47 protein-coding genes and 3 tRNA genes are annotated in these 52,136 nt (G+C 42.4%); 10 read left to right on the top strand and 40 right to left on the bottom strand.

Features of this window, described 5'->3' with window-relative positions:
* Nucleotides 1-698: 698 nt before the first annotated feature.
* Genes cysQ through cysG form a run of 6 tightly spaced genes read right to left on the bottom strand, consistent with a single transcriptional unit; the run spans nt 699 to nt 7,636 of the window.
* Nucleotides 699-1,442 carry a 3'(2'),5'-bisphosphate nucleotidase CysQ gene (cysQ, locus tag C9J12_RS24950; RefSeq protein ID WP_107245173.1) on the bottom strand — a complete coding sequence of 248 codons (744 nt, stop codon included), beginning with the start codon at nt 1,440-1,442 and terminating at the stop codon, nt 699-701.
* A gap of 12 nt (nt 1,443-1,454) precedes the next feature.
* Nucleotides 1,455-2,084, bottom strand: a complete 630-nt coding sequence (cysC, locus tag C9J12_RS24945; RefSeq protein ID WP_107245172.1) for an adenylyl-sulfate kinase — start codon at nt 2,082-2,084, stop codon at nt 1,455-1,457.
* A gap of 32 nt (nt 2,085-2,116) precedes the next feature.
* Entirely contained in the window at nt 2,117-3,844 is a 1,728-nt protein-coding gene (locus tag C9J12_RS24940) for an SLC13 family permease (protein ID WP_107245171.1), read from the bottom strand.
* A gap of 4 nt (nt 3,845-3,848) precedes the next feature.
* Nucleotides 3,849-5,279: a sulfate adenylyltransferase subunit CysN gene (cysN, locus tag C9J12_RS24935; RefSeq protein ID WP_107245170.1), complete on the bottom strand. Its 1,431-nt coding sequence runs from the start codon at nt 5,277-5,279 to the stop codon at nt 3,849-3,851.
* Nucleotides 5,280-5,289: 10 nt separating this feature from the next.
* Nucleotides 5,290-6,198, bottom strand: coding sequence for a sulfate adenylyltransferase subunit CysD (gene cysD, locus C9J12_RS24930; protein WP_041394548.1), 909 nt, complete (start codon nt 6,196-6,198; stop codon nt 5,290-5,292).
* A 13-nt stretch (nt 6,199-6,211) separates the two neighbouring features.
* Nucleotides 6,212-7,636 carry a siroheme synthase CysG gene (gene cysG, locus C9J12_RS24925; protein WP_107245169.1) on the bottom strand — a complete coding sequence of 475 codons (1,425 nt, stop codon included), beginning with the start codon at nt 7,634-7,636 and terminating at the stop codon, nt 6,212-6,214.
* Between the two features lie 411 nt (nt 7,637-8,047).
* On the opposite strand from cysG, the gene C9J12_RS24920 reads away from it, so the two are divergent.
* The 3 genes from C9J12_RS24920 (at nt 8,048) to C9J12_RS24910 (ending at nt 11,236) form a co-directional block, all read left to right on the top strand.
* Nucleotides 8,048-10,012 carry a bifunctional 2',3'-cyclic-nucleotide 2'-phosphodiesterase/3'-nucleotidase gene (locus C9J12_RS24920; protein ID WP_107245168.1) on the top strand — a complete coding sequence of 655 codons (1,965 nt, stop codon included), beginning with the start codon at nt 8,048-8,050 and terminating at the stop codon, nt 10,010-10,012.
* A gap of 100 nt (nt 10,013-10,112) precedes the next feature.
* The gene (locus C9J12_RS24915) at nt 10,113-10,679 is read left to right on the top strand and encodes a Crp/Fnr family transcriptional regulator (RefSeq protein ID WP_011219861.1); all 567 of its coding nucleotides are present in this window, start codon (nt 10,113-10,115) and stop codon (nt 10,677-10,679) included.
* A gap of 104 nt (nt 10,680-10,783) precedes the next feature.
* The gene (locus C9J12_RS24910; RefSeq protein ID WP_107245167.1) at nt 10,784-11,236 is read left to right on the top strand and encodes a GNAT family N-acetyltransferase; all 453 of its coding nucleotides are present in this window, start codon (nt 10,784-10,786) and stop codon (nt 11,234-11,236) included.
* Between the two features lie 90 nt (nt 11,237-11,326).
* On the opposite strand, the gene C9J12_RS24905 is transcribed toward C9J12_RS24910, so the two are convergent.
* Nucleotides 11,327-12,040, bottom strand: coding sequence for a LysM-like peptidoglycan-binding domain-containing protein (locus C9J12_RS24905; RefSeq protein ID WP_107245166.1), 714 nt, complete (start codon nt 12,038-12,040; stop codon nt 11,327-11,329).
* Nucleotides 12,041-12,162: 122 nt separating this feature from the next.
* On the opposite strand from C9J12_RS24905, the gene C9J12_RS24900 reads away from it, so the two are divergent.
* Nucleotides 12,163-12,783 carry an FKBP-type peptidyl-prolyl cis-trans isomerase gene (locus C9J12_RS24900; protein WP_006233778.1) on the top strand — a complete coding sequence of 207 codons (621 nt, stop codon included), beginning with the start codon at nt 12,163-12,165 and terminating at the stop codon, nt 12,781-12,783.
* A gap of 177 nt (nt 12,784-12,960) precedes the next feature.
* Nucleotides 12,961-13,452, top strand: coding sequence for a DUF2780 domain-containing protein (locus C9J12_RS24895; protein WP_107245165.1), 492 nt, complete (start codon nt 12,961-12,963; stop codon nt 13,450-13,452).
* Between the two features lie 163 nt (nt 13,453-13,615).
* On the opposite strand, the gene C9J12_RS24890 is transcribed toward C9J12_RS24895, so the two are convergent.
* The 7 genes from C9J12_RS24890 to dusA form a co-directional block, all read right to left on the bottom strand.
* Entirely contained in the window at nt 13,616-14,377 is a 762-nt protein-coding gene (locus tag C9J12_RS24890) for a phosphoadenylyl-sulfate reductase (RefSeq protein WP_107245164.1), read from the bottom strand.
* On the bottom strand, nt 14,370-16,061 hold the full coding sequence (gene cysI, locus C9J12_RS24885) for an assimilatory sulfite reductase (NADPH) hemoprotein subunit (RefSeq protein WP_107245163.1): 1,692 nt from the start codon (nt 16,059-16,061) through the stop codon (nt 14,370-14,372). The genes C9J12_RS24890 and cysI overlap by 8 nt, the downstream gene beginning before the upstream one ends.
* Nucleotides 16,061-17,878, bottom strand: a complete 1,818-nt coding sequence (locus C9J12_RS24880) for an assimilatory sulfite reductase (NADPH) flavoprotein subunit (protein WP_107245162.1) — start codon at nt 17,876-17,878, stop codon at nt 16,061-16,063. Before C9J12_RS24880 ends, cysI begins: the two co-directional genes overlap by 1 nt.
* Nucleotides 17,879-18,046: 168 nt before the next feature.
* Nucleotides 18,047-18,280 carry a hypothetical protein gene (locus C9J12_RS24875; protein ID WP_006233784.1) on the bottom strand — a complete coding sequence of 78 codons (234 nt, stop codon included), beginning with the start codon at nt 18,278-18,280 and terminating at the stop codon, nt 18,047-18,049.
* 116 nt (nt 18,281-18,396) lie between these two features.
* Entirely contained in the window at nt 18,397-19,047 is a 651-nt protein-coding gene (locus tag C9J12_RS24870) for a TIGR04219 family outer membrane beta-barrel protein (RefSeq protein ID WP_011219869.1), read from the bottom strand.
* Nucleotides 19,048-19,189: 142 nt separating this feature from the next.
* Nucleotides 19,190-19,432, bottom strand: coding sequence for an envelope stress response protein PspG (pspG, locus tag C9J12_RS24865; protein WP_041394551.1), 243 nt, complete (start codon nt 19,430-19,432; stop codon nt 19,190-19,192).
* Between the two features lie 204 nt (nt 19,433-19,636).
* Nucleotides 19,637-20,677 carry a tRNA dihydrouridine(20/20a) synthase DusA gene (dusA, locus tag C9J12_RS24860; RefSeq protein ID WP_107245161.1) on the bottom strand — a complete coding sequence of 347 codons (1,041 nt, stop codon included), beginning with the start codon at nt 20,675-20,677 and terminating at the stop codon, nt 19,637-19,639.
* Nucleotides 20,678-21,177: 500 nt separating this feature from the next.
* Between dusA and zur the strand changes: the two genes are divergently transcribed.
* The gene (zur, locus tag C9J12_RS24855; protein ID WP_107245160.1) at nt 21,178-21,624 is read left to right on the top strand and encodes a zinc uptake transcriptional repressor Zur; all 447 of its coding nucleotides are present in this window, start codon (nt 21,178-21,180) and stop codon (nt 21,622-21,624) included.
* Between the two features lie 33 nt (nt 21,625-21,657).
* The gene (locus tag C9J12_RS24850) at nt 21,658-22,119 is read left to right on the top strand and encodes a chemotaxis protein CheX (RefSeq protein WP_107245159.1); all 462 of its coding nucleotides are present in this window, start codon (nt 21,658-21,660) and stop codon (nt 22,117-22,119) included.
* Between the two features lie 97 nt (nt 22,120-22,216).
* Here C9J12_RS24850 and pgi read toward each other — a convergent pair whose 3' ends face one another.
* The 4 genes from pgi to C9J12_RS24830 all read right to left on the bottom strand — a co-directional run bounded on the left by pgi (nt 22,217) and on the right by C9J12_RS24830 (nt 28,118).
* Complete coding sequence (gene pgi / locus C9J12_RS24845; RefSeq protein ID WP_107245158.1) at nt 22,217-23,869, bottom strand: glucose-6-phosphate isomerase; 1,653 nt, start codon at nt 23,867-23,869, stop codon at nt 22,217-22,219.
* A gap of 469 nt (nt 23,870-24,338) precedes the next feature.
* Nucleotides 24,339-25,589, bottom strand: a complete 1,251-nt coding sequence (locus C9J12_RS24840) for a BamA/TamA family outer membrane protein (protein WP_107245157.1) — start codon at nt 25,587-25,589, stop codon at nt 24,339-24,341.
* A 24-nt stretch (nt 25,590-25,613) separates the two neighbouring features.
* Nucleotides 25,614-26,693: an alanine racemase gene (gene alr / locus C9J12_RS24835; RefSeq protein WP_107245156.1), complete on the bottom strand. Its 1,080-nt coding sequence runs from the start codon at nt 26,691-26,693 to the stop codon at nt 25,614-25,616.
* Between the two features lie 27 nt (nt 26,694-26,720).
* Nucleotides 26,721-28,118 (bottom strand): replicative DNA helicase, encoded by a 1,398-nt coding sequence (locus tag C9J12_RS24830; RefSeq protein WP_107245155.1) that lies wholly within the window; start codon nt 28,116-28,118, stop codon nt 26,721-26,723.
* 246 nt (nt 28,119-28,364) lie between these two features.
* On the opposite strand from C9J12_RS24830, the gene C9J12_RS24825 reads away from it, so the two are divergent.
* Entirely contained in the window at nt 28,365-29,117 is a 753-nt protein-coding gene (locus tag C9J12_RS24825) for a DUF481 domain-containing protein (protein ID WP_107245154.1), read from the top strand.
* Nucleotides 29,118-29,234: 117 nt separating this feature from the next.
* Here the strand turns inward: C9J12_RS24825 and rplI are convergent, their stop codons facing one another.
* From rplI to nsrR, 7 genes are all read right to left on the bottom strand, one after another.
* Nucleotides 29,235-29,687: a 50S ribosomal protein L9 gene (gene rplI, locus C9J12_RS24820; protein ID WP_107245153.1), complete on the bottom strand. Its 453-nt coding sequence runs from the start codon at nt 29,685-29,687 to the stop codon at nt 29,235-29,237.
* A 37-nt stretch (nt 29,688-29,724) separates the two neighbouring features.
* Complete coding sequence (gene rpsR, locus C9J12_RS24815; protein WP_006233798.1) at nt 29,725-29,952, bottom strand: 30S ribosomal protein S18; 228 nt, start codon at nt 29,950-29,952, stop codon at nt 29,725-29,727.
* 3 nt (nt 29,953-29,955) lie between these two features.
* Nucleotides 29,956-30,270 (bottom strand): primosomal replication protein N, encoded by a 315-nt coding sequence (gene priB, locus C9J12_RS24810; RefSeq protein WP_107245152.1) that lies wholly within the window; start codon nt 30,268-30,270, stop codon nt 29,956-29,958.
* 8 nt (nt 30,271-30,278) lie between these two features.
* The gene (gene rpsF, locus C9J12_RS24805) at nt 30,279-30,716 is read right to left on the bottom strand and encodes a 30S ribosomal protein S6 (RefSeq protein WP_107245151.1); all 438 of its coding nucleotides are present in this window, start codon (nt 30,714-30,716) and stop codon (nt 30,279-30,281) included.
* A 229-nt stretch (nt 30,717-30,945) separates the two neighbouring features.
* Entirely contained in the window at nt 30,946-31,683 is a 738-nt protein-coding gene (gene rlmB, locus C9J12_RS24800) for a 23S rRNA (guanosine(2251)-2'-O)-methyltransferase RlmB (RefSeq protein WP_107245150.1), read from the bottom strand.
* Nucleotides 31,683-34,244 carry a ribonuclease R gene (gene rnr / locus C9J12_RS24795; RefSeq protein ID WP_107245149.1) on the bottom strand — a complete coding sequence of 854 codons (2,562 nt, stop codon included), beginning with the start codon at nt 34,242-34,244 and terminating at the stop codon, nt 31,683-31,685. Before rnr ends, rlmB begins: the two co-directional genes overlap by 1 nt.
* A 117-nt stretch (nt 34,245-34,361) precedes the next feature.
* A complete protein-coding gene (gene nsrR, locus C9J12_RS24790; RefSeq protein WP_006233803.1) occupies nt 34,362-34,796 on the bottom strand; it encodes a nitric oxide-sensing transcriptional repressor NsrR in 435 nt (144 codons plus the stop codon).
* Nucleotides 34,797-34,898: 102 nt separating this feature from the next.
* Here nsrR and hmpA point away from each other — a divergent pair, with 102 nt between their 5' ends.
* Entirely contained in the window at nt 34,899-36,083 is a 1,185-nt protein-coding gene (gene hmpA / locus C9J12_RS24785; RefSeq protein WP_107245148.1) for an NO-inducible flavohemoprotein, read from the top strand.
* A gap of 156 nt (nt 36,084-36,239) precedes the next feature.
* Here the strand turns inward: hmpA and motX are convergent, their stop codons facing one another.
* The 12 genes from motX to C9J12_RS24725 form a co-directional block, all read right to left on the bottom strand.
* Nucleotides 36,240-36,866, bottom strand: coding sequence for a flagellar protein MotX (gene motX / locus C9J12_RS24780; RefSeq protein WP_107245147.1), 627 nt, complete (start codon nt 36,864-36,866; stop codon nt 36,240-36,242).
* A 190-nt stretch (nt 36,867-37,056) separates the two neighbouring features.
* Entirely contained in the window at nt 37,057-38,373 is a 1,317-nt protein-coding gene (locus C9J12_RS24775; RefSeq protein ID WP_107245146.1) for an adenylosuccinate synthase, read from the bottom strand.
* Between the two features lie 121 nt (nt 38,374-38,494).
* Entirely contained in the window at nt 38,495-38,689 is a 195-nt protein-coding gene (locus C9J12_RS24770; RefSeq protein ID WP_006233807.1) for a DUF2065 domain-containing protein, read from the bottom strand.
* A 91-nt stretch (nt 38,690-38,780) separates the two neighbouring features.
* Nucleotides 38,781-39,776 carry a protease modulator HflC gene (gene hflC / locus C9J12_RS24765; RefSeq protein ID WP_107245145.1) on the bottom strand — a complete coding sequence of 332 codons (996 nt, stop codon included), beginning with the start codon at nt 39,774-39,776 and terminating at the stop codon, nt 38,781-38,783.
* Between the two features lie 2 nt (nt 39,777-39,778).
* Entirely contained in the window at nt 39,779-40,942 is a 1,164-nt protein-coding gene (gene hflK, locus C9J12_RS24760; RefSeq protein WP_107245144.1) for an FtsH protease activity modulator HflK, read from the bottom strand.
* 53 nt (nt 40,943-40,995) lie between these two features.
* Nucleotides 40,996-42,285 carry a ribosome rescue GTPase HflX gene (gene hflX / locus C9J12_RS24755; RefSeq protein ID WP_107245143.1) on the bottom strand — a complete coding sequence of 430 codons (1,290 nt, stop codon included), beginning with the start codon at nt 42,283-42,285 and terminating at the stop codon, nt 40,996-40,998.
* A 29-nt stretch (nt 42,286-42,314) separates the two neighbouring features.
* Nucleotides 42,315-42,572 (bottom strand): RNA chaperone Hfq, encoded by a 258-nt coding sequence (gene hfq / locus C9J12_RS24750; RefSeq protein WP_011219894.1) that lies wholly within the window; start codon nt 42,570-42,572, stop codon nt 42,315-42,317.
* 95 nt (nt 42,573-42,667) lie between these two features.
* A complete protein-coding gene (gene miaA, locus C9J12_RS24745; RefSeq protein WP_107245142.1) occupies nt 42,668-43,603 on the bottom strand; it encodes a tRNA (adenosine(37)-N6)-dimethylallyltransferase MiaA in 936 nt (311 codons plus the stop codon).
* Nucleotides 43,596-45,749 (bottom strand): DNA mismatch repair endonuclease MutL, encoded by a 2,154-nt coding sequence (gene mutL / locus C9J12_RS24740; protein WP_107245141.1) that lies wholly within the window; start codon nt 45,747-45,749, stop codon nt 43,596-43,598. The genes miaA and mutL overlap by 8 nt, the downstream gene beginning before the upstream one ends.
* Before the next feature lie 2 nt (nt 45,750-45,751).
* Nucleotides 45,752-47,431 carry an N-acetylmuramoyl-L-alanine amidase gene (locus C9J12_RS24735; RefSeq protein ID WP_107245140.1) on the bottom strand — a complete coding sequence of 560 codons (1,680 nt, stop codon included), beginning with the start codon at nt 47,429-47,431 and terminating at the stop codon, nt 45,752-45,754.
* A gap of 43 nt (nt 47,432-47,474) precedes the next feature.
* Nucleotides 47,475-47,939, bottom strand: a complete 465-nt coding sequence (gene tsaE / locus C9J12_RS24730; protein WP_107245139.1) for a tRNA (adenosine(37)-N6)-threonylcarbamoyltransferase complex ATPase subunit type 1 TsaE — start codon at nt 47,937-47,939, stop codon at nt 47,475-47,477.
* 8 nt (nt 47,940-47,947) lie between these two features.
* Nucleotides 47,948-49,438: an NAD(P)H-hydrate dehydratase gene (locus C9J12_RS24725; protein WP_107245138.1), complete on the bottom strand. Its 1,491-nt coding sequence runs from the start codon at nt 49,436-49,438 to the stop codon at nt 47,948-47,950.
* 269 nt (nt 49,439-49,707) lie between these two features.
* On the opposite strand from C9J12_RS24725, the gene queG reads away from it, so the two are divergent.
* A complete protein-coding gene (queG, locus tag C9J12_RS24720) occupies nt 49,708-50,841 on the top strand; it encodes a tRNA epoxyqueuosine(34) reductase QueG (protein ID WP_107245137.1) in 1,134 nt (377 codons plus the stop codon).
* Nucleotides 50,842-51,664: 823 nt separating this feature from the next.
* Here the strand turns inward: queG and C9J12_RS24715 are convergent.
* The 3 genes from C9J12_RS24715 to C9J12_RS24705 form a co-directional block, all read right to left on the bottom strand.
* Nucleotides 51,665-51,741: transfer RNA gene (locus C9J12_RS24715), tRNA-Met, on the bottom strand.
* A gap of 71 nt (nt 51,742-51,812) precedes the next feature.
* A tRNA-Gly gene (locus C9J12_RS24710) sits at nt 51,813-51,888 on the bottom strand.
* Nucleotides 51,889-51,919: 31 nt separating this feature from the next.
* Nucleotides 51,920-51,996: transfer RNA gene (locus tag C9J12_RS24705), tRNA-Met, on the bottom strand.
* Between the last annotated feature and the right edge of the window lie 140 nt (nt 51,997-52,136).

Below are 52,136 nucleotides of genomic sequence, written 5' to 3'. Positions count from 1 at the left end.
AAGAAATGAAGCATAAATTGACTGTGTCATCTTGCGATGATTAAGGTCACTCAGTTCATTGATAAATCTTTCGACTTAAAATTTCACGAGTGCCCACACAGATTGCATGGTCAAATTGTTAAAGAACGTTGACTTTCAATGCCTTGGCGTTAAACGCTTCAGCAAGTCAGGCTGCGTATAATACGCTGCAAATTTATTAAGTCAACAAGTATTTTTCAAAAGTAATTTCGAACCCTTGTAGACTCTAGCTTAAGCAAAGAAAAGTTAGAGTTTTAACACCTAAACCAACATTACTTGAGCTGGGCGGTAATTTTAGATAAAAACAGAAGCATGTCAAGCACCCTTTGTGCCGTTTTTATTTACCACCTTAAATATCGACAAGTTATACACAGCTTATAAATAGCTTACTAACCGTGATACATCCTGTTGATGTGGCTGCATTATAGAGAGCCTTTGCATGATAACAATAGTTTTATTGCTTTTTCTGCCTGCTTGTCGATTAATCAAACCAAAAGCATCAAAAGAAACAAAAAAGCAGCTACCAGTGAGCAGGCAAAATTCCATATATAGTGTTAAAAGACACAACCTTTGAATAAAAGGGACTTTAAGCTTAGTCGAATACAATAAAAGTAGCGTCTTAAGATAGAGGCAATAAGACAACTAGCATTCTAGTTGCCTTACTCATTAACAGAAAAGGGTTAAATGATGGAGACTATAAAGGATGGGTTTAATAATTTGTCTCTATGATACTGAAGCTCTTCGCCATCTAATTGTAAAACGGCAGCTCCCGCACTTTCTGCAACACATTGCCCAGCGGCTGTATCCCACATCATTGTTGGTCCTAACCGAGGATAAGACTGAGCTACCCCTTCTGCAATCAGGCAGAATTTTAACGAAGAGCCGACTTCTACCATCTTATGCTCACCCACTTCTTGTAGATAGTTCGCCATATCAGGGCTTGGATGAGATCGACTTCCAACAATAGTCGGTATCATTGCGGGTATCACTTTAATTTCATCGCGTCCAGACATTGTTTCTAGCCACGCTGTCGAACCGTCTGCAAGCCAACTTTTATTTAATGCTGGCGCATGAACAACGGAAAGAGTTGGTTTCCCTCCTTCTATTAAGGCGATGTTAACGGTAAATTCACCATTTTGACGCAAGAACTCTTTAGTACCATCTAATGGATCCACCAGCCAAAATGCGGTCCAGCCCTGCCTTTCAGACCAAGAAGAGTGTACTGACTCTTCAGATAAAATGGGAATGTCAGGTGTTAGCATCATTAAACGCTCAACAATAATATCATTCGCAGCTATATCGGCAGCAGTAACTGGACTGTGATCCGCTTTTTCTTCAACATGAACACCTGAGTGGTAGTGGTTCATGATCACTTTGCCTGCATCCAAAGCAATTTCATAAATAGACTCAAGTAAAATACTCACTCATAACTCCTTTTAATCGCGGATGATTGCTCGTTTTCGTAATGAATGTAGTGACAGCTCAACTAGCTCTGAAACAGTTTTATCGCCAGCGTGTAAATGGATTTCAGGATTAACTGGCGCTTGATATTCAGAATCAATGCCTGTGAACTGTTTTATTTCCCCTGCGCGCGCTTTTTTATAAAGCCCTTTAGGGTCTCGTTTTTCACACACATCCAATGACGCATCAACAAACACTTCGATGAACTCACCATCTGGTAGTAGATCTTTGACTAATTGGCGTTCTGCTCTATGCGGTGAAATAAATGCACTTAATACAATAAGACCCGCATCAGCCATTAATTTAGCAACTTCCCCAATACGGCGAATATTTTCACGGCGATCTTCTGATGAAAAACCAAGATCACGACACAACCCATGACGCACATTATCGCCATCTAATAAATAAGTATGATAGCCAAGCTCAACCAAGCGATTTTCAAGTGCGCCCGCAACGGTAGATTTACCAGCACCACTTAACCCTGTGAACCATAATACACATGGCTTCTGCTTTTTTTGCTCAGCTCGTGAAGACTTATCTACATTATGTCTATGCCAGACTATGTTTTCATCATTATCATGGGATTTAACAATCGTGGTCATCATTGACTCCGTTCCATCGTGTGTGTTCATTAAATTCAAAAAGGAAATAAGATAGGGATTAAAGTAAGCACTACCACTGAGTAAACAATCGAAATTGGTAAGCCGATACGTAAGTAATCCCGTAATTTATAATTACCAACACTAAAAACTAATAAATTGGTTTGATAGCCATAAGGAGAAATGAAACTTGCACTAGCACCAAACAACACGGCCATAATAAAAGGCATTGGATCTGCCCCATATCCTAATGCCAAGCTATAACTAATCGGGAATGACAAGGCAGCAGCTGCATTGTTTGTTATCAACTCGGTCAATATAAGAGTCAAGAGATATACAGCAATCAAAGCACCGTATATTCCCCACCCATTAAATGACACCATCAACATGGATCCCATTCGTTCGGATAAGCCACTGGAGATCATTAATTGCGCGAGAGATAACGCCGAGCCAACAATGACAAATATATCGATTGGAAACTGGCGTCTTAACTCAGTAAAAGAAATGATTCCAGTAGCAAGTAAAATCAATATATAAGCAGCCAACCCTTTAATTAGCGGAAAAACACCAGATAATGCAGCAACAATGACCATTAAAAAGCCAATTAGAACGGCTAAGCTTTTTGTTCCATCTAAGCGAGCACTTGAATCTAAACCATTAACCAGAACAAATTCTCGATTAAGCTTCTGCTTTTTATCATGGAATTTTTTGCCCGGTACAATCACTAACGTATCACCTGCATGTAGTTCAATATTACCTAAGCCACCAGCTAGCCTTTCATGTCCCCGACGTATTGCAACTACAACGGCATCAAAACGGTCTCTAAATTCGACATCTTTAAGCGTCTTACCGCGTATACCTGCAGAGTGGCTAACAATCACTTCCATCATTGATTGACCATTAAGATGATGCTGACCAAACAAATGTAATCCGTTGATCTCTTGCAGGGTGGTAACACTTTCGACATCACCACAAAATAGTAAGGTATCGCCCGCTTGAAGCTTGGTATCTGGACACACAGGTGCAATAGTTTGTCCGTCTCGTAATAGCTCCGCTAAAAAAAGGCGGCGTAAAGCTCGGAGTCCGTTTTCTGATACGGTTTTACCCACTAACGGAGAGCCACCTTCGATTCTCGCTTCTAAAAAGTACGGTAGTTCGTCATCCGCGCCATCATCATAACTAGGAAGGAAATGGCTAAGTGGAATCAGAACAATTAAGCCTACAAACAAAACAGCTAGGCCAATCATCGTAGGGGCAAAAAAACCGAGGCTCGGTAAACCAGCATCGACAACAAAGCTATTTATGATTAAATTCGTTGAAGTACCAATTAAGGTAAGTGTGCCACCTAATATCGCAGCGTATGACAGTGGAATAAGTAACTTCGACGGAGCGTGGGTTTGATTACGCTTTACAGCACCAATCAACGATACCACTACAGCGGTGTTATTCGTAAAAGAAGAAAGAAGCGCCGTTGATAAGCCAAGTTTTGCAACAACCAGTGAATGTCCACCCTCTGAAATTTGTCGCCCAACCCAGCTTATCAAACGGGTTTTTTCTAGAGCAATAGAAGCAAGTACCAACAAAACTAACGTTAATAATGAAGAATTAGTAAAATTGCCTGCCAACGTTGGCAAATCAATCATTCCCGTTTGAAATCCAATAAAAGCTGAACCTGCAAACAAATATGCGGGTTTAATTTTCGTGGTTATCAAACACGTCACTATCACCATTAGCATGGCCAGAACGACACCTTGCTCCCAGCTCATACTGCTACCCCAGTAACTTACTAATGTCGTCGGCATTCCAATGAGGGAAGTGCTTACGAACTAATGCATTAAACTCAATTTCAAATGCACTGAAATCACCAGTAGATACGACGGTTTTATCGATTAACGCTTCACGCACCATACCCGCACCAACTGTCACATTCGTTAAACGATCGATGATAATGAATCCACCAGTATCGATACTGTTTTGGTAAGCATCTACCGCAATGGCTTCATTTAATACCACCTCACATAAACCAATGCCGTTTAGTGGCAATGTCTCGGTAGTAAAAGTCTCAAGGTTATTGATATCAACTTGGTGACGAATACCTTGCACTGAGCCAACCGTTTTCTTACCTGCAACCTTGATATCGTACTGACGACCAACCTCTAATGGTGCTTCTGCCATCCAGACAATATCAGCCAGTAAGTTATTACTTAATGGAACATCATCATCAGCGGCAACAATTGTATCGCCACGACTAATATCAATTTCATCTTTAAGTGTGAGTGTTATCGCCTGCCCTGAGTATGCTTCAGGTAGATCACCATCAAATGTCACGATACGGTCAATCGTCGACATTTTCCCTGACGGCAATGCTTTAACTTTATCACCGACCTTCACAAGGCCTGACGCAATCGTACCTGCAAAACCGCGGAAATCTAAATTAGGACGATTAACATACTGCACAGGAAAACGAAAATCGCTGGATTCTTGCTCTTGAACAAAATCAACATCTTCAAGTAACGTTAGTAATGAGTCACCTTTGTACCATGGCGTTTGCTCACTAAGGCTCACCACGTTATCGCCATCTAAAGCTGATAGTGGCACTAACTTTATTTCAATATTTTTATTTAGTTTTTCAGCAAATTCTAAATATTCGTCACGAATGGATGTAAAGCGTTCTTCATCAAACCCCACAAGATCCATCTTATTAATTGCCACTATGAAATGACGGATTCCTAAGAGGCTCGCAATATATGAGTGGCGACGTGTTTGATCTAATACGCCTTTACGGGCATCAATCAAAATAACAGCGACATCACAGGTTGACGCACCCGTTGCCATATTTCGCGTGTACTGTTCATGTCCTGGAGTATCTGCAATGATGAACTTACGTTTTTTCGTCGAGAAATAACGGTATGCAACATCAATAGTAATCCCTTGTTCACGCTCAGCTTGCAGCCCATCAACCAATAAAGCGAGATCAGGTTTATCACCCGTGGTGCCCACCTTTTGGCTATCGGTATAAATAGCAGCCAACTGATCTTCATAAATCTGATGAGAATCATGGAGCAAACGACCAATCAAGGTACTTTTCCCATCATCGACGGAACCACACGTCAAGAATCGAAGCAGTGATTTATGATGGTGCTGGTCTAGATAGGCTTCAATACCTATCTCTGCCACTTGTTGTTCAATAAGACTGTTCATGCATCTTTCCTTAGAAGTAACCTTGACGCTTTTTCAATTCCATCGAGCCTGACTGATCGTGATCAATCGCTCGACCTTGACGCTCACTTGAGGTCGCCACCAGCATCTCTTCAATAATGCCGGGCAATGTGTCGGCTTTCGATTCAATCGCACCCGTTAGCGGATAACATCCTAACGTTCTGAAACGGACGCTTTTGTATTCAATCTTCTCGCCCGGTTGCAATTTCAATCGGTCATCATCAGCCATGATCAACATACCGTCACGCTCAACCACAGGTCGTATATCCGACAAATAAAGCGGGACGATCTCGATACTTTCTAGATAGATGTATTGCCAAATATCCAGTTCAGTCCAATTTGATAGCGGGAATACACGAATACTTTCGCCCTTATTAATCTGACCGTTATAGGTTTTCCATAACTCAGGACGTTGATTTTTTGGATCCCAACTATGGTTTTTGTCACGGAATGAATAAATGCGTTCTTTGGCTCGTGATTTTTCTTCATCACGGCGTGCGCCACCGAATGCCGCATCAAAGCCGTATTTATTTAATGCTTGTTTCAAACCTTGGGTTTTCATTACATCTGTATGCTTTGAAGAACCATGCTCAAAAGGGCTAATCCCCATCGCCATACCTTCAGGGTTTTTATGCACTAGAAGCTCAAAACCGTATTTTTCTGCGGTACGATCACGAAACTCGATCATCTCGCGAAATTTCCAGTCGGTATCAACATGTAAAAGAGGAAATGGAATCTTCCCTGGATAAAATGCCTTCCGAGCTAAGTGCAACATGACTGATGAATCTTTCCCGATGGAATACATCATCACAGGGTTATCAAACTCAGCAGCCACTTCACGAAGAATATGAATACTTTCCGCTTCAAGTTGCTTGAGGTGAGTTAATCGTTTTGGATCCATGACTCTCTCCATGTTATGCCAGTTTTACAACAGCAGACTGTTGTAATGACTGCTCCTGTTTTCCGAACCAATGTAACTTTTCTGATAAATTAACCACCTCACCGATAACAATTAGTGATGGTGACTCAGCGTTTTTCGCCAGTTGCTCAAGTTCGCTTAACTGGCCTTTAATAACTTTCTGGTTTTTCTGCGTACCTCTCTCAATAATCGCTATCGGCGTATCACCAGAACGACCATGAGTAAGAAGCTGTTGCTGAATATGATCCGATTTCATCAAGCCCATATAAATAACGAGAGTTTGCTTACCGCGCGCTAATGTTGACCAATCCATCTGATCGCTTTCAGCTTTTAAGTGGCCAGTAACAAACATCGCAGTTTGGGCATAATCACGGTGAGTTAACGGAATACCTGCATAAGCTGTCGCCCCAGCCCCTGCAGTTATACCAGGCACAACTTGAAAAGGGATATTGGCATCAAATAACACCTCAAGCTCTTCAGCGCCTCGACCAAAGACAAAAGGATCGCCCCCTTTCAAACGCACAACACGTTTTCCTTGCCGCGCATAGTTAACGATAAGCTGGTTTGTCTCTTCTTGAGGCACACTGTGGAAGCCTGCTTTTTTTCCGACACAGACTAATTCGGCATCTCGGCGAACTAAATCCATCACCTCATCAGAAACGAGGTAGTCATATAAAACCACATCGGCTTGTTGCATTAACTGCAATGCACGCAAGGTCAATAACCCTGCATCGCCAGGACCAGAACCAATAAGCGCAACTTGACCTTTAGGTGGAATAGATAGAGGTGAAATAGATTGTGTTAGATTAATTAACTCTTGCTTAGCATCTTGCTCTTGGCCTGAAGCAACAAGTTCTGCAAACCGACCATCAAAAACTTGTTCCCAAAATTGACGACGAGCAGAAAATGAGGTGACTGTTTTTGCTAAACGAGCACGAAAGTTGCCCGCTATAATCGCCATGCGGCCTAAATGCTGCGGTAATAACGCTTCTAGTTTTTCCCGAATTAAACGCGCGAGAACAGGGGCTTTGCCTGATGAGGAAACCGCAACAATAATGGGAGAGCGATCAATAATAGAAGGAATAATGAAACTACAGCGCTGTGTATCATCCACCACGTTGACTAATACTTGACGCTGATTAGCCGATTGATACACCAGTGCATTAACGGCTTTGTGTTCAGTCGCCGCTATCGCAAGAAAAATACCATCAAGATGTGATGATTCAAATTCATCAGCAACATGGCTGACTTGCTGTTGCTCAATAGCTTGTTGAAACGCTTGATTCAACACTGGTGCAATAACACGAACATCCGCTCCGGCCTTCAATAGCATGCGAGCTTTACGCCATGCCACATCACCACCGCCCACCACTAGGCAAGGTCTACGCTTCAGATCCGTAAAAATTGGCAAATAATCCATTTCCAGTGCCCTACATTTATTAACTTAACTGCACTATAGCTGTAGGGTGATATTACTTGTAATTCTATAATCTAATCTTTTATTCCAAAAAGTTTGATCGAAAACAAAAAAAGACATCAACGATGAAAATTGAACAATAAAAGCAGAATTTAGCTAAAAAGAGTCCTTATCACAGAACAATTTAGTAATAGAACTAAAATAAACTAGATCCGTTGGACTTAACTTATACCTTTTTTATCTTAGTAAAATGAATGGAAATCGTTTAAATCCCCATCGGTAACAAATTGAATATGCTCTATGCCTCAAAAAAACGAGATACGAAGCACAATAATATGAGAGGCACTAATTACTTCCACGGTATATTTGCTACCTTAAGCATGCTTTCCCATGCCTAACCTTCTGGAGAAATACATGAAATTATCTGCCAAGCCACTGTCATTAGCCATATTGGGTGGTCTACTAATGATGGCTGGTCCTGCTACTGCTGAAACCATTAAGCTGCGTATTTTAGAAACAACAGATATCCATACAAATATAATGGATTATGATTACTATAAAGACGCACCAACAAAAAAAACTGGCCTTGTTCGTACCGCGACATTAGTAAAAGAAGCACAAGCAGAGGCAACTAACAGCGTATTGGTAGATAACGGTGATTTGCTGCAAGGTAGCCCAATGGGTGACTACATGGCAGCAAAAGGGGTTAAAGCAGGCGAAGTTCACCCTGTATATAAGGTGATGAATCAGCTTGGTTATGAAGTGGGTAACTTGGGTAACCACGAATTCAACTACGGTTTAGACTTCCTAAAAACATCTATTGAAGGGGCTAACTTCCCTTACATCAACTCGAACGTGATTGACCTAAAAACAGGTAAAAACATGTTCACACCATACATTATTAAACCTTACATGTTTAAAGATACCGATGGTGTAGAGCACGAAATTAAAGTGGGTTATATCGGTTTTGTTCCGCCTCAAATCCTAATCTGGGATAAGAAAAACCTAGAAGGTAAAGTTGAAGCGTTAGACATCAAGCAAACTGCTGAAAAATTTGTACCACAAATGAAAGCGGAAGGTGCAGATGTTATTGTTGCGATTCCACACTCAGGTGTATCAACCGACCCGTATAAAGTGATGGCTGAAAATTCTGTTTATTACCTCACAGAAGTAAAAGGCATCGATGCTATTGCATTTGGTCACTCACACGGTGTATTCCCAGGCAAAGAATTTGCCAATGTTCCAAATGCCGATATTGAGAAAGGTACTATCAATGGTGTAGCAGCTGTTATGCCAGGTCGTTGGGGTGATCACCTTGGTGTTATGGATCTAACACTTAATAAAGAAGGCGATTCTTGGGCTGTTACTAACGCGCAAACAGAAGCTCGTCCAATCTTTGATAAATTCGAAGGTAAGCCAATCGTTGAGGCCGATGCAGAGCTAGTAAAAGCTATCAGCGAAGATCATGCAGCAACACGTACATTTGTAAACCAACCGATTGGTAAAGCAAGTGATGTGATGTATAGCTTCCTTGCATTAGTACAAGATGATCCAACCGTACAAATCGTTAACTTGGCACAAAAAGATTACGTTGAGCGCTTTATTCAGGGTGATCCTGATTTAGATGGTACACCAGTACTTTCTGCCGCTGCACCATTCAAGGCGGGCGGTCGAGGTAATGATCCTACAAACTTTACAGAGGTTGAGTCAGGCCAGCTAACATTCCGTAATGCCGCAGATCTTTACTTATACCCTAATACCCTTGTTGCTATGAAAGTAACGGGGAAAGAAGTGAAGGAATGGCTAGAGTGTTCAGCCGGACAATTCAATCAAATTGATCTGACGAGCTCAGCTCAACAAGGCCTTATTAATTGGGATGGCTTCCGTACTTATAACTTCGATGTAATGGACGGCGTTGAATACGGAATTGATTTATCGCAACCAGCACGTTATGACGGTGACTGTAAGTTAATCAATGCCGATGCAGAGCGTATTACCGGTTTAACCTTCAATGGTAAGCCAGTTAATCCTAAACAACCGTTTATTATTGCGACAAATAACTACCGTGCTTACAGTGGTAAATTTGCAGGTACAGGTGAAGACTTCGTTGCTTTCTCTGCACCAGATGAAAACCGTACCGTTGTTGCCGATTACATCAGCCGCGTAAGTAAAGAAGAAGGTCAGGTTGTACCAAGTGCTGATAATAACTGGTACTTCACACCGCTGAAGAGTGATAAAAAATTAAACATCACTTTTGAAACATCACCAAGTGAAAAAGCCGCAGCGTTTATCAAAGAAAAAGGTCAATATCCAATGAAAAAAGTGGATACAGACAAAGTGGGCTTTGCGGTTTACCAGTTAGATCTTCAAGCTAAATAAGCATTCATTAATCATAAAATGAAGATATAGATATACCGCGGCTTAGGCTGCGGTATTTTTTTGCTATGATGCTTAAAAAGCAAAACGAATCGATCTTAATATGAAAGAAGCACTGGACCACTTTTTACAGCAGCTAGGTGCCACCAGCGAACAAGCGCACCACATATCAGAACAGGCGAAGTTATTAGAACTTCCTACTCGTCATATATTACTCAATCAAGGTGAGTATTCAGAGCATTGCTTCTTTTTACTCGATGGGATTTGTCATGCATGTTATTTAACAGAAGACGGCAATCAGTTCAGCAAAGAGTTTTATTGGGATCAAGACGTTTTATTAGGGTTTGAAAGCCTTATAACCCATCAAGCATCACCTTTTTTATTGGAAACATTGTCTGCCTGCCAGCTGCTTTCTTTACCAATCCAATTATTGCAGGAATGGCGAGAGCAAAATAACCCTCTCTACATTAAGCTCGTTGAACGCCAGTTAATCTACAAAGAACAGAAAGAGCGTTTTATGTTAATGCATACACCTGAAGAGCGCTTCAAACTCTTTAGCGAAAATTTCCCTGCTTTATTAGAACGTATAACAGATTATCAATTGGCGTCTTACCTTGGCATTAGTCCGATAAGCTTAAGCCGTATAAAAAAGCGTATAAATGAAAAATGATCACAGGGTATATTAACAATTGTTAAGGCGGAGCCGCCACGAAACCATTATCTTATAGATATCTATCTCGATTACCTAATAGCCTCATTCAGGAGCGAAAACGTATGCAGTGGCAATGCCTTTCTTTCAATCAATTATCAACAGACCAGCTGTACGACCTGATTAAACTACGGATCGACATTTTCGTTGTTGAACAAAACTGCCCTTTCCATGATCTCGATAACCTCGACCGAAAAGACGGCACTCATCACTTACTTGGTTATAAAAATGATGAATTAGTCGCCTATCTCCGTTTATTACCTGCAGGTACAACTTACGATAATGTCAGTATGGGCCGTGTGGCGACCTCAGATTCCGCGCGAGGTACAGGTATGGGGCATCAGTTATTAATACAAGGTCTTGAGCATGCTGAATTGCTTTGGCCAAAACAAGATATCGATATTGGTGCACAAGAGCACTTACAAGCTTATTATAAGCAGCATGGTTTCAACGTAATTTCAGCCATGTACTTAGAAGATGACATTCCACATGTTGATATGCGTTTAACGAAAAGTTAATCCCACGAATTAAGTATCACTATTTATTCGTGTTCCCATATAAAAGGTCACCAATGTGACCTTTTATACAAAGATACTGGCGATTATAGGCTACTTCCCACGAGCAAAACTTCCATCAGAACGACGGAAATACATCGTGGATCCGGCACTACTTTCGATCTGCAGCGCATCAAGTTTACCATCTGGGGTTTGCTTATAGCGCAACCATTGCCCTGATTTAATCTGGCTTAATGCTTTTCCGTCCCCTTCTATTGCGACAACTGCATATAAATCCGATAACGGCAGTGACTTTTCACGGAAAATATTCGATAGGGTTTCACCTTTCTGCACTTGGTGCTTCGTCCATTCACTCGAAATAGTACTAGAACTCTTCGACGTCTTTACTGACGCTGGCGGTGATACCACAACAGCCTTAGGTTTAACGGTATTTAATGGCTGAATATTATTTGTAATGGCACGAACTCGTTGTTCAACAGGCTCTTCAAACTGCGCAGCTTCTTCGCTTGTTGTCACCTCTTCACTGGTAATGTTTAACGCAATATCTCGTCGAACAGAGGTATCTTGTACTCCAATGTCATTATTGAGTTGCTCTGTTGTTGGAAGTACAAGCAACACCAACACAACAGGAACAAGAACCAGTAATACACGACGGTGCAAAACAGGAAATTTCCGCCACCTATTTACTAATGGTGTCATTTTCTCTAGTAATGAGGCTTTTACTTTACTGAAATTCATTTTATCAAAAGAAAATTCAGGTAGTTTAAATTCACTTTTCTTCGCTGAACGGCGTTTGGCCTGTCCCATATACAACACTCCCGTGCTTCTTAAGCTGCACAATCAAGGAATACTAATTCAAACATTTACCCACTGGGGTCGAAACTGTTATCCTTCCTGCTTTAATTCACTCTACATTAAGAGATGACAAAATGTCTGACGTTAAACTAGATACAGTTGAAACTAAAGCAAGCTACGGTATTGGTCTACAAATGGGCCAACAACTAGCACAAAGCGGTCTTGAAGGCCTAAACGTTGCTGCTATTGCAAAAGGTATCGCTACTTCACTAACTGGCGATATGCCAGAAATCGAAGTTGATGAAATCAACAATGCACTTCGTGAACTTCACACAACTGCTGATGCTGCTCGTCAAGAGCAAGCTAAAGTTGCAGCTGCTGACGGTGAAGCTTTCCTAAAAGATAACGCACTACGCTCAGAAGTAACAGTAACTGAGTCTGGTCTTCAGTTTGAAGTTCTTGTTGAAGGTAACGGCGAAATCCCGACTTCTGACAAGCAAGTACGTGTTCACTACCACGGTGAGCTAACTGACGGTACTGTATTCGATAGCTCTGTAACTCGCGGTCAACCTGCTGAGTTCCCTGTAACTGGCGTAATCGCTGGTTGGGTTGAAGCTCTACAGATGATGCCTGTTGGTTCTAAGTGGAAACTATGCATCCCTCAAGACCTTGCATATGGCGAACGTGGCGCAGGTGCTGCTATTCCTCCATACGCAGCGCTAGTATTCGAAGTTGAATTACTAGACATCCTGTAAGTTTCCCCTCGGTAACTTCCAGTTTATTACAAAGAAGACGAGACAGTGTTCACATTGTTTTGTCTTCTTATTTCCCCGCTCTGCTTTACCCTTCTAGTAAATCACATTTAATCTATATTAATTATAACTTTCACACTTTCTCCACTAGGATTATGAGAAACCTATCAGGAGAATGACATGGATAACATTCAAAAAGTAACCCGCCGTTTTTTCAGCTTTACAACACTTTTCGTTCTACTGGTTTCCAGCCAAGTCAGTATGGCATTTAGCTTTTCTGACATTTTTGGTGGTGGTGATGAAGAACAAGCCTCTGTTGCAACGAATCCTCTCACGGAATTACTCGCAGGACAGCTTGGCGTATCACCAGAACAAGCAGCCGGCGGTGCTGGTGCACTTCTCTCTATGGCCAGTAGCCAACTGTCAGGCGATCAAGCCACTGAACTTGCCAATATGATTCCCGGCGGTGATGCTCTAACAAATGCGATTCCTGCAGGGTTAGGCAGCCTACTTGGTAACACCGAGGGGTTGAATCAAGTTTTCTCTGCACTTGGTATGGATGCCAGCATGGTCAGCCAGTTTATACCTGTTATTCTACAATTCGTTGGTGATCAAGGTGCAAGTGCTGGGCTTGTTGAAACCTTAGGTAAAGTGTGGAGCCCTACGAGTTAATCATATCCCAAAAAATTCACGCCAAAATCATACAAGCAAAATATTTTATCTTGTCATGAACACGTAAAATAATGACATAAAAAAAGCCTTATCTACTAATAGGTAAGGCTTTTTAACTTAAAAAGTGTCAGGACGGGTCAAAGAAAATATTACACATGAACGGTTAAATACCGGAGCCATCAGATTCCGCATCTTCTTCATGTAAACCACACTCCCGCTTTAAACCAAAGAAACGAGTTTCTTCCTCCGTCATTCCAGGCTCCCACTTTTTGGTCGTATGTGTATCACCCATAGAAAGGTAGCCTTCATCACGAAGAGGATGATAAGGCAGATCATATTGATTCAAGTATCGCTCGATATCATTATCAGTCCAATCAATAAGAGGCAGGAATTTAAACACACCATTTTGAATGGCCAACACCGGCAATGATGCACGAGAACTCGATTGTTCGCGACGTAGCCCTGAAAACCATGCGCTTACATTCAATTCATCTAATGCGCGCCGCATAGGCTCTACTTTATTCAAGCGGTTATATTGTTTAATACCGTCAACCCCTTGCTCCCACAACTTACCGTATCGTGCTTCTTGCCATGTTGAGCTTATTTCAGCACGGTATACATAAAGATTTAACGATAGACGGCGAGTCAGCAGATCAATGAATTGATAGGTTTCAGGAAACAAATACCCCGTGTCAGTTAAAATAACTGGCACTTTAGGGGATTCATTCGTGACCAAGTGCAACATCACAGCAGATTGAATACCAAAACTAGACGCGAGAGCAAATTCACTACCAAGATTCGCCAGTGCCCAACGTACTCTTTCCTGTGCAGAAAGCGCTTCAAGTTCAGCATTAATCTCAGCCAATTGAAGGATCTGTTCTATCTTCGTTTTTTCCAGTAAATCTGCTAATGCATAGTTAGGCATAAAAATCTCTCTTAGATACTAGAACGGGTTCAATAATGCCTGCACGAACAGTAAAATCGCCAAAACCTTCGCCATCTTCACGTTCATTAGCCCAGCGACCAACAAGCAGATCAATTTCATCCATGATTTGCGGCACTGTTATGTTTTCACGGTACATTTTAGGAACGCGTGTACCGTTACGATTACCACCAAGGTGCACGTTATAACGACCAGGGGCTTTACCTACTAAACCGATCTCAGCCAACATGGCACGAGCACAGCCGTTCGGACAGCCCGTTACACGTAAGATGATATTGTCGTCTTCCGCAAGGCCATGCTTGGCTAACACACCTTCGACATCCGTGACAAAGTCAGGTAAAAAACGTTCAGCTTCTGCCATCGCCAACGGGCATGTAGGAAAAGCCACACACGCCATCGAGTTTTTACGCTGCTCACTGACACCATCATCGATCAAGCCATGATCGCGGGCGATCTGCTCGATCTTATTCTTATCTGCCGCAGGTACACCTGCCACAATTAAGTTTTGATTCGCCGTCATACGAAAATCACCTTTATGAATCTTGGCAATTTCAGCGACACCTGTTTTCAGCGGTTTTCCTGGAGTATCTAACAAGCGACCATTTTCGATGAATAACGCTAAATGGTGCTTACCATCGATGCCTTCAACCCAGCCAATACGATCGCCACGGTCAGTAAACTCATAAGGACGACTCGCTGCAAAAGTGATTCCTGCACGCTTTTCAACTTCCGCTTTAAAAACATCAACCCCTACACGATCTAAGGTGTATTTGGTTTTTGCATTCTTACGGTTAGAACGATTACCCCAATCGCGCTGCGTCGTTACAACAGCCGCGGCGATATCAAGCGTGTTAACCAGCGGAATAAAACCAAAGTCATCAGCCCGACGTGGATACGTCGTTTTATCACCATGAGTCATGGCTAAACCACCACCAACCAACACATTAAAGCCGACAAGCTTTCCATTATCAGCAATCGCTATAAAGTTAAGGTCATTGGCATGCACATCAACGTCATTCTGCGGTGGGATCACCACGGTCGTCTTAAATTTACGTGGCAGGTAATTGCTGCCTAAAATAGGCTCTTCATCACCACCTTCGACCTTTTCACCATCAAGCCAAATTTCAGCATACGCACGGGTTTTAGGCAGTAAATGTTCACTGATTTTTTTTGCCCACTCATACGCTTCTTGATGTAATTCAGATTCAATCGGGTTAGTGGTACAAAGAACATTACGGTTCACGTCTCCAGCAGTCGCAATTGAATCAATGCCTATGCTGTTCAGTGTTTGATGCATCAACTTAATATTTGGCTTCAACACGCCATGAAACTGAAATGTTTGACGAGTCGTTAAACGAATACTGCCGTATAAACTACTTTCTTCAGCAAACTTATCTATTGCCAGCCACTGTGTTGGAGTAATGATGCCACCGGGCATACGCGCACGCAGCATCACATTGTGCAAAGGCTCTAACTTTTGCTTTGCACGTTCAGCACGAATATCACGATCATCTTGTTGATACATGCCATGAAAGCGAATTAACTGGAAGTTATCAGCCGTAAAGCCACCAGTAATACGGTCTTGCAGATCATCAGCAATGGTGCCACGTAAGAAATTACTTTCACGTTTTAGGCGTTCGTTATCTGATAGTTTTTGTTCAGTCATTAGTACACATCCTTTTGATAACGCTTGCTCTTACGTAGCTCATTTAAATATTGTTCAGCCTGCTCACGGCTTTGCTTCCCTTGCTGTTCAATCACGGTCAGTAACGCGTCGTGTACATCTTTCGCCATATGGTTCATATCACCACAAACATAAACATGCGCACCTTCTTGTAACCATTGCCATACCTGATCGGCATGTTCTAACACACGGTGTTGTACGTATACTTTCTCAACTTGGTCACGACTGAATGCCACATCAAGTTGCTGTACAACACCTGATTTCAGGTACTTTTGCCATTCGACTTGATACAAGAAATCATCAGTAAATGTACGGTCACCAAAGAATAACCAATTTTTGCCTTCAGCTTCTCGATTGTCCCGCTCTTGTACAAATGCACGGAAGGGGGCGATACCTGTACCAGGACCAATCATAATGACCGGAGTATTATCATCTGCAGGCAGTTTAAAATTATTGTTTTCTTCAACAAAAACTTTCACCGCTGCGCCTTCTTCCAGGCGATGAGATAAGAAGCTAGAAGCTCCACCTTGACGGCTTTCTTCACCTTTTTCGAATTCAACAACGCCAACAGTTAAGTGAACTTCTTCACCCACCTCTTCCTGACTAGAAGAAATAGAATATAAACGAGGCGTTAAACGACGTAATAAACTAATAAGTTGTTCAGCACTTAATTGGGTTTTCTTTTCAGCTAACACATCAATGATTTGAGTATTACCCGAGTATTCACGAAGCTTATTTTTATCTGCTACCAGCTTTTCTAACTTTTTACTCTCAGAAAGCGCGGCAAATTTAGTTACCAACTGTGGGTTTGCGGAAGTAATTTCATATTGACTGACTAAAGCCGTTACAAGTTGGATATGTTCACCATCAACCTCAATCAGCTCTTCACCGCTTAATCCCACTTTAGCAACAATGGCTAACGCTAATTCAGGATCATTTTCATACCACACGCCTAGCGCATCACCAGCTTGGTAGGTTAAGCCTGAACCTTCTAAATCAATTTCAATATGACGAACATCTTTACCAGAATTACGACCGGTGATCTTCTGGCTAGTCAGCAGTGTCGCTTCATATGGATTCTGCTTGGAGTATTGCGACATAGCCTGTTGAGGTTGAGTAACAGGCAGCTGCACAACGTCGGCATCACCTGCTGATAATGTCTCTTTGGCTTTGGCTAATGCCTTCACTCGCCATTCCGCAGCAGGTACATCATAGTCAACATCACAATCTAAGCGATCTAACATCGGCAGAGCGCCAAGCTTGCTTAAGTAACTATCAAAGTCTTTCGCCGTTTGGCAGAAGAACTCATAACTTGAATCACCCAAGCCAATAACGGCATATTGCAGGTTAGGCAGTTTAGGGGCTTTCTTCGACTGTAAGAATTCATGTAAGTCGATCGCATCATCAGGCGCTTCGCCTTCACCATGGGTAGAAGCAATAATAATGACATGGGTTTCTTTCGCGAAGTTTTTACCTTTGTAATCACCAGCTGATACTAACTCAACAGCAATACCCGCAGCAGTCGCCTCTTCCTTTAACGCAATGGCAACCCCTTTAGCATTACCCGTTTGTGACGCATAGATAATGGTTAATTTACCAGCAGGTTGTGCAGCAGCGACAACGCCGGGCTGTGATACTGACTGAAGATGACTTGAAGCCTGAGTTTGGCTTAACCCCCAGAAGTAACCACTGATCCATGCAAGCTGCTGAGGTGATGATTCAGCAGCGGCTTGTTGTAGCTGATCTATTTGTTGATCATTGAGTGGGCTGGCTACAGCCGATAATTCCTTAAGTAACATGACACGACGTTCCCTATACATTGCGTTATGTTAGATTAGCCACTGAATGAAATAACAAGAAAGAATAGATGAGAATGTTTTATAACTTTTAGTTAGGTGTAGGGGTGTAAAGACGCGGCTTAATGGGTTACTAAGCATGCAATATGGCGGATAAGTAGAAAGAATACGTTAGAAAGCGTCGGCAATTCTCACTTGATGAAAACCGACCTCAAACGCACTTTCTGTTGCAGAATCGACATCTTGATAGCATTTTTCACTACCAGTATGGTCAGTTAAAGGGACTAATCCGCCACGACGGTGACGAAATTCCACAATCCATCCGTTAGTTTGGATTGACGGCTCGACAACAGCTTCCACTAAATCGCTGGTTAAATATAAGCGCTGTAATTCATCTATAGTCATAATCCTGTTTCCTGATGAATGTGTCACTTATTAAAAATGGTACAAAAACAGAGAAACAGGCAACAAAAAGCCACGAATAATTCGTGGCTTTTTAATATTCATACAATTAGTCAGGCTTAGAAATCTAATTCAACACCAGCAAACCAACCGTCAAGCTTCACGCTATCGCTGTTTTTAACGCTATCAAAATCGTAATCCATCACGCGGTAACCACCACGAACGTTTAGATCAAGCGCAACTAAAGGAATAGACCACTTAACACCCGCTTGACCGTCAACAGTACTGTTGCTGTTGAAGCTACTGAAGTTTAAATCACCAAACACAAATAGTGGCGTCATCGGGATGCCCACTTCTACGTTACCGTAGATGCTAGGCTGCCACTCATCAAACGTATCATTCTGACCACCAAGAGTAACGTTACCCGATCCGAACTTCGTCATTGTAAGACCAAGATCAAATGCAATCGCATCGTTATCTAAGATTTCGTAGTAAGCAGTTAAGTCTGTTTGTTCGAAAGCAACAGCGCCGGTATCGATGTCGTTGTAACGAAGGCGGAAGTTAGGCACTAATGGAATAAAGTGCTCAAATGCTACGTAAAATGAAGGAGATGTGTCGTCGCTTTTGTCACTATTAGCGCTATTGACTTTCGCATTAGCAGCCCATACGTCAACGCCGGCTTTAACCCCTAAAAGTGCTGCAGCTTGTGCTGGTACTGCTACAGAAAAAGCTACAGCAGCCGCTACAGCTGTAAGCATTAATTTGTTCATTCGAGTCTCCGCTCTTATAAGTATTTTAAAAAATCGGCAAGACTATAGCAGAAGCTGTACAAGAAAACCGCACTTCATTCGCTTTGCTGAATTATTGAGCCCAAAAATACTTATTGTTGCTATACAAATTAACGCTATACCGCTAGTAACGACGGCGGTATGTCGATCTCTCTCGGTGAGACTTGTCTGCTTTTTTCTCGCGATAAAACCACACAACAACCGCAATCAATGCAATCCATGGTAATAACTTAAACACAATTCCAATCATACCCGCGACCGCCATAATGGCAAAACCAGCAGCCACAGCAAGTAATACACCAATCATACTGACACCGGTAAAAACCAGTACTAATGAAAAAGCGATTAAAAATAGAAACTCGATCATATTCATTCCCCTTTATTATCTACATATAACTACTGCACAAAATAAGCCACAATTTGAGTTAGAACATAAATCATTGTATTTCATGATGATACAAAAAAAGCGTAACCTTTCATTAAGATTACGCTTTCTAAGCTTGGTCAAAATAACCATTTATGATGGTAAATATTGCCAACCTTTAATCAGTCTGAATAATACTGATGTTAGTTATACATCGATATCATGGGAAATTTTGTCTAATGCGCATTGCACGACTTCAATACCAGAGCCTGGTTTATGTGCATTCTCACTGATATAACGACGCCATTGACGCCCACCCGGTATGCCTTGGAATAATCCAAGCATATGACGGGTAATATGACCTAGTTTAGAACCATTCGCCAACTGTCGCTCAATATAAGGGAACATGGCTTCAGCTGCCTCACGACGTTTAATAATTGGCTTTGAACTGCCAAATAAACGTTGATCAACTTCTGCCATCAAGTACGGATTTTGATAAGCCTCGCGACCCACCATCACCCCATCCATGTGCTTCAGGTGCTCTTCCATCTCATCAAACGTCTTAATACCACCATTAATCGCCATGATAATATTTGGGAAATCACGTTTTAATTGATACACACGCGGGTAATCAAGCGGTGGGATCTCACGGTTCTCTTTCGGGCTAAGCCCTTTGAGCCACGCTTTACGCGCATGAACCGTAAAATTATCACAGCCACTCTTCTCGTTGACGGTACCAATAAAATCAACCAAGAACTGATAAGAATCCTGCTCATCAATACCAATTCGAGTTTTAACGGTAACAGGAATATCAACCACTTCACGCATTGATGAAACACATAAAGCCACCAGATCTGCTTCACCCATTAGGCAAGCACCAAACCGTCCATTCTGAACACGATCTGATGGGCAACCTACATTCAGGTTAATTTCATCATAGCCACGTTCTTGAGCTAGTTTTGCACAGTGCGCTAAATCAACAGGGTTTGAACCACCCAATTGTAATGCGACAGGATTCTCTTCTTCATTAAACGTCAGAAAATCGCCTTTACCATGAATAATTGCCCCTGTTGTAACCATCTCGGTATAAAGCAAAGCATTTTCACTTAATAGACGATGGAAATAACGACAATGGCGATCAGTCCAATCGAGCATGGGTGCGACGGAAAAACGCTGCATTGGATAACCAGAATTATCTTGCGTTTTTATTTCATCATTTTGGTTATTCAATAAAGCATCAGTGACCATTGTCATACCTTCATTCTAAGTGGAGCTATAAATACAAAATATTGCCAATAGGCTTTTCAATACTTCAAAAAGTAAAAAGCACAGTGTTTCTTAGCAAGGTGCGCTAGTTTACGCGATTTATTAACGAAGCCCAAGATAGAAACTAAAACCAGATAACAACCAATCCACCTCCCCCATTAAAAACTGTAAAGGCGGATATACTCACACATCACCTCACCTTTTATTTCAAAGGGTTAAAATTAACATTGTTACTCAACCTTCTCTCCATTCTTTACAAATCCTTCCCGAATACGCTTACGTTATAAAGGTCTATTACAAGCCGGTGACATTTAGGGAAACGCTATTAATCTGCATATCCCGTTATTTTTGTTGAATACATACGGTAGCGTGATCAAACTCGCGAAATATTCTCCTGATTGTTCTAGAATTTAGAGACCAGACATACGTTTATCGAATGCTGTGATAAACTATCTGACTTATCGCTGTTTTCTGAGGTTTTAATGGCTAATCAAACGCAACTGCTGAATAAAGCACAACAGCTTTGCGAGCAACGAGGAGTTAGACTTACACCTCAACGGTTAAAAGTTCTTGAGTTAATTATTGAGCACCACAGTTCAATAAGCGCTTATGAGTTATTAGATTTACTTAAAGTCACTGAGCCTCAAGCTAAACCTCCGACAATATATCGCGCTCTCGATTTTCTATTGACTCAAGGGTTCGTTCATAAAGTTGAATCCACTAACAGCTATATTGCTTGCTGTGTACTTGGGCACGCCGATCATTGTTCGCAATTATTGATTTGTGATGAATGCGGCTATGTAGAAGAATCTCATGATGATGATTTAGCAAAATTATTACGCCAAAAATCAGAAAAATACGGCTTCAAAATTAATCATCATGTCGTAGAAAGCCACGGTATTTGCCGTAAATGTCAAAGCAGCAAATAGTATTTTAAATTTTCATAGGCACAATACGTAATTATGCGAGCAGAATTCGTAAATCCCTTCTTAGCATCACTTTTGAATGTTTTGAAAACCATGGCGTCAATGGAATTGGCCCCACAAAAACCACGCATTAAAAAAGATGAAGTGGCACGCGGTGATGTATCAGGTTTAATTGGTTTAATTGGCCCACAAACAAAAGGTTCAATGTCGATTACCTTTGATGAAAACCTCGCTTTAGAAATCATGCAACGCATGCTAGGTGAGCGCCCGAATGGTATCAACGAAGAAGTCACTGATATGGTTGGTGAAATTACCAACATGGTAACGGGTGGGGCTAAACGTATTTTAGCCGATAAAGGTTATAACTTTGAAATGGCAACCCCAGCAGTAGTCTCAGGGCGAGGTCATACAATTACCCATAAGACGGATGGTGTCATCATCATCATGCCTTTCAATTCTGAATACGGTAAAGCGTTCATCGAAATCTGTTTTGATTAACCCTACTTCACCATTGAAACAAAGCCATAACTATCAGATAAAAAAAACACCGCCAATGCGGTGTTCTTATTTCTAACAACTATTTCACAACGTGAACTTATTTACGCCATTGTTTAAACGCGTTAATAAGACCATTCGTTGAGCTATCATGGCCAGTAATGCTGTCTGCATTATTTAGTTCAGGAAGAATTTGGTTAGCTAACTGCTTACCTAATTCAACACCCCACTGATCAAAACTAAAGATATTCCAGATAACACCTTGCGTGAAGATCTTTTGCTCATACAGAGCCATTAAGGAACCCAATACTTTCGGCGTTACTTGCTTAATCAAGATAGAGTTCGTTGGACGGTTCCCGTCAAAAACTTTAAACGGTACTAGGTCTTTCACTTCATCTAAAGTCTTACCTGCAGCAACAAATTCAGCTTCAACTTGTTCTTTCGTTTTACCAAATGCCAATGCTTCAGTTTGTGCAAAGAAGTTAGCCATTAGCTTCGGATGGTGATCCGTTAATGGATTATGACTAATTGACGGTGCAATGAAATCACATGGAATTAACTTCGTTCCTTGGTGAATCAACTGATAGAAAGCATGCTGACCATTTGTACCTGGTTCACCCCAAATAATAGGACCAGTTTGGTAATCAACTGGGTTGCCACCACGATCTACACACTTACCATTTGATTCCATATTACCTTGCTGGAAGTAAGCCGCAAAACGGTGTAAATATTGATCGTATGGCAGAATAGCTTCAGATTCAGCACCGTGGAAGTTGTTGTACCAAATACCGATTAGCGCCAGAATCACTGGTAGGTTTTCTTCTAACGGTGCTTGTGCAAAGTGCTGATCCATTTCGTGAGCACCATCTAATAGCTCAACAAAATTGTCGAAGCCAATAGATAGGCAAATAGATAGACCGATAGCTGAACATAGTGAATAACGACCACCAACCCAATCCCAGAATTCAAACATATTGTCTGTATCGATACCAAACTCAGACACTGAGCCAGCATTGGTTGAAAGCGCAGCAAAATGCTTCGCGACATGTGCTTGATCTTGAGCTGTTGCTAAGAACCAATCACGTGCAGAGTGTGCATTCGTCATTGTTTCTTGTGTTGTAAACGTTTTTGATGCGATCAAGAATAACGTTGTTTCTGGGTTCAAATCTTTCAGTGTTTCTGCGATATGCGTACCGTCGACGTTTGATACAAAGTGCATGTTCAAACGCGTTTTATAAGGTACTAATGCTTCAGAAACCATGTAAGGACCAAGATCAGAACCACCAATACCGATATTAACAACATCGGTAATTTCTTGGCCTGTATAACCTTTCCAATCACCGTCAACGATGCGTGCAGTGAAGGCTTTCATCTTCTCTAGTACAGCGTTAACTTTAGGCATAACGTCTTCACCATCAACAACGACTGGTGTATTGCTACGATTACGTAATGCAGAGTGAAGAACAGCACGATCTTCAGTCTTATTAATCTTTTCACCACTGAACATTTCGGCAATAGCCGCTTTTAGTTCAGTTTGCTCAGCTAATGCAAATAGCTTCGTCAGCGTTTCTTCTGTGATCAGGTTTTTAGAGTAATCAAGCAGAATATCTGAGCCGAATGTTGCAGAAAACTTAGCAAAACGCTCGCTGTCGTTAGCAAACAAGTCGCTTAATTGTAGATCTTGCGCATCTTCATAGTGTGCAGTCAGATCTTTCCAAGCTTGAGTATGCGTTGGGTTGATGTTTTTCAACATGGTGAAGTTCCTGATATTTTTAGTTGTACAATCCATCGAGCATTTCGAATCAAATCACTCAATGGATCCCCGATATTCGAATGTTGTTGTGGCGCATACAGTCTGTTTATCAGACTTTCTTGTAATTTTACAACTTATGACAGATTATGACGTGAAGACACATCTACCTTCATTGAGTCAGGTCACGAAAACCAAGAGTAAATAATAGACGTTATTATTACTTCTTGTTCCAGTAACATCTCTGATTGCAACAGAGCTTCAACCAAGACGCAAGAATTAATGTGGTTTCAAAAGGCAATACCAACTGAAAGTGCAACCCTCGCCCCTATCTAATAACCGATGAAATTGAACAACAAACCACAGGGATACACTAGTTTTATGTTGGTTTAGTACATATTTTCATTCAACAAACATCCGTGCGTCTTACCTACATATCGATGAAGAAGAGTGTGTGCAAGTACGGCAACAATTAAAACGGCTGGTTAATCATTACGCGAAACATATTATCTTCACTACCCCACGCGATTTCAGTACGAACAACCACACCTTCAACTTGGAAACGAATCGCACCACCGGCACTCCATTTCATATCTTTATGTAGCTCAACTAAATTATATTCATCTGCTACACGACCAATATCAGCAAAAGCAACCCACTGCCACCATGGCACGTCATACCAATCAAAAACCGGCCATTCACCTAACGGTTGCCAGTCTGGCAAAACGCGATATTCCATGCTGTAACTCAGTGCTGAACGATCAACATAACGACCGCCTTGGAAGCTGCGCAAACGATATAAACCACCTAGACGAGTACCTGCGTATTCTGGCGGACGGTTAAATTCGTCTTTTCCGTTAATATTTTGGGTATTATTCCAACTAGGGGTATCACCCGTATAAACATTAAAAGCAAAAACTTGTTGATCGATAAGATCTTTAAATGCGCCTAAGTCCCAAAACCAGCTTTGACTCAGCTCCCATTTCCACCATTCAGGGCTGTCAGAATCACCTGGGGAATAGGTTACAGAAAACTGGCTACGGCTACCTTCTGTGGGATTACGAGTATTATTCCGATTATCCCAATCAAAGCGAGTCTCAAGCCCCCATACACTGGTCGGCTCTTCAAATCCAGTATCACTAACCGCAGAATCGGTAAACTCACGGCTTTGATAAAACGGCCGAAATTCTAATGACGATACCCCACTCGTCCACGGGCTACTGCCGGTTATGGTACGCACTGGCTTAATCGCAGCCATGAACCCCTCAGATTCCCCAGCCCCAAACGGTAAAATATAACGAGCAGTCAAACGGTATTGGGCTTCTTTACCATCAGCAATAATGGCATCGTTTTGAGAAGAATCATTCAATGTGCCGTCACCCACATAATAATCAGCCTGATTAAAATCAGCAGCGTATAGCTCAGCACCAAATAACCATCGACTATCTTGTGATAACACATAATTGTTCGCAGCAAGAAAGGTTATCCACGAATTTTTATCGGTAATAACACCCACACCAAGCAACGATGCCTGAGGCTGACCAGCACTTTTAATTAAGCCTGCCGCACCAACTGCAAACCCTAAAGAGTCACTCGAAAAAGCGAACGGAACGGCAGCAAAATCTGGGGCATAATCTTTTTGATTATCATCAGATTGAGCTGATACTGAATACAATAAAGCCGCAGCAAGAGCTACGGCTTTAATCTTTTTATATGAATTCAAATTAATCTGTTCTTCAAATTACAATTATAAATAAGTCATATCAACACGTGATGTCAGCTTAGTTACTAGCTCGTACGCGATTGTGCCAATATGCTCAGCGACAACTTCTGCAGGTAAACCATTGCCCCACAAAATCGCTTCGTCGCCGACTTTATCTTGCGCATTAGGCCCAAGATCGACAGTCAGCATATCCATAGATACACGCCCAGCCATGGGTACGATACGACCGTTAACTAAAACTGGGGTGCCATTCGGTGCTGTACGTGGGTAGCCATCACCGTAACCAATCGCAATTACGCCGACTTTTGTATCGCGCTCACTGGTCCATATGCCGCCATAACCGACTTGCTCACCTTCTTTCACATCACGAACTGCAATTAAGCTAGAGGTTAGTGTCATGACAGGTTGCAGGTTAAATGCTTCAGCGGAACGGTCTGGTTCAATAAATGGAGAAACACCATACATAATAATGCCAGGACGAATCCATTCAAGCTGACTATCGGGCCAGGCCAATATCCCCGCCGAAGCAGCCAAAGAACGCTCACCACTGCAGCCTTCCGTTAACGATAGGAAGGTATTAATTTGTTGGTTAGTGACATTGCTTGCCAGATCATCAGCACAACCAAAGTGACTCATATATCGCAATGGTTTGGCGACATTATCGCAGGCATGTAAGCGTTGTACAAAATCATCGAGTTGCTCAGGGCGCACACCTAAGCGATGCATTCCCGTATCAATCTTCAACCAAACAACCGCTTGGTTGTCTAATTCAGCCGATTCTAGCGCCTCTAGTTGCTCGATTGAATGGACGACAGTATGAATATTATTCGTCACGATAATAGGTAAATCAGATGCGCCATAAAAACCTTCTAATAATAAGATAGGTTTAACGACCCCTCCTGCACGTAACGTTAATGCTTCTTCAATACGAGCAACACCAAATGCATCAGCATCAGGTAAACTTTTTGCTACATGTAACAAGCCATGTCCGTATCCATTCGCTTTCACTACGGCTAATAATTTACTATTCGGTGCCTGTAAATGCAGTTGTCGAATGTTATGTGTTAGCGCGTCGGTATTGATATAAGCTGTCGCCGCTTTCATCGTTAATTCCTAATTCTTATTCTAAGATCATTCTTCATCGAATGCAGGCCCTGCATAATTATCAAAGCGAGAGTATTGACCTTGGAACGTTAAGCGAACAGAGCCAATGGGACCATTACGCTGCTTACCAATGATAATTTCTGCGATGCCTTTTAATGCACTTTCTTCGTTATACACTTCGTCGCGATAAATAAACATAATCAAATCGGCATCTTGCTCGATCGCACCAGATTCACGTAAGTCAGAGTTAATTGGACGTTTATCAGCACGCTGCTCCAACGATCGGTTAAGCTGCGAAAGGGCAACAACAGGAACATTTAATTCTTTCGCCAATGCTTTAAGAGAGCGTGAAATTTCAGATATTTCTAAAGTACGATTATCTTGCATGCCAGGTACGCGCATTAGCTGAAGGTAATCGATCATGATCATGCTTAGCCCACCGTGGTCACGAGCAATACGACGCGCCCGTGAACGCAATTCGGTTGGTGTTAAACCCGAACTATCATCAATGAACATATTCTTCTTTTCCATCAGAATACCCATTGTTGATGAGATACGCGCCCAATCTTCATCATCAAGCTGACCGGTACGAATTTTCGTTTGATCAACACGAGATAATGACGCCAACATACGCATCATGATTTGTTCTGAGGGCATTTCCAATGAAAAGATAAGTACCGGCTTTTCTTGGTCCATTGCTGCATTTTCACACAAGTTCATCGCAAACGTAGTTTTACCCATAGATGGACGTGCCGCAACAATGATTAAATCAGACCCCTGTAGGCCCGCTGTTTTCTTATTTAGATCACTAAAACCAGTCGATACACCTGTAACACCATCTTGTGGTGATTGGTATAGCAGCTCAATTCGCTCTAAGGTTTTTTCCAGAATGGTATCAACACTCTGTGGGCCTTCATTGTCATTGGTACGCTGCTCTGCAATCGCAAAAACTTTACTTTCTGCCATGTCGAGCAAGTCTTCACTGGTACGCCCTTGCGGATCATACCCGGCATCAGCAATATCATTCGCCACAGCAATCATGTCTCGAATTAATGCTCGCTCACGAACAATCTCTGCGTATGCGCCAATGTTTGCGGCTGAAGGTGTATTTTTAGCCAATTCTGCAAGGTAAGCAAAACCTCCCACATCTTCTAGTTTATCGGCACGCTCTAAATGTTCAGACAACGTAATAAGATCTAGGGGTTGTCCCCCCTCAAGTAACGCTGCTGTAGCTTCAAAAATAATACGATGGGGACGACTATAAAAGTCTTTTGAGACAACCTTCTCCGCAACGCGATCCCACTTTTCATTATCCAACATTAAACCGCCCAGCACAGACTGCTCGGCTTCTAATGAATGTGGAGGCATTTTGATTGCATCCATCTGGGTATCTTTATATTTTTTCGGTTTACTATTATCAGCCATAATGATCGCGCGGTTACCTGAAACGAAGCCTGTTAGTATACCTTATTCATGTCATCTCTACGCATATCTCGTACATGATAAATAGAAAGATGCCTTTTTGTTGATAAGATGATTATGACGCTTTTTCTGCGAGCAAGATGTATCCCTTTGCTATTCTTGACCAAAAGCTGACAATTTTAAGGTAAACTGCCCGCCAGCATTTATAGCTACACGCTATTTAAATAACACTCGAGCAACGGAGGACACTTGGCAAGATACTTACTCGCTTTACTACTGCTTGCCAACTCTCATGCTTATGCTGATGATGACGATACACCGAACCTCCCCCCTTCACCGTTATCTACGGAGATAGAGCTTGGTTACCAATCATTGTCGGGCAATTCAGACTCACAGTCGTTGAACACACGGCTTGGGCTTACATATGTAAAAAACCAATTCCGTCACTCAGGTGAAGCAAAGTACTTATTAGTCAATAAAGATGGCGAAGAAGACAAACGTAAAGGCTCGTTAGAATTACAGTCAGATATGAAAATTAATGAGCGCGCCTATCTATTGGGTAATGCTAATTATGTTGACGATCGCTATGGGCCGTACTTTATTGATTTTACATTAGCAACAGGTATGGGTTATCAGCTCTTACGTCGCGAAACCGTCTTAATGGAAGTGGAAGCCGGCCCCGGCTATCGACATCAAGAACCCAATCTTGATGAAATTGACGACGATGACATCGTCTTACCTGATACGGTCGACGAACTGATTATCAGGGCAAGTACCAGAGTAACGTGGAAGCCCGTAAAAAATATGGAATTGAATCTACGACTAACAGGTATAGCGGGTAACAGTAACAGTACTTTAGAAAGTGAAATAAACCTGACCAGCTCAGTTACCGAACACATTGCGATAAAAATTAGCAGTTCACAAAAATATAATAGTTGGGTACCCGATGGTTTGAAAAAGAGAGATTCAACCATGACGGTCAATTTACTGTTTAAGATTTAGCGCGTCGGTTTCAGGGAAGAAGTTCTGTCGAAACTACAATATTCAGTAATGAATAGCATATTACAGATACAAAAAAACCAGCCCAAAGGCTGGTTTTTTTATTAACACTAAAAACTATTACTCTGCAGCAACAATTGTTAGGTTAACTTTAGCGAATACGTCAGAGTTTAGCTGAATGCTAACTTCGTATTCACCAGTGTTACGTAGTGCGCCTTCAGGTAGACGAACTTCGCTCTTCACTACTGCTTCGCCAGCCGCTGTAATAGCGTCAGCGATATCGCGAGTACCGATAGAACCGAATAGTTTACCTTCGTCACCTGCTTTAGATGCGATAACAACCGCTTCTAGAGCAACTAACTTTTCTGCACGAGCTTCAGAAGCAGCACGTTGCTCAGCAACTTTAGCTTCTAGTTCTGCACGGCGAGTTTCGAACATTTCAACGTTAGCTTTAGTAGCCATAACAACTTTACCCTGTGGGATAAGGAAGTTACGAGCATAACCAGACTTAACGTTTACTTGATCGCCTAGGCTACCTAGGTTACCGATTTTATCAAGTAGAATAACTTGCATTATCTTGTCCTCTTTATAAGTCTAAAAACTACTACGCTTACAGATGCTTATCTGTGTACGGTAGAAGTGCTAGGTAACGAGAACGCTTGATAGCGCGAGCTAGCTGACGTTGGTATTTAGCACGAGTACCAGTGATACGGCTCGGTACAATTTTACCAGCTTCAGTAATGTAGTTTTTTAGAGTAACTACGTCTTTGTAGTCGATCTCTTGTACGTCTTCTGCAGTGAAACGACAGAATTTACGACGACGGAAGAAACGTGCCATGGGCTAATCTCCTGAACAAATTATTTCAATGTGGTCGGCATGCAACACTAATTTACCTATGCCATTACGGCCGGTTTGGTATGAGATAAATCCCGATACCTTAGTGTGTACACCAACGGCTAAATCTTGAGTGAGAACTTGTAGACCTTTACCACTGATTACTACGTTGATGTAACAATACACCTGTCGAGGTAAATCAGCTTCCCGTTGGTAGGAACGATGCTCAAGCACAAAGTGACAATGAGGCACACCTGCCGGGGATTGGCTTCGTTTGGGGTCTTTGGCGATAACACCAGATAACACCAAACGATTGGTCATGTTACAAATTACTCAGCTGCAGCTTCGTCTTCAGCTTCAGCTTGTGCTGGTGCTGGAGCTTCTGCACGTGGCGCTTCTGAACGATCTGAACGCTCTTCGCGGTCGTCACGCTTAGTGAAACGCTCTTCTTTAGCCTTCATCATTGGAGATGGCTCAGTTACAGCGTTTTTCGCACGCATGATCATGTTACGGATCACAGCATCGTTGAAACGGAAAGTCGATTCAAGCTCGTCAACTACAGACTGCTCAGCTTCGATGTTCATAAGAACATAGTGTGCTTTGTGCAGTTTGTTGATTGGGTAAGCCATTTGACGGCGACCCCAATCTTCTAGACGGTGAATTTGACCACCAGAATCTTTGATTGAACCAGTGTAACGTTCGATCATGCCAGCAACCTGTTCGCTTTGATCAGGGTGCACCATGAATACGATTTCGTAATGACGCATTGGTTGCTCCTTACGGATTAATCAGCTTCCAGATTTGGCTCGGTTAACCAAAGGAAGCAAGGAACTAAAAAAAGAACCGAGAATTTGGACACCGAATAGTATAGAGAATACTCAATTTACGCAAGAGATTTTAGGCATTAATCCCAGTAAAATGAAAATAAAAAAGGGCTGTGAAAATCACAGCCCTTTTATGTACTTTATAATGTCACTATCTAGCTAAAATAAAAGGCTAAATCTGACGTTGACGTACAGCTTCAAATAAACAGATACCTGTCGCGACAGACACATTAAGACTTGAAACAGAGCCTGCCATTGGGATTTTAATTAAGTCATCGCATGTTTCGCGAGTCAGACGGCGCATACCTTCGCCTTCAGCCCCCATAACAATGGCTAATGGTCCTGTTAGTTTACTGTCGTAAACATCATGCGTTGCTTCACCAGCAGTACCTACAATCCACACGCCTTTATCTTGTAGCGCACGCATTGTACGCGCCAAGTTAGTTACACGTACCAGAGGCATCACTTCAGCAGCACCACAAGCTACTTTGCTTGCGGTTGCTGTCAGTTGCGCAGCACGGTCTTTAGGAATAATAACCGCAACGGCACCAGCGGCATCTGCATTACGTATACATGCACCGAGGTTATGAGGATCGGTTACACCATCTAGAATCAATAATAGTGGGTTTTCAGAGCCCTCTAAGATGGTATCTAAATCATGTTCATTCAGCTGTTTTGCAGGCTTAACTCGAGCAATAATGCCTTGATGAGATGCACCTTTAGCTTTGTCATCCAATGCTTTACGACCAGCTTGTTGAATAGTAATACCTAAGTCTTTCAATTCAGTAAGTAGGGGCATTAAGCGATCATCTTGACGATCTTTTAGCACAAATACTTCGATTAAACGTACCGGATCTGTCGCTAAAACAGCTTTTACGGCATGAATACCGAAAATCATGTCATTACTCATTAATTGGCCTTCTTCTCTAACCGTTCTTTTTTACCAGCACGCTGTTTCTTTCGTGCCTTGCTTGATTTCTTCACTTTACGCTTTGGATCATTCGCTTTCTTTGACGCAGCATCACCCACAGCAGAGGCTTTATCCCCTTCAGTTTGTGGCACAGCACCTTCTTTCAGCTTTTGACGCACCGATGAGCGTACTTTCTTTGATTTCGAGCGATGTTCAGCTTTTGCTTCACCATCTTCAACAATGAACGCTTTCTTAGCAGGGTTCCCACCGAATGAGCGCATACCTTCTGCTTTACGCATTCGCTGTTGTTTTTTCTTTGCCGTTTTACCTTCACCACGTGGTTTGCGGTTACTACCAGCAATATCAAAATCAATCTGGCGATCATTCAAGTTAATGGCAGCAACCTTAACCTGAACCGTGTCGCCTAAACGGTATACCAGACCAGAACTGTCGCCAATCAATCGCTGACCAATCGCATCATATTGGTAGTAATCATTCGCTAGATTCGAGATGTGTACTAAACCATCAATGTTCAGCTCTTTTAAACGAACAAAGAAGCCAAAGCCTGTTACATTCGCAATCACACCTTCGAACTCATCGCCGATATGGTCTTGCATGTATTCACATTTCAGCCAATCAGCCACATCGCGTGTTGCATCATCTGCACGACGCTCTGTCATTGAACATTGCTCACCGATTTTATCAATATCATCGAATGAGTAATGATAACCACCAGAAGGTGTCCAACGATCTTCGTTCTTACCTTCATTTTTCGCAATTAGATACTTAATTGCGCGGTGTAATGTTAAATCAGGGTAACGACGAATTGGCGACGTAAAGTGCGCGTATTGCTTCAGTGCTAAACCGAAGTGGCCGATATTATCTGCTTGATACAAAGCTTGCTTCATAGAACGAAGTAGCATGGTTTGAATCAATTCTTTATCAGGACGATCGTGAATTAACGCCGCTAATGCCGCATAATCACGCGGTGTCGGCTCAAGGCCACCCGATAAATGTAAGCTCAACTCACCTAAGAAATCACGGAAACCCTGTAAGCGTTCTTCACCAGGAACATCGTGTGCACGGTACAGTGCAGGCTCTTTGGCTTTTTCAACAAAACGTGCAGATGCAATGTTGGCTAAAATCATACATTCTTCGATGATTTTATGTGCTTCATTACGCTCTGCAGGCACAATGCGGTCAATCTTACGATCTGCATTGAAAATAAACTGCGTTTCGATTGTTTCAAACTCAATCGCACCACGCTCTTCACGTGATTTCTTCAGCACTTTATACATGCCAAAGAGTTCTTCTAAATGAGGAACTAATGGCGCATAACGTTCACGTAACTCTTCATCACCATCCAACATTTTACTCACTTTCGTGTAAGTAAGGCGTGCATGAGAATTCATTACCGCTTCGTAATGCTTATAACCTGACAGGCTACCTGAATCAGAAATGGTCATTTCACAAACCATACACAAGCGATCGACTTGTGGATTCAGTGAACATAAACCATTCGACAATACTTCAGGTAACATCGGGATCACTTCGGAAGGGAAATAAACCGAGTTACCGCGTTTAGTTGCTTCGTTATCTAATGCTGAAGCTGGACGAACGTAATGACTTACGTCAGCAATGGCTACCCATAAACGCCAGCCACCTGACTTTTTACGCTCACAAAAAACAGCATCATCAAAGTCACGTGCATCTTCACCATCAATCGTCACTAATGGTAAATCACGTAAATCAACACGCCCTGCTTTCGCTTCTTCAGGTACTTCTTCGCCTAGCCCCTGAATTTGCTTAGTGACTTCAGATGGCCATTCGTTAGGAATATCATGGGTACGTAGGGCAATTTCGATTTCCATACCCGCCGCCATGTTTTCGCCCAACACTTCGACGACTTTACCTACCGCGTTATGCTGACGAGTGGCACGTTGATTAATTTCAACCACCACAACATTTCCCATACGAGCCCCCATGCGGAAGTCGTTCGGGATCACGATATCTTGCGAAATGCGAGAATCGTCAGGCACCACGTAACCCATGCTGTCTTCAATGAAGAAACGACCCACAATTTGCTTGGTACTTTCTTGTAAAATACGAACAACACGACCTTCACGACGTCCACGTTTATCAACACCTGACACTTGCGCCAAAATGTAATCACCGTGAATCACACCACGCATTTGGTGGCTGGGCAGCATGAGGTCTTCTTTGTTTCCTACACCTTCAGGGCGCACGAAACCAAAGCCATCACGATGACCAATAACATGACCTTTAATGAGGTCGAGACGCTCAGGTAAGGCGTAACACTGACGACGGGTAAAAATAAGTTGACCATCACGTTCCATCGCACGTAAGCGACGGCGTAAACCTTCGTAATGATCATCCCCTTCTAGCTTTAATTCAGTAAATAACTGATCACGGCTAACAGGAGTAGAAAAGCCACGAATCACTTCAAGTAGAAGTTCACGGCTTGGAATTGGGTTTTCGTAATTTGATGCTTCGCGATCGCGGAAAGGATCGACCGGTAAATCGGTTGTACCTTTGGACATAAGCTGATCCATGTTGGCAAAATATACGTTAGGTATACTCAAACCATAGGTGAACAGACGGGAGCAAAGCAAAAAACTTTACTCCACTAATAAGATGGGAAGTTATTGTTATATGCGTTATTCCGTTACAGGACGATCAAGCAATACGAGTAACGGTGGATTATTATCAATTAAGCTTAGCAAAGTATGTTTATCAAGCTCAGCTAAAAACGCACTTCTTGCTGATGCCAAAATTCCTTTTAGTTGGCAGGCTGGCGTAATATGACAAAAGTCTTCACTGCAATTAACGATCTGCAGTGGTTCAGTTGCACGCACAACATCGCCCAGAATAATTCTGTTAGCAGGCATTCCTAAACGAATACCACCGTTTTTTCCTCGCACAGTATCCACATAGCCAAGTTGACCTAATTTATTAATGATCTTAACCATGTGGTTACGGGATACACCATAAACTTCAGTCACTTTACTAATGCTGGTTAATTCGCCCTCAGGCAAAGTCGCAAGGTATATCAAGGCACGAAGGCCATAGTCTGTAAAACTGGTTAACTGCACAATAACTCCTCTTTCGCCCATTTTAATCTTGTTATTGACTAAAAGATACAGATCAGATACAACTTATAAGGTGCATTATAAATATAACTTTAAGAGAAAGTCATGATAAGTCAACAAACTATTGATATTGTTAAAGCAACAGCACCTGTTGTCGCTGCAACAGGTCCAAAGCTAACCGCGCACTTTTATGAGCGTATGTTTAGCCATAACCCTGAACTCAAAGATATTTTTAACATGAGTAATCAGCGTAACGGTGATCAACGTGAAGCATTATTTAATGCAATTTGCGCTTATGCAAACAACATCGACAATCTAGCAGCCCTATTGCCTGCTGTTGAAAAAATTGCTCATAAACACACAAGTTTCATGATTACAGCTGAACAATACCAAATTGTTGGCGGTCATTTATTGGCAACGATTGATGAATTGTTGTCACCAGGGCAAGAAGTATTAGACGCTTGGGGTGAAGCATACGGCGTGCTTGCCAACGTATTCATTACTCGTGAAGAAGCGATCTATCAAGAAAATGAAGAAAAAACGGGTGGCTGGCGTGGAACGCGTGAATTTACATTAATCGAAAAAACACAAGAAAGTGACGTTATTACTAGTTTCACTTTCAAGCCAGCTGATGGCGGTACGGTTTCAAACTTTAAACCGGGACAATACCTAGGTATCTACCTCACTCCTGACGCTTTTGAATTTCAGGAAATACGTCAATACAGCTTATCGTCTGCGCCACGTACCAATAACTACCGAATCTCGGTTAAGCGTGAAGAAGGCGGTAAAGTCTCTAATTACCTGCACAATGAACTAACTGTTGGTGATACCGTACAACTTGCCGCTCCTGCAGGTGACTTCTTCTTAGATGTACCGGCAACAACACCCGTTACATTAATTTCAGCTGGCGTAGGTTTAACACCAACATTATCAATGTTAGATGCGCTAACAGAACATCAAGCATCAGTGCATTGGTTGCACGCAACTGAAAATGGTAGTCACCACGCCTTTAAAGATTATGTGAATACGCTGGCAGATAAGTACGATCACATCAGTGCGACGACTTGGTATCGTGAACCACTAACCACCGATCGCCCAGCTGAAGATTTCGATTATCAAGGCATGATTGATTTAACTGCTGTTACACCACAATTAATTGACCCTGCAATGCAGTATTACTTCTGTGGTCCTGTTGGTTTCATGCAGCATGTTGCAAAACAGCTTATTGAACTCGGTGTGCAAGAAGACAATATTCACTACGAATGCTTTGGTCCACATAAAGTACTATAAAAGATACTGTGGAAACGTGCTGAAGCTGCTCACTGATTCAGTATGTGCAATAAAAGCGAAGTGTCATAGTTCTAAAGCGTAGCCAATGGCTACGCTTTTTTTTTATTGCGGTTCGAATGGAATTAGAAGCAGGGAGCTTTGCAAGAAGATAAATATTTACCAAAAAGTATCACGACGTTTTGCCCGTGCAATAATGTTTTCAGGCATCCGGCGCTCAAGTCCCATACGTAGCTGGGCAATTTTTCGATGCGAGCTCTTACTGGCAGTAACGGTGTTATATAACCAGCGGTATGCATCTTCAAAATCCAGTGGGCTACCGTAATTATTCAATAATAGCTCAGCGAGTTGAATACGGGCATCAACATTCCCCATTGCAGCCGCTTCACGCAAATATGGGATAGCTCGTTCACGATCTTGTTGAACTAACGTGCCTTTTGCATAATAACGACCAAGCTGTTCAAGTGCTGCTGGTGACCCCTGATGCGCAGCGGACTGCATGTAATACACGCCTAACTCAACATCCCGCTCAACACAGACGCCCCAAGCCAACATATCGCCATACAAAAACTGGTAAGAAGGGGATTCCACACGTTTTGCTCGTGCTTCAATATCTTGCACCAACTGGCAATCATCAGCTTTTAGCTGCTGCAAATGGGCATTACTTTCAAATAACTTGATTAATTCAGCGTCAGTGTAAACAGGTACAGCATCACCTACATCTTCCAATGCATATACAGGTGTAACTACCAGTAATGTCGAAAATAGTAAGTGACGCAGGTTCATCAACTAATCTCTCTTAAGCCGTAAATAGCTTATCGACCACACCATTTCAGACTTTAGAGAAAAGCGATAAAAAACGGCAACTTTTTGCCACTTAAAAAATAGACTAGAGGGTAACATCAAATGACAGGCAATAAAAAAGCCAACCTTTCGGTTGGCTTTCATCAAACATTATCAATTACCTTATCGGTAATTATTCACCGTATGGGTGAACCTTGATAATAGTTTCATTACGATCTGGACCAGTCGAAATGATATCGATTGGTACACCCGTTAATTCTTCAATACGAGCAATATAATTTAATGCTGCTTGTGGAAGCGCGTCAAGTGTCTTAGCACCAAACGTGGTTTCAGACCAACCAGGCATTGTTTCGTAAATTAGCTCTAGGTTCTCGTAAGCATCAGCCGCCATTGGAGAAACACTTAAAGTTTTACCGTCTTGAGTTTTGTAACCAGTACAAATCTTGATCTCTTTTAAGCCGTCCATTACGTCTAGCTTAGTTAGGCAGAAACCAGAGATTGAGTTGATCTGTACTGCACGGCGCATAGCCACTGCATCAAACCAACCAGTACGACGTAGACGACCAGTCGTTGCGCCAAACTCGTTACCAACTGTACCTAGGTGCTTACCTACTGGGTCTTGTTTCTCTAGACCATCGTATAGCTCAGTCGGGAATGGACCTGCACCTACACGTGTGCAGTATGCTTTCGCGATACCTAGGATGTAACCTAGGTGACGAGGACCAAAACCAGAACCTGCAGCAACACCACCAGCAGTCGTGTTAGAAGACGTTACGTATGGGTAAGTACCGTGGTCGATATCTAGAAGCGTACCTTGTGCACCTTCAAACATGATCTTGTCGCCACGCTTACGCGCCTCATCAAGCTCTTGTGTTACATCGATAACCATCGCAGTTAGCACATCAGATTGCGCCATAACGTTTGCTAGTACTTCATCGTAGCTTACAGGTTCAGCATTGTAGTAATGCTCAAGCTGGAAGTTGTGGTAAGCCATAACTTCTTTAAGCTTCTCAGCAAATGCTTCTTTATCGAATAGATCGCCAACACGTAAACCGCGACGTGCTACTTTATCTTCGTACGCAGGACCGATACCACGGCCTGTTGTACCGATAGCTTTCTTACCACGTGCAACTTCGCGCGCTTGGTCAAGAGCGATGTGATACGGAAGGATTAGCGGACAAGCTTCTGACAGGAACAAACGCTCACGAACAGGAATACCACGTGCTTCTAGTGGACCCATTTCTTTCATCAACGCATCAGGAGAAAGTACAACACCGTTACCGATAATACACTTAACATTGTTACGCAGAATGCCTGATGGAATCAGGTGAAGGACAGTTTTTTCACCGTCTATGACTAGGGTGTGACCTGCATTGTGTCCGCCTTGGTAGCGAACTACATATTTTGCATCTTCGGTTAATAGGTCTACTATCTTACCTTTACCTTCGTCACCCCATTGGGTGCCAAGAACGACTACATTATTTGCCATCTTCTTCGTCTATCTGTAGTTAAAAAAGGATTCTAGCACCTTACTGTACGCCTTGCAGTCATTTTTTAACGGTAAGGAATATTTCAGCAAGAAGAGCATCACGAATATATAATTGTCCGATTTACATACTGCGATACATCATGTAGGCAATAACACTGCCAGTAACAACAAGGCATCCGCCAATACGGCGTAAGTTATTATCATTCTGTTGGCTTAATTGGCTCACCATATCTCGCCACCCCTTCGGCGCAAGTAGTGGTCCTAATCCCTCAACAATTAAGACTAATCCTAGTGCCATCCAAATCGTATTCGACATATTCTGTTTCTCGTAATAACCCGTGGCATTGTTGCCACAAAAAAAAAGACAAGGCTAATGCCTTGTCTTCTTATCTATCATTAACCGCGTATTAGTTTACGCCGTTTGACTCTTTCATGTACTTAAAGAACTCTGTATTCGGATCGACGATCAGAATGTCACTCTTAGAACTAAAGCTCTTCTCATACGCTTTTAGTGAACGTAAGAAATTATAGAACTCTGGATCTTGATTAAATGCATCAGCATAAATCTTAGCAACGGTTGCATCTGCAGTACCGCGAAGCACACGCGCTTCACGATCCGCTTCTGCAAGAATCTTAGCAACTTCAAGTTCAGATTGAGCACGGATTACTTCCGCTTTCTCTCTACCTTGTGCACGGTGCTTACGCGCAACAGACTCACGCTCAGCTCGCATACGACGGTAGATAGATTCACTGATTTCGTCTGGAAGGTTGATTTTCTTCATACGGAAATCAACAACTTCAACACCCAAATCCTTCATTGCACTTATTTTAGTTTCAGCAAGTACATCAGCCATGATTTGATCACGCTGGCCTTCCACTTCTTTACGAGGTGCAACTTCAGCAATAATCTCATTCACAACGGCTTCAGCAGCAGCAGGTTCATCTACAACCTCAACAATAGCTTTACGCTCTGGGCCTGAAACAATTTGCTTGATTTCTTTCGAACCAATTTCGGCACGAAGGTTATCAACAACTTTACGCTTTAAAAGTGCTTCAGCAGTCGACTTATCACCACCACCTGTTGTTAGGTAGTACTGACCAAAGTCACTGATACGCCACTTAACGTACGTATCGATGATTACATCTTTTTTCTCTGCTGTTACAAAACGATCAGCTTGATCATCCATTGTCTGCATACGTGCATCTAGTGTACGTACACGGTCAAACAGTGGCACTTTAAGGTGTAAACCAGGCTCGTAAATACGAGCAACTTCAGTATTATTGTCTTTCAAGATACGACCAAAACGTACCACAATACCGCGCTCGCCTTCATTCACTACGAATAAAGACATAAGTAACAGAGCGATAAAGATGACAACCACTGGGATCATTAATTTACGCATGATTAATATCTCCCTTGACGGCCAGTATCAGAACGTGGTGACGTCGATACTGGAGTTGGGCTTTCAACCTTTTCAAGCTCGATACCATATGAACTGCTTGATGTACCGGCTTTAGTCTTCGTATTACCAGATTGATTCATCAGTTTATCAAGTGGTAAATACAACAAGTTACCATTTGACTTAGAGTCAATCATCACTTTGCTGGTATTGCTGTAAACACGCTCCATCGTCTCAAGGTACAAACGACTACGCGTTACTTCTTTAGCAACTTCATACTCAGGTAATAGTTTCTCAAATTGAGCCACTTCACCTAGAGCACCATTGATGGTTTTCTCAGAATAACCTTGTGCTTCTTTCTTCAAACGTTCTGCATGACCTGTTGCTTTCGGCAAAATATCGTTGCTGTAAGCTTCAGATTCACGAACAAAACGTTCTTCATCTTCTCGTGCGGCAATCGCATCATCAAAAGCATCTTGTACTTCTGTTGGTGGACGCGCTGACTGGAAGTTCACATCAACAACAAGGATACCCATGTAGTAGTTTTCAATGATCTTCTCAATCGCTTCTTGAGTACTCGCTCGAATAACCTGACGACCCGTTGTTAAGGCCTCATCCATCGACGAATCACCAATCACGGCACGCAATGCAGAATCTGTTGCTTGGCGTAAACTATCATCAGCATTTGTTACGCTGAATAGATAGCTTTGCGCATCAGAAACACGGTATTGCACATCCATTTCAACTTTCAGTACGTTTTCATCTTTGGTTAACATTAAACCAGAACTACGTAGTGAACGAATCGCTTGAACGTTTACTGGTGTAACTTCATCAACAAATGTTGGCTTCCAGTTAAGACCAGGATCAACCATTTCATAAAACTTACCAAAACGTAAGACTACGCCTCGCTCAGCTTCACCAATGGTGTAAAAACCTGAAAAACCCCAAACTGCAGTAGCCAGCACAGCAACCACCCCTAAACCAATAGCGCTACTACCAGTTGAAGGACCTTTTTTATTTCCATTCCCAAAAATACCACCAAGTTTACGACTTAGTTTTGAAAAAACCTCGTCTAGGTCTGGTGGTCCTTGATCACGCCCGCCGCGATTTTTATTACCCCAAGGGTCTTTATCACGGCCGTCGTTGTTACCAGGCTCATTCCACGCCATTATAGAACTCCATCAAAATGATATGACGACAGTTTAAATCCGTTAGCAGTCCATTAAGCAACGATAAAGTCATCTAACAAATTACTTTCTCTTTTTTGTAACCGTGACCAATCGGCCAACGGTAATCGAATGTCAACCATTAGGCATCCATCAGATTCATACTCTTCACGCAAAATACAGCCAAGTTGATAAAACTTACTTCGATATCGACCAGCATTCTCAGGCGGTAAACGCAAAGTATGTTTTACCATGGTGCCAGAAAGACGTTCAGTTAACGCTTGGAACAATAGGTCTATGCCTATACCTTCCATTGCAGATACCCAAACACAACGGGGAAGCCCGTCTTCATCTCTTTCTATGCGAGGTTCAGCACCTTCCAAGCAGTCAATTTTATTCATGACTATCAAGCGAGGTACATCACCAGCATCGATTTCATCTAGCACTAAATGAACTGCATCCATGTTTTCACGGAAACGCTCATCACTGGCATCAACCACATGAAGCAACAACGTCGCTTCTTGGGTTTCTTTCAGTGTTGCTTTAAATGCAGCCACTAAATCGTGGGGTAAGTGACGAATGAACCCTACTGTATCAGCCAGAATTGCTGTTCCCACATCGGCTACATCTATTTTACGTAATGTTGGATCCAGTGTTGCAAACAGCTGATCGGCTGCGTACACCCCTGCATCTGTAATGCGATTAAACAAAGTGGATTTACCAGCATTGGTATAGCCGACCAGAGAAATAGTAGGAATTTCAGCACGGTTTCGTGCTCGTCGTCCCTGCTCTCGCTGTTTTGACACTTTATCTAATCTACGTAAAATTGTCTTAATGCGATCACGCAATAAGCGGCGATCCGTTTCCAGCTGAGTTTCACCCGGGCCTCGAAGACCAATACCACCTTTTTGACGCTCAAGGTGAGTCCAGCCTCGAATTAATCGAGTTGAAATATGACGTAACTGAGCAAGTTCCACTTGAAGTTTACCTTCGTGGGTACGTGCACGTTGAGCAAAGATATCAAGGATCAAACCTGTTCTATCTATCACCCTACATTGACACAGCTGCTCAAGATTACGCTCTTGCGCTGGAGATAGGGAGTGGTTAAATATGACAATTTCGGCTTCTTCAGCACGAACTGCATCGGCAATTTCTTGCGCTTTACCTTCTCCCACATAGTACTTAGGGAGGGGAGTTTTTCGGCTACCAGTGACAACACGTAGCGTATTCACTCCCGCAGAGGAGACCAGCATTTCACATTCGCTGAGATCTTCCCATTCCCCGTCTTGCGTGAAGTTGATATGCACAAGAATCGCCTGTTCACCAGTTTCATAACGGTCAAACAAGCAATCAACTCCTTACTTTGAATAAAATATTATTCTTCTGTTTTTTCTAGGGTAGCTGGACGATCGCTCGCATGGTGATGATTCACCGGACGAGCTGGAACAACTGTAGAAATTGCATGCTTATAAACCATCTGGTTAACAGTGTTTTTAAGCAGGATCACAAACTGATCAAATGATTCAATCTGGCCTTGAAGTTTAATGCCGTTCACCAGGTAAATTGAGACCGGTATTCTTTCACGACGCAGCGCATTCAAAAACGGGTCTTGTAGAGATTGCCCCTTAGCCATTCTTTTTTTCCTTATTTATTTATTTATTTGTAGTTGTAATTAGCAACGAACACAAACTAAAAAATACGCAAAACAATTCAGAGTATACACGCGAATCAAACATCACATCTAATTGAGTTTGTGACTGTTTGTAACGCAGCATCCCCATCATTGCTATCCAACCACGTCAAATCTTTCCAGCCACGTAGCCAGGTAATTTGACGCTTCGCCAATTGACGGGTTGCACAGACACCACGGAAGACCGCTTCGTCTAAATCACAATTCCCGCCCAAGTAGTCCCACATCTGTCGATAACCAACGCAACGAATTGATGGCAGATCGGGGTGAAGATCACCTCGTTGATACAAAGCACGTACTTCTTGTTCAAAGCCAGCTTCGATCATGTTCTCAAAACGTTGTGCGATCCGTTGATGTAAAACAGCCCTATCCTTGGGTGCTATTGCAAATTGATGAACCCGATATGGCAATGGTTCACCTTGAATTTTCGTCAATTCAGTTAATGTTTTACCTGAAATACGAAAAACTTCTAATGCTCGAGATAAACGTTGTGGATCATTAGGGTGGATCCTAGCGCCCGAAACTGGGTCAATCCTTACTAATTCCTCGTGCAAAAATTGCCAGCCTTTCTCTTGTGCTTCTCGTTCTATCCCAGCTCGAACATCTGGGTCCGAAGCCGGTAAAGGTGACAAACCTTCAAGTAAAGCCTTGTAGTACAACATAGTACCACCGACCAACAAGGGTATACGCCCTTCTGCAACTATATCAGCCATTTCTTTAAGTGCATCAGTCCGGAAGTCTCCAGCAGAATAACTTTGCGCTGGATCACGAATATCGAGCAAACGGTGCGGTGCTAACGAAAGTTCTCGCTCATCCGGCTTCGCTGTTCCGATATCCATCCCCTTATAAATAAGGGCGGAGTCGACACTAATCAACTCTACAGGCAATTGTTCTCGCAAACGAATAGCAAGATCCGTTTTTCCTGATGCAGTTGGACCCATAAGAAAAATAGCTTGTGGTAATGGCTTACTCATATAAAAAGGCTTCTATTGCTTTACTAACATCTATGGGACGAAGTAAATATTGGTTATGTTGTTCAATATCACTTCCCCACAGTTGTTCTAATTCGGTTACTAATTGGATCGCCTGAGACAAACTAAACGTATCAACGGGCATCACACACTGTGTTGCTAACCAATCCCATAATTTATCCCAGCCCTGTGCGTCAGGATCTTCTGCGATAGATAACAAGTAGGTTAACAAATTTGGGATAAGCTGTTGTAAGTTTTGCTGCCTTAAAGGCAAACAAACCGACAAAATAATCAATCCAGACTTACCTTTAGCTTTTAAATTGATGCCTAACTGTTTTAAAAGCAATGCATGTTGCTCGGCACAGGTTATCAAATCTGGTTCAACGGGTACTGAATGCGGGATCAATAACGGCTGAGGTTTCAATCCTTCCGTCGCAGCTAAGCGTAACTGGCCTTTATGATGCAGGCGTTGAGCATGATCGAGTGACAGTACATGAATACCATCATGCCGACTAACCAATAAATAACGCTCTGCCACTATACTCAGTGCTTTACCTAGCCCCACCCCAACGTGTGTATCAACCACATTTTGTCGAGTGACAGCAGTGGAACGACTCTCACCAGTTAACGTTGTACTCGCTTTTGTTGGCGCACCTACCGATGAAGCATGTGAGGGTATTGATGGTGGTGTTTGAATGAGTCGTTGATAAGCAGCGACTTCCTGCTTTGAAGGCGCGCTTTCTGGTTGATATCCAACATTGTTACGTCGTTGAGGAGCATCATAACTCGATTGCGAACTTCGCCCTGATCCGCTATTCCCATTACTCTGTGGTAAAAGGCTATCGATAGCACGCTTACCACTCGTGTAATCTGAACGTTCTACTGCACGATCATCGCGATCTCGTTTATCATTTCGTTCTTGATGTTGTGTATTCGATGCTGATTTACTCGCCACAGAAGAAGACAGCCATTCTTCAGGCTGCGCTTTATTCGGGTAGTTTGGGGTGTCTGCAATTGCCTGCAATGCGGGCGCGGCTTCTGCTATTTGGTGAGAGTGAGTACTCTCTATCGATTCAGAGGCAGTATCAGCATAAGGTGCCGCTATGGCACTTGCACGCTGTGGCGCATGATAACTCTGCTGATCATCCATCGCCCCTTGCTGAAGAGCGCTTTGAATTCCCTGATAAATAAAATCATGCACTAACCGAGCTTGGTGAAAACGCACTTCATGTTTAGCTGGGTGTACATTCACATCCACCTGATGAGGGTCAACTTCAATAAAGAGCACATATGCTGAGTATTGATCGGAGGCTAAGTTGGCCTCGTAGGCTTGACGAATAGCATGATTAATCAGTTTGTCTTTCATCATTCGACCATTCACATAACAATACTGCACATCATTTTGCGATCGTGAACCTTGCGGCGTACAAATCCAGCCTGATAGCTTTAAATCACCATGCTCAAGTTCCACTGCTAATGCATGTTGCAAAAAGCTTTGACCACACGCTGATACCAAACGACGCTCTTTTTGAATTTGCGTTTGGGAAGCGCGATATTGACGAATGGTCTTGCCGTTATGACGCAAGGTAATCGACACATCGAAGCGACTAAGCGCAATACGCTTTAGCAGTTCATCAATGTGATTAAATTCTGTTTTTTCAGTTCGTAAGAATTTACGACGAGCAGGGGTATTGAAAAAAAGGTCAAGCACTTCAATCGTGGTGCCTATTGGGTGTGCTGCTGGTTTTAACTGCACATCCATATCTCGCCCTTCAGCATATGCAGACCAAGCTTCTTCTTGGGTTGCAGTGCGTGAAGTGAGTGTTAAACGCGAGACAGAACTAATACTGGCCAATGCTTCACCACGAAAACCGAGGCTAACAATGGCTTCTAAATCATCTAATGAGGATATTTTAGACGTTGCATGGCGACTAAGTGCCAGCCCGAGTTCATCCTTCGCAATACCTTTACCGTTATCGCGAATACGGATCGTACGGCTACCACCTCTATCAATATCAATATCAATACGAGTAGCACCGGCATCTAGGCTATTTTCGACCAGCTCTTTAACCACAGAGGCTGGTCGTTCTACGACTTCACCTGCTGCGATCTGGTTTGCCAGCCGAGCAGGTAAAATTTGAATCGGCATAATTAACTTCTTGGTATAATTAACGTCTGACCAACTGCTAGTTTATCAGACTTTAGCTTATTAGCATTACGTATGCTATCTACCGAGACCCCATAACTGGTTGCAATTTTACCCAGAAATTCACCGCGCTTAACTTTATGGCTCATCGACTTTGGTGCATCAACTTCCACTTTTAACTTCTGTCCGACCATAACATTGTCAGACTTTAGGTTATTAAGCTGACGAATACTGTTCATCGTAACGCTGTATTTACTGGCAATTTTACCAAGGTAGTCACCACGCTGTACCTTATGTATCACCACTTTCTTAACCGTTGTTGACGAAGAAGACGTTGATACAGAAGATGATTTTGAAGCATTCGCTGTCGCGGAACCAGGAATAACTAAAACTTGCCCAATATGTAAATTATTCGACTTCAAGTTATTCACTGACTTTATCGACGATATCGACACTCCATAACGCTTAGCAATCACACTTAATGACTGCCCCGACGTCACTTTATGCTTTACTCCACCTTTGCGAGAAGCAAACAACGTACCTTCCGGAGGGTTGGTTTCAAAATACGCCAAGATACCTTTATAAATAGCATTGGCTAACTTATTTTGGTGCGATGACGAATTTAATAAACGTTCTTCGCTTGGATTAGTTATAAACCCAGTTTCAACCAACAACGATGGAATATCTGGCGACTTCAGCACCGCTAAACTTGCGTGTTCTGGTTTGCTTTTATGCAAACGCGTTACTTTACTGATTTCCTTTAATACATTGGTAGCAACTTCGTAGCCTTCTTTGGTCGAGTTGCCGAACTGCAAATCAAGCACCGCCATACTGAGGTACTGATCATCATTATCACCAGACAGTACATCACCACCACCCAGCAATTCAGATTGCTTCTCTTGCTGTTCTAGCCAACGCCCTATCTCGCTATTTGCACGTCGAGTGTTAAGTACCCAAACGGATGCCCCGCGAGGCTGGGGCTTAGTAAAGCCGTCAGCATGTATTGAAACTAATAAATGTGATTTATTTTTACGTGCAATTTCAGAACGCTTATTCAAATTCACAAAGTAATCGCTGCTACGTGTCATTACAGCTTTCATACCTGATGTCGCATTAATTTTGGCTGCCACTTTTTTAGAAACAGCTAATGTTACATTCTTTTCGTATTTTCTGGTTGGTCCGATAGAACCCGGATCTTCACCGCCATGGCCAGGATCAATCGCGATAATGATATCATCACGCCCTGAAGGTAATTGTGCCTGTTGGTTAGTAGTTACTTTGCCTGAAGGCTTCTTTTTCTGGACTACAGAGACCGCCTTACCATGCGGTAAATCAAGTACTAAGCGATGACCATAATGGCCATCAGGCGTCGGCGCTAATGTGAATAGCTTAGGTGTCATGCCCGTTTTTATTTCAAAAACAAGGCGAAAAGATCCCTTATCAGGTGCACCGCTGCTACGAATTTTCGTCAATACAGCACTGTTACTTACGATAACAGGTAGTTTAGTTTTTAATGATGTTGCTTTTAAATCAACAACTAAACGGTTAGGTTTAGTCAGTGTAAAATAGGAATATGTCGCCTCACTTTTCATATCAAGCACAACACGTGTTTCATCTGGCGCAGGCCAAACACGAATACCTTTCAACTCATTAGCTGCAACGATGGAGCTAAATAGCCCCATCATGCCTAATACCCAAATCGTTATACAAGTCCGAACAGACATCCTATCAACACATCTCCAAACGCTTAATCAATATGCAGCCATATTCATTATTGGCTGTAATCGTTACTTGCCGCTGTTCACCTTGATAACGTAATTCCAAGTCAAGGTCTGGCTCAGGTAAAAAGCCTTGCCCTTTTTCAGGCCATTCCACTAAACAAATTGCATCATTTGTAAAATAATCTCGGATCCCCATAAATTCTAATTCTTCAGGATCTGCAAGGCGATATAAATCGAAATGATACACTTGCCAAGGCGGTAACTCATACGGTTCAACCAAAGTATAAGTAGGGCTTTTAACATTCCCCTTATGCCCTAAAGCACGAATAAAACCACGACTAAACGTTGTTTTACCTGCGCCAAGATCACCATGAAGATAAATCGTTGTCTGGCGTTCACATGCCTTAGCAAGGCAAAGGCCTAAATCTACTGTTGCCTGCTCATCAGCAAGAAAGGTTTCAAATTTTTGCATTATTATCTTTATCTTGGGTTTATTAATTGTCGAATATACGGAAATAGATCACTTGCCAGCATACCACGCTCTCCCTTCTGAGCGCATAAATCAGCCGATTTACTGTGGATCCATACGCCCACACAGGCTGCATCCGCTAAGGATAACCCCTGCCCTAATAACGCGCCAATAATACCTGATAGTACATCGCCCATGCCACCAGTAGCCATTCCTGGGTTACCAGCAGTACAAACCCAAAGTTGCTGCCCATCAAAAATAAGGGTTCCCGCTCCTTTTAATACCGCCACACCACCGTACTTTTGTTGCAACTTTCGCACAGCAGAAAAACGGTCACGTTCAATGTCATAAATCGTCATATTTAATAAACGTGCGGCTTCGCCTGGGTGAGGCGTTATTATACGGTTCTTTTTATAGTCAGGTGATTGTGCTAATAAGTTCAATCCATCTGCATCAAATACCGTCTTTTTTTCTGTTGTTCGTACAATATGGAATAAAGCTTTACTCCAATTACTCGTCCCGAGCCCTGGTCCCAACACGACGACATCAGCCCATTCAACTCTGGAAATGCTCTCTTGAACTTTTTCAGACCAACCTTGTACCATTATCTCAGGTCTTGCGGTTACGATTGACAAAATATTGTCAGGTTGCGTGATAACCGCCGACAGCCCAGCCCCTGTTCTAGCACATGCCTCAGCAGCTAAACGAATAGCTCCCGCCATGCCAAGATCGCCACCAATACACAATACACGACCATAAGACCCTTTATGCGCCGAACGATGCCGTACAGGTAAACACTGCTTAACATAGTTGTGCTCTACACGAAATGCGCTTGGTTTTACAACAGCTGAGAAAGTACTCTCCACTTCAAGATCGGCATACAATAACTCACCACAGTGATGGCCAGCTTGACCAGTACACAACCCTTGTTTTATACCAATAAAAGTCACGGTTAACGTCGCATTAATCGCAATGCCAAGCATCGCACCAGTATTAGCGCAAAGCCCTGAAGGAACATCAACGGCAATAATCGGTTTACTGGCTTGATTCATCATAGAGATATAACGAGCGATATTCGTTCGTACCGCTCCGCTTAGCCCAGTGCCTAATAAAGCATCAATGATGACATCAGTTGAAGTCAATGTGGCTGTATCAGAAAGCGCCTCAATTTTACCGCCAGCAGCTAACCACGCATCTCGCGCTCTAGCGGCATCCCCCGTCAGTGCTTTGGCTACATCAAGTTGTAACAGTTGAACGTCTAAGCCTGCTTGATGTGCTAAACGGGCAACAATATAACCATCTCCACCATTGTTTCCGCCTCCGCAGCAAACCGTTATCGAACGCGCGGCTGGAAAACATTTCTTTAAGGTAATGAATACCGCCTGACCAGCACGATCCATGAGTTCGTACATATTAATGTGTAATATTTTTGCCACGGCTTTTTCGCCGTGACGAACTTGTTCCGCTCGGTATAGTTTTGTCGGTAACTGCGCAATCATCATTACCTGCCTTCTAATCTATCGCCAAGTATATAAATGCTTCACCATAACGATGGCACATATTAATTGAATAAAAACACACTCAAACCACAAAGGCTTTCAAGTTAATAAGTAAGTATAAAAAAAACTCAGCATTACACGAGAAAAACAGTCAAAACCTTGAATATATGCCACATCAATTGAATAACTATTTCTTCAGTTCTAGCCCTTCTGGTCTTAATGTTATGTGGTACACTTCGCACCCCATAATTTACGGCTATTCTCTAACTATCATGAGCATCGATTACACCGCACTCACCCAGCAAATAAAGCAATGGGGAAAAGAGCTAGGATTCCAAGAAGTCGGGATCTGCGATGTGGATCTGCAAAAGCATGAAGCCCAGTTACAACGCTGGTTAGATGCAGGATACCATGGAGAAATGGATTGGATGGCACGCCACGGAATGATGCGTGCTCGCCCAGCTGAATTGCTGCCGAATACCGTTCGCGTGATCAGTGTAAGAATGAATTACCTGCCTCCAGAGGCTGGATTTGCTCAAACACTCAAGCAACCGCTCAAAGCTTACATTAGTCGTTACTCTCTAGGACGCGATTATCACAAGCTTATCCGTAATCGCCTTAAACAACTTGGTCAACGAATTGAAAAAGAAGTTGGCCAATTTGGATACCGTCCGTTTGTTGACTCTGCGCCAATTCTAGAGCGCCCATTAGCTGAAAAAGCAGGACTAGGCTGGACGGGGAAACATTCATTGATTCTAAATAGTGATAGTGGCTCTTGGTTCTTTCTTGGCGAGTTGCTAATTGATCTGCCACTTCCCGTTGATACACCTCAAGAGAATCAATGTGGAAAATGTGTTGCCTGCATAACAAGCTGCCCAACTGGTGCCATTGTTGAAGAAGGTATTGTCGATGCACGACGCTGTATTTCTTATTTAACGATTGAATTTGATGGTGTAATACCAGAGGAATTACGAGAGAAGATAGGAAACCGTATATACGGTTGTGATGATTGTCAGTTAGTCTGTCCATTTAGCCGCAACGGTGAAATCACGCAAGAAACGGATTATCACTGCCGAGACAACTTGTATCAGCAAGACTTAACAACGCTATTTTTATGGGATGAAGCGACATTCCTAAAGAATACTGAAGGCTCAGCTATTCGTCGTATCGGTCATATCCAATGGCTACGAAACATCGCGATAGCAATGGGTAACGCACCTTATAACGAAGACATTCTTGAAGCGTTAAACAGTCGATTAGCCCTCAATGAGATACTCGATATACATATTCAGTGGGCAATCAAAAAGCAACATAACAAATACGCCAAGAATGCGATTGATGTACTACCATCAAACACGAAAAGATTAGTTCGCATTGTCGAGAAAGGTCTTCCACGGGACGCTTAACAACACTCAAAATCACGAGTCCGCATACTGTAATCCACTGAAGTTATACACACAAAATGAGAGGTAGCCTACATTCTTAGTGAATGTGGAAAACATTTTCAACACTTCTCTTTCCTACCTGCATCTAAAACATTAAACACAGGTGGTGGATAAAAAATTCAGTCTATTAACCCCATAAAGAAGCATACTGATCAAGCTGTATATAAGTATAATAAAAATGACAACGCAGCCATATAAAACAGTACGTTAGCCTGTTAATAATCATTTTGTGGATAATTAAAAAAAGAGGAAATCAAGGAGAGATATAGAGTTATTCACACCGTATCAGCACATGTAATCAACTGACTTATCCACAGACTATTTTTTGTGGATAACTCTGTGAATTAAGCGCTACTTTTCACTTAACAACAAGGGTATAAAGCCTGAAAACATAGGTTTTCATACTGCTTTATTGTCTGGATAAATGAGAGCAGATACGTATTGCAAGCTCTGTAGTATAGCGATGCTATGAAAGGCTTATACCGTATTTTGATACCAATGCTTCACAGGATTGGTGACTACAGCGCATCTTATTTTTACTTTTTATCAGATAAAAAAACCAACCTCATAGAGGCTGTGCTGATATAGAAACTAAGATGATGTATTGAAGCTGATTGCTTCCTATGGTCTTTTAAACCAATGTTTAAAAGCGCTTTGAGGCAACACACTAGATTGTCGGTAATCGATAAATCCAGGAATGCTACATTGTGCTACTACTTCCCAGTAGTAGGTATGCATAACTCACTATGTAAGTATTACATGTCTTGTCTCTCAACAAGTAAATTGGTTGCGGGAGCTGGATTTGAACCAACGACCTTCGGGTTATGAGCCCGACGAGCTACCAAACTGCTCCATCCCGCGTCCGATTTATATCTCACCGTTAAAGTACGGTAACAACTATCATCTCACAGCTTATCGCTATGAAATCAATTTGGAGCGACACACGAGGCTCGAACTCGTGACCTCAACCTTGGCAAGGTTGCGCTCTACCAGCTGAGCTAGTGTCGCATCTCTGGTCCTTGTCTCTCAACAAGTAAATTGGTTGCGGGAGCTGGATTTGAACCAACGACCTTCGGGTTATGAGCCCGACGAGCTACCAAACTGCTCCATCCCGCGTCCGATTTATATCTCACCGTTAAAGTACGGTAACAACTATCATTTCACAGCTTATCGCTATGAAATCAATTTGGAGCGACACACGAGGCTCGAACTCGTGACCTCAACCTTGGCAAGGTTGCGCTCTACCAGCTGAGCTA

Origin of the sequence: Photobacterium frigidiphilum (genome assembly GCF_003025615.1) — a bacterium.
Lineage (GTDB): Bacteria > Pseudomonadota > Gammaproteobacteria > Enterobacterales > Vibrionaceae > Photobacterium > Photobacterium frigidiphilum.
This window is presented reverse-complemented; position numbering and strand designations above follow the sequence as displayed.

Bases quoted from the DNA above. Each gene is read 5' to 3' on its own strand.
- cysG (WP_107245169.1), bottom strand. From the start codon at position 7,636: ATGGATTATTTGCCAATTTTTACGGATCTGAAGCGTAGACCTTGCCTA.
- alr (WP_107245156.1), bottom strand. From the start codon at position 26,693: ATGAAAGCGGCGACAGCTTATATCAATACCGACGCGCTAACACATAAC.
- cysI (WP_107245163.1), bottom strand. From the start codon at position 16,061: ATGACTGAACAAAAACTATCAGATAACGAACGCCTAAAACGTGAAAGT.
- C9J12_RS24735 (WP_107245140.1), bottom strand. From the start codon at position 47,431: ATGATGGGGCTATTTAGCTCCATCGTTGCAGCTAATGAGTTGAAAGGT.
- C9J12_RS24880 (WP_107245162.1), bottom strand. From the start codon at position 17,878: ATGTTACTTAAGGAATTATCGGCTGTAGCCAGCCCACTCAATGATCAA.
- C9J12_RS24920 (WP_107245168.1), top strand. From the start codon at position 8,048: ATGAAATTATCTGCCAAGCCACTGTCATTAGCCATATTGGGTGGTCTA.
- rplI (WP_107245153.1), bottom strand. From the start codon at position 29,687: ATGCAAGTTATTCTACTTGATAAAATCGGTAACCTAGGTAGCCTAGGC.
- cysN (WP_107245170.1), bottom strand. From the start codon at position 5,279: ATGAACAGTCTTATTGAACAACAAGTGGCAGAGATAGGTATTGAAGCC.
- pspG (WP_041394551.1), bottom strand. From the start codon at position 19,432: ATGATCGAGTTTCTATTTTTAATCGCTTTTTCATTAGTACTGGTTTTT.
- C9J12_RS24770 (WP_006233807.1), bottom strand. From the start codon at position 38,689: ATGTCGAATACGATTTGGATGGCACTAGGATTAGTCTTAATTGTTGAG.
- priB (WP_107245152.1), bottom strand. From the start codon at position 30,270: ATGACCAATCGTTTGGTGTTATCTGGTGTTATCGCCAAAGACCCCAAA.
- motX (WP_107245147.1), bottom strand. From the start codon at position 36,866: ATGAACCTGCGTCACTTACTATTTTCGACATTACTGGTAGTTACACCT.
- hflC (WP_107245145.1), bottom strand. From the start codon at position 39,776: ATGCGTAAATTAATGATCCCAGTGGTTGTCATCTTTATCGCTCTGTTA.
- rlmB (WP_107245150.1), bottom strand. From the start codon at position 31,683: ATGAGTAATGACATGATTTTCGGTATTCATGCCGTAAAAGCTGTTTTA.
- C9J12_RS24895 (WP_107245165.1), top strand. From the start codon at position 12,961: ATGGATAACATTCAAAAAGTAACCCGCCGTTTTTTCAGCTTTACAACA.
- C9J12_RS24900 (WP_006233778.1), top strand. From the start codon at position 12,163: ATGTCTGACGTTAAACTAGATACAGTTGAAACTAAAGCAAGCTACGGT.
- C9J12_RS24775 (WP_107245146.1), bottom strand. From the start codon at position 38,373: ATGGCAAATAATGTAGTCGTTCTTGGCACCCAATGGGGTGACGAAGGT.
- rnr (WP_107245149.1), bottom strand. From the start codon at position 34,244: ATGTCCAAAGGTACAACCGATTTACCGGTCGATCCTTTCCGCGATCGC.
- miaA (WP_107245142.1), bottom strand. From the start codon at position 43,603: ATGAGTAAGCCATTACCACAAGCTATTTTTCTTATGGGTCCAACTGCA.
- cysD (WP_041394548.1), bottom strand. From the start codon at position 6,198: ATGGATCCAAAACGATTAACTCACCTCAAGCAACTTGAAGCGGAAAGT.
- C9J12_RS24725 (WP_107245138.1), bottom strand. From the start codon at position 49,438: ATGATGATTGCGCAGTTACCGACAAAACTATACCGAGCGGAACAAGTT.
- tsaE (WP_107245139.1), bottom strand. From the start codon at position 47,939: ATGCAAAAATTTGAAACCTTTCTTGCTGATGAGCAGGCAACAGTAGAT.
- rpsF (WP_107245151.1), bottom strand. From the start codon at position 30,716: ATGCGTCATTACGAAATCGTATTCATGGTGCACCCTGATCAAAGCGAA.
- pgi (WP_107245158.1), bottom strand. From the start codon at position 23,869: ATGTTGAAAAACATCAACCCAACGCATACTCAAGCTTGGAAAGATCTG.
- C9J12_RS24905 (WP_107245166.1), bottom strand. From the start codon at position 12,040: ATGGGACAGGCCAAACGCCGTTCAGCGAAGAAAAGTGAATTTAAACTA.
- cysC (WP_107245172.1), bottom strand. From the start codon at position 2,084: ATGATGACCACGATTGTTAAATCCCATGATAATGATGAAAACATAGTC.
- C9J12_RS24940 (WP_107245171.1), bottom strand. From the start codon at position 3,844: ATGAGCTGGGAGCAAGGTGTCGTTCTGGCCATGCTAATGGTGATAGTG.
- C9J12_RS24875 (WP_006233784.1), bottom strand. From the start codon at position 18,280: ATGACTATAGATGAATTACAGCGCTTATATTTAACCAGCGATTTAGTG.
- hflK (WP_107245144.1), bottom strand. From the start codon at position 40,942: ATGGCGTGGAATGAGCCTGGTAACAACGACGGCCGTGATAAAGACCCT.
- hmpA (WP_107245148.1), top strand. From the start codon at position 34,899: ATGATAAGTCAACAAACTATTGATATTGTTAAAGCAACAGCACCTGTT.
- hfq (WP_011219894.1), bottom strand. From the start codon at position 42,572: ATGGCTAAGGGGCAATCTCTACAAGACCCGTTTTTGAATGCGCTGCGT.
- zur (WP_107245160.1), top strand. From the start codon at position 21,178: ATGGCTAATCAAACGCAACTGCTGAATAAAGCACAACAGCTTTGCGAG.
- C9J12_RS24830 (WP_107245155.1), bottom strand. From the start codon at position 28,118: ATGGCTGATAATAGTAAACCGAAAAAATATAAAGATACCCAGATGGAT.
- mutL (WP_107245141.1), bottom strand. From the start codon at position 45,749: ATGCCGATTCAAATTTTACCTGCTCGGCTGGCAAACCAGATCGCAGCA.
- C9J12_RS24890 (WP_107245164.1), bottom strand. From the start codon at position 14,377: ATGCCTAACTATGCATTAGCAGATTTACTGGAAAAAACGAAGATAGAA.
- queG (WP_107245137.1), top strand. From the start codon at position 49,708: ATGAGCATCGATTACACCGCACTCACCCAGCAAATAAAGCAATGGGGA.
- C9J12_RS24850 (WP_107245159.1), top strand. From the start codon at position 21,658: ATGCGAGCAGAATTCGTAAATCCCTTCTTAGCATCACTTTTGAATGTT.
- dusA (WP_107245161.1), bottom strand. From the start codon at position 20,677: ATGGTCACTGATGCTTTATTGAATAACCAAAATGATGAAATAAAAACG.
- C9J12_RS24870 (WP_011219869.1), bottom strand. From the start codon at position 19,047: ATGAACAAATTAATGCTTACAGCTGTAGCGGCTGCTGTAGCTTTTTCT.
- C9J12_RS24915 (WP_011219861.1), top strand. From the start codon at position 10,113: ATGAAAGAAGCACTGGACCACTTTTTACAGCAGCTAGGTGCCACCAGC.
- C9J12_RS24910 (WP_107245167.1), top strand. From the start codon at position 10,784: ATGCAGTGGCAATGCCTTTCTTTCAATCAATTATCAACAGACCAGCTG.
- rpsR (WP_006233798.1), bottom strand. From the start codon at position 29,952: ATGGCACGTTTCTTCCGTCGTCGTAAATTCTGTCGTTTCACTGCAGAA.